49 protein-coding genes and 3 pseudogenes (1 of these 52 only partly in view) are annotated in these 57078 nt (G+C 70.8%); 30 read left to right on the plus strand and 22 right to left on the minus strand.

Going from position 1 to position 57078, the window contains the following annotated elements:
* Positions 1-26: 26 nt before the first annotated feature.
* The 5 genes and pseudogenes from RNL97_RS00915 to RNL97_RS00935 form a co-directional block, all read right to left on the minus strand.
* Complete coding sequence (locus RNL97_RS00915; RefSeq protein WP_313750264.1) at positions 27-572, minus strand: phosphatase PAP2 family protein; 546 nt, start codon at positions 570-572, stop codon at positions 27-29.
* A gap of 154 nt (positions 573-726) precedes the next feature.
* Complete coding sequence (locus RNL97_RS00920) at positions 727-1146, minus strand: GNAT family N-acetyltransferase (protein ID WP_243312910.1); 420 nt, start codon at positions 1144-1146, stop codon at positions 727-729.
* 120 nt (positions 1147-1266) lie between these two features.
* Positions 1267-1404 carry a hypothetical protein gene (locus RNL97_RS00925; RefSeq protein ID WP_234313449.1) on the minus strand — a complete coding sequence of 46 codons (138 nt, stop codon included), beginning with the start codon at positions 1402-1404 and terminating at the stop codon, positions 1267-1269.
* 167 nt (positions 1405-1571) lie between these two features.
* Positions 1572-2262, minus strand: a pseudogene (locus RNL97_RS00930) (FAD-dependent oxidoreductase).
* Between the two features lie 54 nt (positions 2263-2316).
* The gene (locus RNL97_RS00935; RefSeq protein ID WP_199814227.1) at positions 2317-2436 is read right to left on the minus strand and encodes an alpha/beta fold hydrolase; all 120 of its coding nucleotides are present in this window, start codon (positions 2434-2436) and stop codon (positions 2317-2319) included.
* Between the two features lie 328 nt (positions 2437-2764).
* Here RNL97_RS00935 and RNL97_RS00940 point away from each other — a divergent pair, with 328 nt between their 5' ends.
* The 6 genes from RNL97_RS00940 to RNL97_RS00965 all read left to right on the plus strand — a co-directional run bounded on the left by RNL97_RS00940 (position 2765) and on the right by RNL97_RS00965 (position 9501).
* Positions 2765-4501 (plus strand): fibronectin type III domain-containing protein, encoded by a 1737-nt coding sequence (locus RNL97_RS00940; RefSeq protein WP_313750265.1) that lies wholly within the window; start codon positions 2765-2767, stop codon positions 4499-4501.
* A 455-nt stretch (positions 4502-4956) separates the two neighbouring features.
* Positions 4957-5202 carry a hypothetical protein gene (locus tag RNL97_RS00945; RefSeq protein WP_032766104.1) on the plus strand — a complete coding sequence of 82 codons (246 nt, stop codon included), beginning with the start codon at positions 4957-4959 and terminating at the stop codon, positions 5200-5202.
* 452 nt (positions 5203-5654) lie between these two features.
* Positions 5655-6020: a cupin domain-containing protein gene (locus RNL97_RS00950; protein ID WP_030587382.1), complete on the plus strand. Its 366-nt coding sequence runs from the start codon at positions 5655-5657 to the stop codon at positions 6018-6020.
* 732 nt (positions 6021-6752) lie between these two features.
* Positions 6753-7337 carry a TetR/AcrR family transcriptional regulator gene (locus RNL97_RS00955; RefSeq protein WP_243312914.1) on the plus strand — a complete coding sequence of 195 codons (585 nt, stop codon included), beginning with the start codon at positions 6753-6755 and terminating at the stop codon, positions 7335-7337.
* Between the two features lie 195 nt (positions 7338-7532).
* Complete coding sequence (locus RNL97_RS00960; RefSeq protein ID WP_313750266.1) at positions 7533-8717, plus strand: MFS transporter; 1185 nt, start codon at positions 7533-7535, stop codon at positions 8715-8717.
* Positions 8718-8742: 25 nt separating this feature from the next.
* Entirely contained in the window at positions 8743-9501 is a 759-nt protein-coding gene (locus RNL97_RS00965) for an SDR family NAD(P)-dependent oxidoreductase (protein WP_313750267.1), read from the plus strand.
* Positions 9502-9710: 209 nt separating this feature from the next.
* Here the strand turns inward: RNL97_RS00965 and RNL97_RS00970 are convergent, their stop codons facing one another.
* Both RNL97_RS00970 and RNL97_RS00975 read right to left on the minus strand, forming a co-directional pair.
* Positions 9711-10049: a thioredoxin family protein gene (locus RNL97_RS00970; protein ID WP_030587394.1), complete on the minus strand. Its 339-nt coding sequence runs from the start codon at positions 10047-10049 to the stop codon at positions 9711-9713.
* Between the two features lie 36 nt (positions 10050-10085).
* Positions 10086-11249 (minus strand): helix-turn-helix domain-containing protein, encoded by a 1164-nt coding sequence (locus RNL97_RS00975; RefSeq protein WP_030587397.1) that lies wholly within the window; start codon positions 11247-11249, stop codon positions 10086-10088.
* A 131-nt stretch (positions 11250-11380) separates the two neighbouring features.
* Between RNL97_RS00975 and RNL97_RS00980 the strand changes: the two genes are divergently transcribed.
* Positions 11381-12391: a ferredoxin reductase gene (locus RNL97_RS00980; protein ID WP_030587400.1), complete on the plus strand. Its 1011-nt coding sequence runs from the start codon at positions 11381-11383 to the stop codon at positions 12389-12391.
* Between the two features lie 7 nt (positions 12392-12398).
* Positions 12399-13517 carry a fatty acid desaturase family protein gene (locus RNL97_RS00985; RefSeq protein ID WP_030587403.1) on the plus strand — a complete coding sequence of 373 codons (1119 nt, stop codon included), beginning with the start codon at positions 12399-12401 and terminating at the stop codon, positions 13515-13517.
* A gap of 141 nt (positions 13518-13658) precedes the next feature.
* On the opposite strand, the gene RNL97_RS00990 is transcribed toward RNL97_RS00985, so the two are convergent.
* Complete coding sequence (locus tag RNL97_RS00990; RefSeq protein ID WP_313750268.1) at positions 13659-15920, minus strand: MMPL family transporter; 2262 nt, start codon at positions 15918-15920, stop codon at positions 13659-13661.
* 250 nt (positions 15921-16170) lie between these two features.
* On the opposite strand from RNL97_RS00990, the gene RNL97_RS00995 reads away from it, so the two are divergent.
* From RNL97_RS00995 to RNL97_RS01010, 4 genes and pseudogenes are all read left to right on the plus strand, one after another.
* Positions 16171-17361 (plus strand): sensor histidine kinase, encoded by a 1191-nt coding sequence (locus RNL97_RS00995; RefSeq protein WP_030587409.1) that lies wholly within the window; start codon positions 16171-16173, stop codon positions 17359-17361.
* A gap of 77 nt (positions 17362-17438) precedes the next feature.
* Positions 17439-18149 carry a response regulator gene (locus RNL97_RS01000; RefSeq protein WP_030587412.1) on the plus strand — a complete coding sequence of 237 codons (711 nt, stop codon included), beginning with the start codon at positions 17439-17441 and terminating at the stop codon, positions 18147-18149.
* 367 nt (positions 18150-18516) lie between these two features.
* Positions 18517-19338, plus strand: coding sequence for a S1 family peptidase (locus RNL97_RS01005; RefSeq protein ID WP_243312921.1), 822 nt, complete (start codon positions 18517-18519; stop codon positions 19336-19338).
* 91 nt (positions 19339-19429) lie between these two features.
* A pseudogene (locus tag RNL97_RS01010) lies at positions 19430-19875 on the plus strand (IS110 family transposase); the annotation flags it as partial.
* Here the strand turns inward: RNL97_RS01010 and RNL97_RS01015 are convergent.
* Entirely contained in the window at positions 19840-20718 is an 879-nt protein-coding gene (locus RNL97_RS01015; protein WP_243312922.1) for an alpha/beta fold hydrolase, read from the minus strand. The pseudogene RNL97_RS01010 and the gene RNL97_RS01015 sit on opposite strands and share 36 nt — an antisense overlap.
* Positions 20719-20854: 136 nt before the next feature.
* On the opposite strand from RNL97_RS01015, the gene RNL97_RS01020 reads away from it, so the two are divergent.
* A complete protein-coding gene (locus tag RNL97_RS01020; protein WP_243312925.1) occupies positions 20855-22792 on the plus strand; it encodes a BTAD domain-containing putative transcriptional regulator in 1938 nt (645 codons plus the stop codon).
* Positions 22793-23142: 350 nt separating this feature from the next.
* Here the strand turns inward: RNL97_RS01020 and tpg are convergent, their stop codons facing one another.
* Both tpg and tap read right to left on the minus strand, forming a co-directional pair.
* A complete protein-coding gene (gene tpg / locus RNL97_RS01025) occupies positions 23143-23700 on the minus strand; it encodes a telomere-protecting terminal protein Tpg (RefSeq protein ID WP_030587422.1) in 558 nt (185 codons plus the stop codon).
* Between the two features lie 6 nt (positions 23701-23706).
* Positions 23707-25902 (minus strand): telomere-associated protein Tap, encoded by a 2196-nt coding sequence (gene tap, locus RNL97_RS01030; protein ID WP_243312927.1) that lies wholly within the window; start codon positions 25900-25902, stop codon positions 23707-23709.
* 497 nt (positions 25903-26399) lie between these two features.
* Between tap and RNL97_RS01035 the strand changes: the two genes are divergently transcribed.
* The 4 genes from RNL97_RS01035 to RNL97_RS01050 are packed head-to-tail and all read left to right on the plus strand — an operon-like array spanning position 26400 to position 30536.
* Positions 26400-27569 carry a glycosyltransferase family protein gene (locus RNL97_RS01035; RefSeq protein WP_313750269.1) on the plus strand — a complete coding sequence of 390 codons (1170 nt, stop codon included), beginning with the start codon at positions 26400-26402 and terminating at the stop codon, positions 27567-27569.
* Positions 27566-28666: a glycosyltransferase family 4 protein gene (locus tag RNL97_RS01040; protein WP_243312932.1), complete on the plus strand. Its 1101-nt coding sequence runs from the start codon at positions 27566-27568 to the stop codon at positions 28664-28666. Before RNL97_RS01035 ends, RNL97_RS01040 begins: the two co-directional genes overlap by 4 nt.
* On the plus strand, positions 28663-29691 hold the full coding sequence (locus RNL97_RS01045) for a glycosyltransferase (RefSeq protein ID WP_030587434.1): 1029 nt from the start codon (positions 28663-28665) through the stop codon (positions 29689-29691). The genes RNL97_RS01040 and RNL97_RS01045 overlap by 4 nt, the downstream gene beginning before the upstream one ends.
* On the plus strand, positions 29676-30536 hold the full coding sequence (locus RNL97_RS01050) for a glycosyltransferase family 2 protein (RefSeq protein WP_243312934.1): 861 nt from the start codon (positions 29676-29678) through the stop codon (positions 30534-30536). Before RNL97_RS01045 ends, RNL97_RS01050 begins: the two co-directional genes overlap by 16 nt.
* Positions 30537-31020: 484 nt before the next feature.
* On the opposite strand, the gene RNL97_RS01055 is transcribed toward RNL97_RS01050, so the two are convergent.
* The 3 genes from RNL97_RS01055 to cynR all read right to left on the minus strand — a co-directional run bounded on the left by RNL97_RS01055 (position 31021) and on the right by cynR (position 35503).
* Positions 31021-33069 carry a CocE/NonD family hydrolase gene (locus tag RNL97_RS01055; RefSeq protein ID WP_030587440.1) on the minus strand — a complete coding sequence of 683 codons (2049 nt, stop codon included), beginning with the start codon at positions 33067-33069 and terminating at the stop codon, positions 31021-31023.
* Between the two features lie 80 nt (positions 33070-33149).
* Positions 33150-34430: an ATP-grasp domain-containing protein gene (locus tag RNL97_RS01060; protein ID WP_313750270.1), complete on the minus strand. Its 1281-nt coding sequence runs from the start codon at positions 34428-34430 to the stop codon at positions 33150-33152.
* A 164-nt stretch (positions 34431-34594) separates the two neighbouring features.
* Positions 34595-35503 carry a transcriptional regulator CynR gene (gene cynR, locus RNL97_RS01065; protein ID WP_030587446.1) on the minus strand — a complete coding sequence of 303 codons (909 nt, stop codon included), beginning with the start codon at positions 35501-35503 and terminating at the stop codon, positions 34595-34597.
* A 124-nt stretch (positions 35504-35627) separates the two neighbouring features.
* On the opposite strand from cynR, the gene RNL97_RS01070 reads away from it, so the two are divergent.
* The 3 genes from RNL97_RS01070 to RNL97_RS01080 all read left to right on the plus strand — a co-directional run bounded on the left by RNL97_RS01070 (position 35628) and on the right by RNL97_RS01080 (position 40125).
* The gene (locus RNL97_RS01070) at positions 35628-36203 is read left to right on the plus strand and encodes a carbonic anhydrase (protein ID WP_243312937.1); all 576 of its coding nucleotides are present in this window, start codon (positions 35628-35630) and stop codon (positions 36201-36203) included.
* A 91-nt stretch (positions 36204-36294) separates the two neighbouring features.
* A complete protein-coding gene (cynS, locus tag RNL97_RS01075; RefSeq protein ID WP_243312939.1) occupies positions 36295-36765 on the plus strand; it encodes a cyanase in 471 nt (156 codons plus the stop codon).
* A gap of 357 nt (positions 36766-37122) precedes the next feature.
* On the plus strand, positions 37123-40125 hold the full coding sequence (locus RNL97_RS01080) for a 3-keto-alpha-glucoside-1,2-lyase-like domain-containing protein (protein WP_313750271.1): 3003 nt from the start codon (positions 37123-37125) through the stop codon (positions 40123-40125).
* 167 nt (positions 40126-40292) lie between these two features.
* Here RNL97_RS01080 and RNL97_RS01085 read toward each other — a convergent pair whose 3' ends face one another.
* From RNL97_RS01085 to RNL97_RS01095, 3 genes are all read right to left on the minus strand, one after another.
* A complete protein-coding gene (locus RNL97_RS01085) occupies positions 40293-40919 on the minus strand; it encodes a DUF998 domain-containing protein (protein ID WP_030587458.1) in 627 nt (208 codons plus the stop codon).
* 163 nt (positions 40920-41082) lie between these two features.
* Positions 41083-41880 carry an alpha/beta fold hydrolase gene (locus tag RNL97_RS01090; RefSeq protein WP_030587461.1) on the minus strand — a complete coding sequence of 266 codons (798 nt, stop codon included), beginning with the start codon at positions 41878-41880 and terminating at the stop codon, positions 41083-41085.
* Between the two features lie 115 nt (positions 41881-41995).
* On the minus strand, positions 41996-42724 hold the full coding sequence (locus RNL97_RS01095) for a TetR/AcrR family transcriptional regulator (RefSeq protein WP_243312944.1): 729 nt from the start codon (positions 42722-42724) through the stop codon (positions 41996-41998).
* A 165-nt stretch (positions 42725-42889) separates the two neighbouring features.
* On the opposite strand from RNL97_RS01095, the gene RNL97_RS01100 reads away from it, so the two are divergent.
* From RNL97_RS01100 to RNL97_RS01110, 3 genes are all read left to right on the plus strand, one after another.
* Positions 42890-44098 carry a saccharopine dehydrogenase family protein gene (locus tag RNL97_RS01100; protein ID WP_243312946.1) on the plus strand — a complete coding sequence of 403 codons (1209 nt, stop codon included), beginning with the start codon at positions 42890-42892 and terminating at the stop codon, positions 44096-44098.
* Positions 44099-44252: 154 nt separating this feature from the next.
* Positions 44253-44660 (plus strand): YciI family protein, encoded by a 408-nt coding sequence (locus RNL97_RS01105; protein WP_313750272.1) that lies wholly within the window; start codon positions 44253-44255, stop codon positions 44658-44660.
* A gap of 7 nt (positions 44661-44667) precedes the next feature.
* Positions 44668-45813 (plus strand): RNA polymerase sigma factor, encoded by a 1146-nt coding sequence (locus tag RNL97_RS01110; protein ID WP_243312949.1) that lies wholly within the window; start codon positions 44668-44670, stop codon positions 45811-45813.
* A 75-nt stretch (positions 45814-45888) separates the two neighbouring features.
* Here RNL97_RS01110 and RNL97_RS01115 read toward each other — a convergent pair whose 3' ends face one another.
* Entirely contained in the window at positions 45889-46329 is a 441-nt protein-coding gene (locus tag RNL97_RS01115) for an ATP-binding protein (protein ID WP_313750273.1), read from the minus strand.
* A gap of 280 nt (positions 46330-46609) precedes the next feature.
* On the opposite strand from RNL97_RS01115, the gene RNL97_RS01120 reads away from it, so the two are divergent.
* The gene (locus RNL97_RS01120) at positions 46610-48538 is read left to right on the plus strand and encodes an HtaA domain-containing protein (RefSeq protein WP_243312952.1); all 1929 of its coding nucleotides are present in this window, start codon (positions 46610-46612) and stop codon (positions 48536-48538) included.
* A gap of 65 nt (positions 48539-48603) precedes the next feature.
* Here the strand turns inward: RNL97_RS01120 and RNL97_RS01125 are convergent.
* Positions 48604-50013: pseudogene (locus RNL97_RS01125) on the minus strand (glycoside hydrolase family 6 protein); the annotation flags it as partial.
* Positions 50014-50415: 402 nt separating this feature from the next.
* Between RNL97_RS01125 and RNL97_RS01130 the strand changes: the two are divergent.
* Positions 50416-51555 carry a PQQ-dependent sugar dehydrogenase gene (locus RNL97_RS01130; protein ID WP_030587478.1) on the plus strand — a complete coding sequence of 380 codons (1140 nt, stop codon included), beginning with the start codon at positions 50416-50418 and terminating at the stop codon, positions 51553-51555.
* Between the two features lie 143 nt (positions 51556-51698).
* Here the strand turns inward: RNL97_RS01130 and RNL97_RS01135 are convergent, their stop codons facing one another.
* Positions 51699-52307, minus strand: a complete 609-nt coding sequence (locus RNL97_RS01135) for a helix-turn-helix domain-containing protein (protein ID WP_030587480.1) — start codon at positions 52305-52307, stop codon at positions 51699-51701.
* 226 nt (positions 52308-52533) lie between these two features.
* Between RNL97_RS01135 and RNL97_RS01140 the strand changes: the two genes are divergently transcribed.
* The 4 genes from RNL97_RS01140 to thpR all read left to right on the plus strand — a co-directional run bounded on the left by RNL97_RS01140 (position 52534) and on the right by thpR (position 55383).
* Positions 52534-53196, plus strand: a complete 663-nt coding sequence (locus tag RNL97_RS01140) for an HD domain-containing protein (protein WP_030587482.1) — start codon at positions 52534-52536, stop codon at positions 53194-53196.
* On the plus strand, positions 53193-54194 hold the full coding sequence (locus RNL97_RS01145; RefSeq protein WP_234313452.1) for a GlxA family transcriptional regulator: 1002 nt from the start codon (positions 53193-53195) through the stop codon (positions 54192-54194). Before RNL97_RS01140 ends, RNL97_RS01145 begins: the two co-directional genes overlap by 4 nt.
* A gap of 40 nt (positions 54195-54234) precedes the next feature.
* On the plus strand, positions 54235-54642 hold the full coding sequence (locus RNL97_RS01150; RefSeq protein WP_030587485.1) for a VOC family protein: 408 nt from the start codon (positions 54235-54237) through the stop codon (positions 54640-54642).
* Positions 54643-54735: 93 nt separating this feature from the next.
* Positions 54736-55383 (plus strand): RNA 2',3'-cyclic phosphodiesterase, encoded by a 648-nt coding sequence (gene thpR / locus RNL97_RS01155; RefSeq protein ID WP_030587487.1) that lies wholly within the window; start codon positions 54736-54738, stop codon positions 55381-55383.
* Positions 55384-55407: 24 nt separating this feature from the next.
* Here the strand turns inward: thpR and RNL97_RS01160 are convergent, their stop codons facing one another.
* Together RNL97_RS01160 and RNL97_RS01165 are read right to left on the minus strand one after the other, a co-directional pair.
* Positions 55408-56034, minus strand: a complete 627-nt coding sequence (locus tag RNL97_RS01160; RefSeq protein ID WP_243312957.1) for a hypothetical protein — start codon at positions 56032-56034, stop codon at positions 55408-55410.
* A gap of 81 nt (positions 56035-56115) precedes the next feature.
* Positions 56116-56604, minus strand: a complete 489-nt coding sequence (locus tag RNL97_RS01165; RefSeq protein WP_030587490.1) for a MarR family winged helix-turn-helix transcriptional regulator — start codon at positions 56602-56604, stop codon at positions 56116-56118.
* Between the two features lie 112 nt (positions 56605-56716).
* Between RNL97_RS01165 and RNL97_RS01170 the strand changes: the two genes are divergently transcribed.
* On the plus strand, positions 56717-57078 hold the 5' portion of the coding sequence (locus tag RNL97_RS01170; protein ID WP_030587492.1) for an Ohr family peroxiredoxin. The gene runs 49 nt beyond the window's last position; 362 of the gene's 411 nt are visible here — the first part of the coding sequence; it begins with the start codon at positions 56717-56719; its stop codon lies off the right edge, out of view.

Below are 57078 nucleotides of genomic sequence, written 5' to 3' on the forward strand. Positions count from 1 at the left end.
CACGACAAGGAGCACGGAGCGCTCTGCTAGAGCCTGCGCCGCAGCAGAGCGGAGACACGCTGAGTGAACCACGCACTGAGCAGACCGATGGTAGCCCCAGCAACGACATCGCTGGGGTAATGAGCACCCGACTGCACCCGCTCAACCGCCACCACGACCGCCGGCACCGCACATACCCCACCCACGCTCGACCACGAAAAAGCGACCCCGGCAGTAAACGCGACAGCAGCCGCAGTATGGCCGGAGGGGAAGGATGAAGAATCCGGCCGGTCGTCTGCTTCGTCGTGCGGGAACCATTCCTTCGGCGGCCTGGACCGGTCAACGAGCTGTTTGCCCACACCATTGGAGACCAACTGCGCCAACGCGAGAGCAACCAGGCCGGTAACCGCGGCCTTCCGGCCCCGCCCCCCGCCGCCCGCAGCCATCGCTGCTGCCGCGACGCACCACAGCTTCGAACTCTCCGCAGCCTCCTCCACGAGCGACAGCACCCGGCCGGCGTGGGCCGGAATGCGCAAACCCGCCTGCTGCGTCACGAACCGGTCGGCGCTCTTCAACCCCGTCAGCAAACTCATGAGCTGCACCTATCCCCGGGGCGGCAGTTCACACACCCAACGCCGGCGACGCATTAGCACGGATCGGGGCTGCGCGGGTCCGGATCGACTCCATGACTTTCACCGAAGCTTCGGTCTCTTCACCAACAGATAGCGCGATGCGATCGGGGCCTCTTCACACCGTGCGGTGCATCCCCACCGAGGCCGGTGCGGTCTGGCGGAAGCCGAACTTCTCGTAGAGGTGCCGGGCCTCGCCGTCAGCAATGAGGGAGACATACGCACCGGCTGGGGCCCGGCGCTCCAACTCGCCTATCAACTCGGCCATGATTCGTTTCCCAAGGCCCCGTCCCTGGTGGGCGGGAAGGACACAGATGTCGACAACCTGGAAGAAACAACCGCCATCGCCGATCACCCGCCCCATGCCGACCGGCTCACCGCCGTGCCGTATCTGGACCGCGTGCCAGGTGTTCGGTAGACCCAGCGCCGCAGCTTCGGGGGACTTCGCACTCAACCCCGCCGCGGGCCGCAGCCGCAGATAGTTCTCGATGGTAGGCACCTCGACCGAGAGGACGTAAGGGTCAGTACTCATTTTCATACATTACATGTTAGGTGAGTTCGGTAGGCGTCGTCCAACCAGGGCGGGCCTCCCGGTGGTTGAGTCCTGCTGGGAAGGTGCCCCTCCCCTCGACCACTGAAGGGAGTTCGACGACGTCACTCATGCCCGCAGCGCGTGATGCTCATCGGCCGGCAGAAGGCGATCAGGCCGGAGCCAGCCGCGGCGGTGCGCCAACTCGGCGTAGACCGAGGCGATGCATTCCTGGTCGTAGCCTCCCGGCATCAACTCCTGGAACATGCTGGCCAAACCGGTGCCGGCCAGCCCCTCGGCTTACCCAGGAACGCTAGCCTTCAGCCCATACCTCGGGCTGGCATTCCACGAACAGCAGGTGATCCACCAGCATCCGCAGCGCCTCGTCATGCTGCGAGAACATGCCGGGGCGCCGGCGGGCAGAGTTCACCTGCTCAACGAGATGGGGCCGCTTTGGGACTTGCCTCGGCGGTCCTCTGGAGGGCCGCGTCCGTGTCCGTAGTGACCAGCGCGCTGTTGATGTCGGCGCCGGCCAGCGCGCCGGCCACTGCGGAAGCCCCGACCTGGGCAACCAGATCGGTAGCGTTGCCTGCCACCCACACACCCGGCACCTCGGTGGTGCCGACCATGCCGGAGGCGAGGATACCGATGGGCTCATCTCGCATCTCCCAGCCGTGGCAGTGCACCACACTGTGTCCCCAGTGCTCGGCGAGCCCGGGCACCTGTGGCAGCTCGTCCTTCAGGCCGGTGGCCACGAGGACGCGGCGGCCGTCGGCCCGGGTGACGGTGAACCGCAGGTCCCCGTCCGCCGACGGGGCCGCAGGCTCGGCCGCGACCACCTCGCCGAGCACGACGCGTCCGCCGTACTGGCGCACCTGCTCCCGGCCCCGTCGAAGGATCTCGGGCGGGGGGTGCCGTCCAGGGCGAGGAGGCCGTACACGGCCTTCGCGGGCGCGTTGCGCGGGGAGCCGCTGTCGATCACGATGACCGAGCGGCGGGCGCGGGCGAGGATCAGTGCACCGTTCAGTCCTGCGGCACCCCGCCGATCACCACCGCGTCGACGGTCCCCTCGGCCAGCGCGTTGGTCGTGTACGGAGGAGTCGTCACAGCCGTGGCCTCCTGCATTTCCTTGTCAGTCATGGTTCGGTCAACCTTCGAGTGTTGGGTGGTCGGAGGGGGTCAGCTGTTCAGAAGGCCCAGGATGTGGTCCGCGATCGTCTTGGGCTGTTCGAGGTGCAGGAAGTGCCCTGCGCCGGGTATGACGATGCGTTCGAAGCCGTTCGTGAACAGGTCGTCCATGCCGTCGCTCACCGTCCCCGTACGTCGACCCCTTGTCGATCTGGGTGAGCAGGAGCATGCCCGCCGTGCCAGCGGCCAGGCCGGTCACGGCCATCACCCTCACACGCCGGTATCGGCCCGAACGTCACACCGGTGCCGACCGATTGTCAGAGATGGGATGACCTCTAAAGGCCTCGTCAGCAGGGGAAAGCAAGCAGTAAGATCCACTCCAGGCGTGCAGCACTCCGCCTCTGCTCAACTCCATTTCATCTCGTTTCGCGCTATTCCGCCCTCTCTGCGCGCGTATTGCCGTGCATACACGGCGGGCCAAATGAAGGGGTCACCCCAGTTGAAGACCAGTACCCGGCTGAGACCGGTGTCCGCGGCCGTCGTCCTCGCCACGGCAGGGGGTTTCCTCGCCGCCTCGCCCGCTTCGGCCGCCACTCCGTGCAAGACGAACCACTTCACCCGCATGTTCTACCCGAACACCACCTTCTCCGGTGTCCCGAAGAAGACTGACTGCGACAACGTGATGGACCAGAACTGGGGCACGGGGGCTCCAGCCTCCGGGCTCCCGACGAACAACTTCGGCGTTCGGTACAGCCTGGTGCGCGACTTCGGGAACGGCGGCCCCTTCAGCTTCACCGCCGCCGCCCGCGACGGCGTCCGCGTCTACCTTGACGGCGTACGCACGATCAACATCTGGAAGAACGTCTCCACCACCCAGAAGAAGACCGTCAACGTCACGGTCCCCAGCGGCAAGCACACCCTGCGCATCGACTACGTGAACTGGACCGGCGCCGCCAACGTCTCCTTCGCGTACGCGCCCCGCACCTCAGCGGCCGTCGACAAGACCAAGCCCCGCACGCCCGCCGGCATCACGGCGACGTACAACGCGACCACCAGCAAGTCCACCGTCCGCTGGTCCCCGAACGTGGACATGGACCTCGCCGGATACCGCGTCTACCGCCGCCTCAAGGGCACGGCCGCCTACAGCAAGGTCGCCCAGACCACAGCCACTTCGTACGTGGACACCCCGCGCGCCACCGGCCAGGTCTTTTACTACGAGGCCCGCGCCTATGACAAGGCGGGCAACGAGTCCACCGGCACCGCCGACATCCCCGTCGTCACCGCCGACAAGACCGCTCCGGCACGCGTCGTCCCCACCGTCACCATGGGAACCGATCAGACACGCGAGAGCTACCTCCTGACCTGGAAAGCCGTCCCGGACGCCGCCCGGTATCGCGTGCTGCGCCTGATCCTGCACTCCGGCGTCCCCAGGGCCTGGACCGAGGTCGCACGGACCACCGGCACCACCTACACCGACTACGTGCCGGCACTGGGCGCGAACATCGCCTACCGCGTCGAGGCATACGACACCGCAGGTAACGCGGCCCCCGCCTCCGCCGAGGACGAGGTGTACCCAAACGCCTTCTGGCACCCCCGGCTCAACGACGTCACCATCTCCTACCAGGGCAGCAACACCGCGCTCCTGCAGTGGACCCAACCACTGGACACCTTCGCCATCCGCTGGTCCGAGTACCGTCTGCACCGCACCCTGAGCACCCACACGCCATCCGGCGAAGCGACCGACAGCCCGGAACACTGCCTATCCCTCAGCTACCAGCAGGAAGCCGGCCGCCTCAGCTTCCGCTGCACGGCCACCGTTGCGCCGGGAGCGACGAACACCCTCACCGTGGAGCCGTATCACGACGCCTCGATGCGCGCTCTGCCCAGCGCCCCCATATCCGTCACGGTCCCGGCCGCGCCCGCCCCCGCCACTGGTTTCCGGGGCCTCCTCGACGGCAACGTCGTCAACCTCAGCTGGACCCCGGCTGCGCCCGGAGCCGTGGACCACTACGAGATACACGACGGCTTCTGGTACCCGGCAACCGCACCCGACGCCAAAGACCGGTTCTACTCCCTCAACAAGATCAAGGTCCCTGGCGACGCCAGCTCACTCAGATGGCCCTACCTTGCCTCCTCGAATCAGTGGTACGTCATCGTTGCCGTCGCCGCCGACGGTACGAAGGAGACTCTTGAGCAGTCGCCGCGCATCCCTCCGCCCACACCCGCGACAGACTGACGACATACAGGGCCGCCCAGGCGGGCCCTCGTGATCTCGCCCGGTGCGGCAGAGCTGCCGGGGGGGCCGCAAGGCTCCTGCGGGGAAGGCCCACCAGGTCGACAGGGAAGAGGGCATCGAGAGCCCCCGCGCGGCAGGTGAGCGCCATACGCGTGAGCACCCCCGACAAGGCGTTGACGGGATATCCGAGCGGCGAGGAACTGAACTACCGGTCGGTCGGGGGCAGCAGCACACTGGGACACTCACGGAGCGGTCCGGCCCGGCACGCCGCGCCGGGCAGACTGTCCCCGCCTATGTTGCGGAGCGGTCCCGTAGTGGGCGGAAGGGCTACGGACGTCTGGGCGGTGAGACGTCGAGGTTGTGGACGCGATCAACTGCGCACCCGGCCGAGATGCGGGGTCGGTGTCCGGAGGTGAAGGTGGGAGAGACCCATCCCTCTATCTCCTTGGAGCGTCATGATCGTCAAGATGTTGCATGAGAAGGGCCTGAAGGCCGAGCACGCCTACACTGCGGCGTTCGCCTCGATCGGTCTGTCCGTCGTGTCCTGGTGCGGATCAATGAAGGCGGAGTCGGCCGGCACAGCGCGGGCCGACCGGTGGGGCATCTTCGTCGGGGAATGGGCACCCACCTTCTTCGCCCTTGGCTTGGCCCTGGCGAACTACGAACGCGACCACGACCTCCTCCACCCCATCACCCACTGACCCACTCCAACCTTCCGCCAGAGGGCCCCGGCGGCCTCCAGTGACCAGAGGCGGCCTCCGGGACCGCATAGCCGGGCGGCGGGCGGAGGTGCGGGCTGTCGACGCGGGGGCGAGCATCGAGAGTGCGGACGGCAGCTCCGGGTCCATCCCGCCGAGCGTTCCGGCTCGCCGGCCGGGTGGTGGACGGCTGCCGCGCTCTCCATGCCTCCCGCGTTCTCAAGGATGGGAACGCAATAGCGGCCCCGCCAACACTGCGCCAGGCTCACCGCGGCGCAGTGTTGGCGGGTCTGCTGCCGTGGTCGGCGCGGTTGCCAGGCCGAACGGCCGCGTACCCGTCCAGGGCGCTGTCCGGCGGCGCTCCTCCCGCAGGGCCTTGGGGAGCGGGCTCGCAGTGCACGGTCCTCGGGTCCAGACTGGAATGAGGAGGGTCCTCAAGTGAGCAAGGAGGAGCCATGACATCGACGACGCGGAAGGACACCCCTGTCGTCATCGAGAGTGACGGGGTCGAGGTGCGTGTTCAGGACGTCGGCGGCGACATGTCCGTTGCCTTCATGACGTTCCCCAAAGGCACAGACATGGGGCCAGCGCTCAAAGGGCTGCCCAACGACCTCTGCCCGTGCCCGCATTGGGGCTACCTCTTCAAAGGCCGGTTGAAGATGCGGACGCCCCACGGCGACGAGGTCTACGAAGCGGGCGAAGCTTTCTATTGGTCGCCCGGACACGCGCCGGTGGCGCTGGAGGACTGCGAGTACGTCGACTTCTCACCAGCCAAGAAGTTCGACGAGGTCGTCGAACACATCAAGGCACAGGGGGGATGACGGGCGCGAGGACGCTGGGAGGGCTTCGGAGGCCGGAGACCGCCCCGTGCGGGAACGGGTCTGGCCGCTGAGGGATACGCAGCGAACGCCCCGGCACGCGGCATGATGTCCGGCACGTTCTCCACCGCGCCCACGCCGCCTCGCACCGAACGGGCTTCCACGGACCGCCCAGGCTCGGAGCGCACAGTTCGACGAGAGCGGGCCGTCGGAGGCCGACGAGCTTGAGGCGATGTGATCGATGAACGCAGCGGTGTGGCAGCCCTACCCGCGGCTCGGCTTCTCTCACCGGACGTTGGGTTCGGGGATGCCAGACATCGTCGCGGGAGAGGTCGACCGGGTGCCCGGTGTATCCGCTGTCGGACCGTGCCTGGGTGACGCACCGGTGCCGAGCGGGTTGTTGCCGACGTGACCCGTTGGGTGGTCCAGGGTCTCCTGGCCGCCCTCGTCGAGGCCCAGGGTGCGGGCTGCACCGGTGAGTCCGGCGGACCGCAGCCTGTCGAGGAGGATGCGGGCGCTCGTGCCTGAGAAGCGGACTGGGCGCCGGACGGTTTCGCCGACCCGGGCGACGACGGACGTGCCGCCGACCGGTTCGGTCCGGGGCGGTTCGTCCGTATGGCCGGGCCGGACGGCTCAGCAGCCCTGCGAGAGCCTCGCCTGCTCAATCCGCTTCCTTGCAGACCTCAGGTGCTTGATTATTGACCGATCAGTCCAGATGAGATTATGGTTCTCGGCGTGGCCAGGACCAAGGAATTCGATCCGGACGCCGCGCTGCAGTCGGCCCTTGAGCTGTTCTGGCGGCGCGGTTACGAAGCGACGTCGGTGACTGATCTCGTCGAGCACCTCGGCATCGGCCGCGCCAGCATCTACGCGACTTTCGGCAGCAAGCACGAGCTGTACCTGAAGGCCCTGGACCGGTACGCCGAGATGCGCGACCCGCTTCTCATGTCCGAGCTGTCCCAGCCGGGCCCCGCACTGCCTGCGGTGCGGGCGCTGGTGCGCCGCTTCGCCGCGGAAGCCGCCTCCCCGGAAGGGCGGCTGAACGGCTGCTTCGTCACCAACACCGCGGCCGAGCTGGCACCGCACGACCCTGCGGCGGCCCGCCGGGTCGAGATCAGCTGGGAGCACATCGAGACCCTGCTGCACTCCGCGCTCGTGCGGGCCCAGGCCCAGGGAGAGCTCCCCGAGAGCCGTGATCCGCGAGCGCTGGCCCACATGCTGCTCGTCCTGCTGCAGGGCGTACGCGTCGTCGGCAAGGCGTCGGACGATCCAGCCCGGGTGCGGGACGCGGCCGAACAGGCACTGTCCCTGCTGGACTGAATCACACCCGCTCGAGCCGTCAGGCCGCTTCAGCGCGTCTAAATAATGGACCGATCAGTCCAATATCAGGGGGAAGTGTGACCGCGACGGGCACCGCCCGCGTCACCGCCATGCGGCGCAGGTGCGCCTTCATCCTTCTCGGCGGCATCCAGGCCACGCTGATCTTCAGGCGAACTCGGCATCGAGCGCGCCGACGTGATCCTGCTCAGCACCGCCTACGGACTGACCTTCGCCGGCCTGTTGCTCTTCGGGGGACGCCTCGCCGGCCGCTACGGCGGCCGGCGCGCCCTCATCGCAGGACTTGCCCTCTTCGCCGTCGCCTCGGCGGCCGCCCCGCTCGCCCCCGTATCGAGGCACTGCTCGCGGCGCGCTTCGCCCAGGGCGCGGGCGGCCCTCGTCGCGCCGGCCGCCATGGCCGTGCTGCACGCCATCCTCCCCTCCCCCGCCGCGTACAGCAGGGCGATCGCCACCTGGGGCGGACTCTCCGTGCTCGGCGCGACGGCGGGCAATCTGCTCTCCGGGGTCATCTCGGCGCTGCTTACCTGGCACTGGACCTTCGCGGTACCCGTCGTGGTGACGATCGCAGTCCTCGTCCTCGCACCCCGGCTGCTGCCGGGCACCGTGCCGGACCGGGGCAGGAGTCTGGACCTGCCCGGTGCTCTGCTCGCCGTCCTCGGGATCACCCTCGCCAGTTACGGGCTCGTCGTCACCGACGCCCGCCCCGGATCGTCGGCCGGCGTGCTCGTGGCGCTGCTCGGCGGGACCGCGTTACTGGCCGCGTTCTGGTACGCCGAGCGCCGGGCCCGCGATCCCCTGCCCCCCGGCTTCCTGTCGGACCGGCGGCGGGTCCTGGCCCCCACGGCCATCGCGTTGAGCTCCTGCGGGACCGCGATGACCTTCGTGGTCCTCTCACTCCACCTCCAGCAGGAGCGCGACTGGTCACCGTTGCAGACCTCGGCCGTCTTCGTGCCGTTCGCCCTCGCGCTGCTCGCTTCGGGCCGGGTGACAGGACCGCTCATCGGCCGGTACGGGGCCCGAACCATCACAGGCGCCGAGCTGAGCACAGGCGCGACCGGGCTCGCCCTCCTCGCCTTCACCAAATTCGCTACCCACGCCTCGTACGCGTACGGGCTGCTGCCGGGCCCTGTGCTGCTGCCGGCGGGCGCCGCGGCCTCCTTCGCCGGAGCAGCCGTGCTCGCCACCGAAGGGGTACCGCTCCAGCAGACCGGGCTCGCAGGCGGCGTGCTGAACACGGCGACGGAATGCGGCCCGACCGTCCTCTTCGCCGTCCTGCTCACACTCGACAGCGACGCCTGGTCCCTGGCCGCCACGGGGGTCGCCCTCGCCGTCGGAGCCCTACCGAACCACCGCACCAAGTAGTCCACCACGCAAGGGAGTCACCGAAATGAAGCGCTTCACCGGCAGGGCCGTCCTCGTCACCGGCGCGGGCTCCGGCCTCGGCCGCGCCATCGCGCTCGCCTTCGCCGCCGAGGGCGCATCCCTGGTCGCGGCGGGACGCACCGCGGCCTCCCTCGACGAGACGGTCGGTCTCATCGAGACGGCCGGTGGCGCAGCCGCCGCCGTCACCGCCGATGTCACCGACTCCGGACAGCTCAAGGATCTCGTACGGGAGAGTGTCGCCCGCTTCGGCGGACTGGACGTCGCGGTCAACAACGCCGGGATATTCCGGGGCGCGGTCCCCGTCGGCGAGGTGAGCGAGGAGGAGTGGGACGCAGTGCTGCGCACCAATGTCACCGGTGTCTGGCTGGCCATGAAGCACGAGATCGCCCACATGGGGGAGAACGGCGGTGGCACGATCGTCAACATCTCCTCCAACCTGGGCGCACACCTGCGGATCCCGAACGCCGCCGCGTACATCACCTCCAAGGCAGCGGTCTCCGCGCTGACCCGCGCCGCCGCTCTCGACCACATCCACCAGGGCATCCGCATCAACGCCGTCAGCCCCGGCGCCTCCGCCGCTCCCATGTCACTGCGCCCCGGCGAGACCGAGGCCGACCGTGCCGAGCGGATGAAGACGGAAAACCCGCTCGGGAGGGTCGCTGAGGCCGACGAAGTGGCGGCCGCGGTGCTCTATCTCGCCTCGCCCGCCGCCGGCTCGGTCGTCGGCACCGACCTGGTCATCGACAGTGGATCGTCGGCCTGACGCCCCTACCGGAGACTGAGCTGGCTGCTGCCGGGACAGCCAAGATCCGCGGAGTCCGGAACCCTGCCGCCGCTCCGCTTCCCCCACGCCTCCAGGAGCCCGGACCTCCCCGGCGGCCTCGGCGTGGGGGTTTCTCAGGCGGCGCAGCTTCCATGGACGGGACGTGACGGGACGTGACGGGCTTCGCGGCCACGTGCCGCAGCAATCGTTCAGAGGTGGCGGTCCAGGAACTGCCGTACCTCGGCGATGGTCATCGGTCCCGTGCCATGCGCCACCGCCTCTCCCTCCTTCACCAGGACGTAGGCCGGGGCTCCAGTGATCCCGTATCTCTCCGTTGCCGCCGGACAACGCGTGATGTCGGTGCGGACGACCGTCAGGCGCCCCGCGCAGTCGTCGGCGATGTCACCCACGACGAGGTCCATCACCCGGCAGGGCTCGATGGCCTTGGGCCAGGTCCCGGTGAAGTAGGCGAGGACGGGAACTCGGCTCATCCCGAGGATGAAATCGAACTCCGCGTCCTCCCGGGGTCGGTGAACCCGATGTGCCATGGAAACTCCTGCCTCACGTTCCGTCGTTCCGTCCCATCATCCCTCGCGCGGTGGGCCGGTGAGCACCGTCCGAAGACCGAGCGCCAGCGTCAGTTCGAGGACCCGGTGTGGCGCTGCGAGATCCGGAAACAGCTCCCGCAGCTGCGACATCCGGTACCGGACCGTCTGGGGATGGACGAACAGTTCCGCCGCCGCCTCGTCCCGTCTGCCCTGGTGCAGCAGCCACGCCCGCAACGTCTCCTCCAGCCGCCCCGCGGTCGCGACAGGCAAGGTCCGCAAGGGTGCGAGGGCCCGGGCACGCAGGTCTGCGAAAGCGTCCATGTCGGCGCTCAGCACCAGCTCGGGAAGGTGGTCCTCGGTGTCGCGGATATCAGGGGACAGGGAGCGTGCGCGTGCGGCTCGTGCGTACGAGGCGGACGCACGTGTCCACGGCCGGGCCGGGCCGACCACGGCTGTGCGGTCGGTCAGCTGCCGCAGGAGAAGCGGCCGGTCGGCATCGGGGACCAGCAGCACACCAGTGGCATCCGGCAGATCGTCGAGGACCAGGGTGTTCGGGTCGAGCGTGCGGTAGGCAGGCCGGGCCTGGGCGGCGGGCAGCAGGACCGCGGTCAGCGAAACAGGAGGCTGCCACCCGGCCCGCTGACCGGAGGCCAGCAGCACGTCCGGGCTCGCCCCTGCGAGGAGGTCGCGGGCCAGGTGTTCCAGGTGGCGCTCGTGGGCCCTGCCCCGGGCGGCCAGCTCGTCGGCGTGTCCCGCGGCGCTCGCGGCGGAGAGCTCGTCGATGTAGGCGAAGGTCAGCTCGGCGAACTTGGCGACCTCGGTGGCCGGCAGACCTGCGGGTACGGCACCCGCAGCCAGGCAGCGCCAGGCGACGCGGGCGCCGACGCGGTAGGCGCTGAGCAGGGCGTCCATCGAACGGCCGTCGCGTACCTCGCCGCGGCCGAGCTCGTAGGCCGCGTCACCGCCGTCGCCGCCTGTGGCGTTGCCGCTCGCGAGGTCCAGGTAGTGCCCCAGGGCGGTGCGGACGGCTCGGCGGATGGTGCCGCCCATGCGGCCCGAAAGGGCGTTGGCGTAGGAAGGGACTTCGTCGATGATCGCCTGGACGACCTCGTCGGCGGTGGTCTTCAGAGCGGCCCGAAGGGCGGTGACCGTCGTCTCGTCCAGGGCCAGTTCGCTGGCCCTTCGGATTGCATGGCTCATGCTTTGTTCCCTGCGAACAATTCTGCTGATCAGATTCACGTCCTGCGGTCAGGACTTTACGCCACGGAGCGCAGCAAGCTGGGGTCATGACGAGTGCAGCCCTCCGCAGGAGGGCCTGGAAACTGCTGGAGATGGTCACGACGCCGCTGTTGCCGTCGGACTACCTCGACCTGGTCAGTCCTCTGCGTGCGGGTGCTGACCTGTGTGGACGCATCGAGGCCGTGCACCCCGAGACGGGTGACGCCGCGACTGTCGTGATCAGGCCGGGACGGGGCTGGCGGGGCCACACAGCCGGTCAGTACGTGCGGATCGGGGTCGACGTCGACGGGGTACGGCTGTGGCGTGCCTACTCCCTCACCTCGCCGACACATCGTCGGGACGGCCGTGTCACGATCACCGTGAAGGCGATCCCGGACGGCAAGGTCAGCAACCACCTGGTCCGCAGGGTGAAACCTGGCACGCTGGTCCAGCTCGACCACCCGACCGGTGACTTCGTGCTGCCGCAGGCCAGACCCGCCAAGGTGTTCTACCTGACGGCCGGCAGCGGCATCACGCCCGTGATGGGCATGCTGCGCGACTCCGAGCTCGACGACGTCGTCATGGTCCACTGCGCGCCACGGCCGCAAGACGTGATCTTCCGCAACGAACTGCACGACCTGGTCGCGGAGAAGAAGCTACGTCTCATCGAGGTGCACACCGACACGGACGGCATGCTCGACATCGCCCGTCTCGACGAACTCGTACCCGACTGGGCCGAGCGCGAGACCTGGGCTTGCGGGCCCGCGGGCCTGCTCGACGCCGCCGAAGGGCACTGGACCGGGCACGGCGTCCAGGAGCGTCTGCACACCGAACGCTTCCGCCCCGGCATCGTCGTCGCCGGCGACGGCGGCGAGGTCACGTTCAGCGCTTCCGGCAAGACCGTCGCTGCGGACGGCGCCACACCGTTGCTGGACATCGGCGAGGAGGCCGGCGTGCTCATGCCCTCCGGGTGCCGCATGGGCATCTGCTTCGGCTGCGTCACGCCGCTCAAGGCGGGCGCCGTCCGCGACCTGCGCACCGGCGGGATCACCGAGGCCGAGCCGGGCGTCCTCATCCAGACCTGCGTGTCCGCCGCCGCGGGCCCGTGCGACATCGAACGGTAGGAGCACCTTGACCGCCATCGACCCCACCGCCCACCTGACCTCGGAGCAGATCGAGGAACTGGGCCGCGAGCTGGACGCGATCCGCGACGAGGTGATCGCCGGCCGCGGCGAGAAGGACGCCGCGTACATCCGTAAGGTGATCGCGGCGCAGCGCAAGCTCGAACTGGTCAGCAGGGGCGTGCTGCTGTTCTCGATCTTCCCGCCCGCGTGGCTGCTCGGCACCGCCGGGCTGTCCGTGGCGAAGATCATGGACAACATGGAGATCGGCCACAACATCCTGCACGGCCAGTGGGACTGGATGCGGGACCCGAAGATCCACTCCACCACCTGGGAGTGGGATCACGTCTCGCCGTCCGAGCAGTGGAAGCACTCGCACAACGAGCTGCACCACACGTACACCAACGTGATCGGAAAGGACAACGACCTCGGCTACGGCATCATGCGCGTCGACGAGGACCAGAAGTGGCACCCCTTCCACCTCGGCCAGCCGCTGTGGAACTTCCTCAACGCCTGCTTCTTCGAGTACGGCATCGCGGCATACGACCTGGAGCTCGGCAAGAACCTCCACAAGCGCCGCCGCAAGACGCCTGAGTTCCGCGCGCGGGCCAAGGCCGTGGGACGGAAGATCCGCAAGCAGGTGCTGAAGGACTACGTGATCCACCCGCTGCTGTCGGGCCCGTCGTTCCTCCCCACCCTCGCCGCCACGTTCACCGCGAACCTGGTCCGCAACCTCTGGACCCATTCGGTGATCATGTGCGGGCACTTCCCCGAGGGCGTACAGGTCTTCGAGCGCCGGTCGATCGAGGGCGAGACGCGCGGCCAGTGGTACCTGCGCCAGATGATGGGCTCGGCGAACATCAGCGGCAGCAAGGCCATGCACTTCATGACCGGCAACCTGTCACACCAGATCGAGCACCACCTCTTCCCGGACCTGCCGAGCAACCGGTACGCCGAAGTCGCGGTGAAGGTGCGCGCACTGTTCGAGAAGTACGAACTGGAGTACGTCACCGGCCCCCTGCCCAAGCAGGTCTTCTCCGCCTGGCACAAGGTCTTCCGGCTCGCACTGCCGAACAAGGAGACCAAGGCCGGTGCGCCGGACCACGGGAAGGAGCTCGTTGCCGCCTGATTCCCGGTACGGGTTCGGATCTCTCGACCGTACCGGCGGTGCCGCCGAGTTCGGTGAGATCCGCCGCGCAGGCGTGCGCCCCGGCCACCGCGGCATCACGCCTTGGCGGCCAGGGCACAGGCGCGGCCGGTGTGGAGTCGGTCAGCGGACGGGCGGGACGGTGAGAGGGCGCGGGTGGTGCTCGGCCGCGGCGTCTGCGGGTGCGGTGGCCTGCGGCTGCTTGCCGTGGCCGCGGGGCCCGCGGGGACGTGCCGGCCACCAGATGCCGCGGCCGAGCAGCGCCGCCGCGGCCGGGACCAGCACGACTGACAGGACGAACGCAGAGAGCAGGATGCCGAGCCCCGTCGCGAAGCCGATCTGCTGGGTGGAGGCGTTCGAGCCGACGGCGAGGCTGCCGAAGGACGCGGCGAGGACGATGCCTGCGGTGGCGATGGCCGGTGCGGTGTGCCGTACCGCGCGGGCGACGGCGTCGCGGGCCCTGCGCGGGCCCTCCATCTCCTCGCGGATGCGGTCGCTGATCAGGATGTTGTAGTCGGTGCCGATCGCGACGACGAAGAGGAACAGTACGAGCGGCAGGACGAAATTGACGCCGGGCTTGTCCAGGGCGTGCTGGAAGACGAGGGTCGACGCGCCGAGCGTGGCGGCGAAGCACAGTCCCACGGAGAGCAGCAGGACGACGGGGGCGAGCACGCTGCGCAGCAGAGCGAGCAGGATCAGGGCGATCAGGCCCGCGGCCACGGGGAAGACGGTCCTCAGGTCTTCATCGACAGCGGTGGAGAGATCCGCGAAGATCGCCGCCGTGCCGCCGACATGGGCTTCGAGGCCCTTGGGGGTGTGGGCCGCGACGGTGTCGCGGACCGGGCCCGAGACCAGGTCGCGGGCCGCCTGCGTCTGGGACTCGGACGTCAGGTAGAGGTCGATGCGGGCGGCGTCGCCCCGCTCGTTGAGGATGGGGGCGCCCACCTCGCCGACGCCTTCGACCCGGGCCAGCTCACCGGAGAGAGCGCCGAGGGACCGGGGGGCGACGCGTTCGCCCTCGGGGGCCGTGAGGTAGACGGTGGCCGGGTCGAAGACGCCGGCCGGGAGGGCGCGGGCGATCTCGGCAGCGGTGGCGGCTGCCCGGGTCTCATGGGGGGTTCCGCCTTGGCCGAAGTCCATGCGGATGCCGGTCGCGCCCGCCGCGAGCGCGCCCAGCAGAGCGGTACCGGCGAGGAGCGCGGCCAGCGGTCTGCGGGCGACGAAGTCACCAACACGCGCGGCGAGTCCGGGGCGTGGCGTGCGCTCCAGGGCGCGGGAGGGCCAGAACATGCGCCGGCCCGTGACCGCGAGGAGGGCGGGCATCAGGGTGAGGCTGGCGAGGAGCATGACGAGTACGGCCACGGCGACGGCGGGGCCGAGCACCTGGAACCCTCCGTAGGTCGCGATGCCCAGGGTGGCGAAGGCGGCCACGATGGTGAGGGCGGCGGAGGTGATGGCGGTGCCGACGCGGGCCCCCACCTCGGCGGCGACGGCGCGCGGGGGCGCGTCGGGGCGTTCCCGCAGAAGTTCGCGGAAGCGGAAGAGGAGGAACAGGAAGTAGTCGACGCCGATGCCGATCAGAACGACGCTGATCATGCCGGGTGTCGATGTGTCGAGATCGGTGCCGGTGAGCAGGGCGCCGCCGACGATCACGCCGGTTGCCGCTCCGCCCACGACGACGACCGCGAGCAGCGGGATGAGCGCGGCGCACAGGCTGCGGAAGACCAGCACGTTCACCAGGACGATCAGGCCCAGCATCAGCATGCCGACGATGCGCTGGGTGGGCTCCTCGGCGTCGCGGGTGTCGACCTGGTCGGCGAGGCCGCCGGTGTACCCGGTCCGCAGCCGCACCTCGGCGAAGGCGTCTTCGCTGTGCTCACGGAACGCCCGGAACAGGCTGTGCACGCCCGGGTCGACGGTGTTTCCCTCCAGGCGCACCGACAGCAGCGTGAAGGTGCGGTCCGGAGCGGTCATGCCCACCCGGACCTCGGGTGTCTGCGAGTGGTCCGTGACGAGGAACGGAATCTGGTCGTCGCTCGTGCTCGGGGTGCCCCGCGGGTCCGGCATCGTCACGCGGCGGTTGCCCAGTTCCCTGGCCACGGACGCGATGTTCTCGCGGTCGGCGCCGGTCAGCGGTTCGCCGTCCGGCCTGCCGACCAGGAGGGTGAACGTGCCGGCGTCGGACGTCGTGCCGAACCTGTCCTCGGCGGTGACCAGCGCGGCGGCCGAGTCGTAGTGCTTCGGCAGGAAGTCACCGGTCTGCGCCTGCATCGCGCGGGGCATCAGCGCTCCGGCGACCACGGCGAGAAAGATGCCGATCACCGACCACAGGGCGATGACCTTCCAGGGATGGCGGGTCGAGAACCCGGTCAGGGCGCGGATCACAGGTGCCTCCGGCGGAGAAGTGGAGAGGGGTTTCGCCGGGGGATTCCGGCCTGCGTCCAGCACATCAGCGCGAACGTGGCGGATCGTCCGGGTCGGGAACGAGATGCGGGTTGGGAGCGGGGTGCTGTCCGCTCCCGCATCCGGGACCCTGCTCCCGGGCCCGTATCGTCCTGGGGCCCCACATCCTGGTCGGGAACCCGGGGAGAATGGTGGCGAGGCGCGCCCTGCAGAGGGCCGAGGAAGGAACACGATGCTTACGGCCCACGCCGAGCCCGCCGTGAAGCGCGGCACGCCGCTCTTCGGCGAGGCACCGCCCTGGACCCGCAACGACGCCCTCGTCGCCGTCGGCGCGGCAGCCCTCGACCTGATCGGCTTCACCCTCAGCAGCCAGGGGGCCCAGGGTTTCGTCCCCGTGACCGGCTGTCTGCTGATGACGCTGTCCGGCCTGGCGCTCCTCGCCCGTCGGCGGGTCCCCGTGCTCACGTTCGCCGCGGTCCTGGCCCTCGGCCTCACCGTCCATCTCAGCTGGCCGGTGGGACAAGGGCTCAACGCCTCCATGATCGTCGCCCTCTACTCCGTCGTACGCGTCCGGGGCGCCGCCGTGTACGCACCGGCGGTGCTGGTGAGTGCGGTGCTGCCCCTGGCCGCGTGGGGGCCCTGGTCGCAGGGCTCACTCCTGAAGCTGGCGGGGAACGGGGCGGCCGTGCTGTTCGTGGTCGCCGCCGGGCTCGTGATGAACCGCTGGCAGCAGGAGGTCGACGCGCACCGCAGGCTGCTCGCCGAGCGGGCCGTGGCTGACGAACGCCGCCGTATCGCCCGGGAGATGCATGACATCGTCGCCCACCACGTCACGACGATGCAGCTGATGGCGGGTGGTGCCCGCGCCAACCTCGACCGGAGCCCCGAGATCACGCGGGAGGCCCTCGTGACCCTGGAGGGTCTGGGGCGCGCGGCACTGCACGAGATGCGGGAACTCCTCGACGTCCTGCGGGCCGACGACGAGACGCGGGAGGCGTCGACCGCGCCCCAGCCGGGGATCGCGGACCTGGACCGGATCGTCGCCGAGTCGTGCGAGGGCGGCCTGCCCACGGAGTTCGAGGTCAGTGGTGCCCACCGTCAGCTGCCGGGGGGCATGCAGCTGACGGTGTTCCGCATCGTGCAAGAGGCACTGACCAACGCCCGCAAGCACGCGGGAAGCGGCGCCCGCGCCCGCGTACGCCTCACGTACGGCGACCACGAGACGGTAGTGGACGTACGGGACGACGGAGAAGGGAGGGCCGGTGGCCCAGGGTCCGCACCGGGCTCCGGGTACGGCCTGATCGGCATGCGCGAACGCGTCGCGCTGCACGGCGGGTCCTTGCGGACGGGCCGGTGCGAAGGGCGGGGCTACCAGGTCACGGCGCGGTTGCCGCTGCCGAAGGAAGAAGGAGCACTGCGGTGAACGGAACGACGGACGGTACGAGCGGGGCGGGTGCGGTGGTGGCGGCGCACGGGACGGGCGGGGCGGACACGACGAGTGTGGCGGACACGACAGGGGCGGCCGTCCCCGCAGCCATCCGTGTACTGATCGCCGACGACCAACTCCTCGTACGCCGTGGCCTGGTCCTCATGCTCGGGCCCGAACCCGGCGTCGACGTCGTCGGTGAGGCCGCCGACGGCGCACAGGCCGTGGAACTCGCGAGGCGGCTGCGGCCCGACGTCGTCGTCATGGACATCCGCATGCCGGTGCTGGACGGCATCGCCGCCACCGAACAGCTCACCCGGCAGGTGCCGGGCTGCCGGGTGCTCGCGCTGAGCACCTTCGACATGGACGAGCACGTGGTCGGCGCCCTGCGCGCGGGCGCCTGCGGCTTCCTGCCCAAGGACATCTCGCCCGAGGAACTGGTCAGCGCCCTGCGCGTGGTCCACACCGGTGAGGCGGTGGTCGCCCCGCGCCTGCTGACCCGCCTGATCTCCTCGTACGTGACGGCTCCGCGGCAACCCGCGCGGCCGGCGGGGGCCGGGCCCGCGGGCGTCCTGGACGAGCTGACGCCGCGCGAGCGCGAGGTGTGGCGGCTGATCGCCGGCGGCCTGGACAACGCGGGGATCGCCGCCGAGATGTTCATCAGCCCGTCGACGGTGAAGAACCACATCACCGCGCTCTTCGCGAAGCTCCAGGTCCGCGACCGGGCGCAGGCGGTGATCGCCGCGTACGAGGCGGGCCTGATCACGGCGGGCGAACGCGGCTGACGAGCGCCGTTGGCGATGGCCATCGACGAGGGCGGTTCCTTCCCGTGGGGGGCGATGCGCTCAGCCCATGCCGGGCAGGTAGCGCGGCGCCATGCCACTTCGTGGAGCAGGACCAGTAGGTTCGGCGAGGTGGCCTGCGACAGTGAACGGGCTCCCGATTCACGCGACTCGTACGGGGACTTCCGAGGGTGGTGCCGTCAGGAGCCAGGTCCGGCCACACCCACGCCGAACACTCGTGGTGGGGTTCTCCCCCGTTCGAACGGACCCGCTGGCCGGACCTCGGAGAGGGAGGCAAGCCGGATGGATCGGCCTCTCCCGGTCCCGGAGGCTGAGCATGCAGCTCAGATGCTCACCGATCGGAGAACCAGTGTTCAGCTTGAAGTCCTCGCGCCGTACGGTGTCGCGCACCGCCGCAGGTTTCCTGGCCGCAGCGGGGTGCGTCGCCATGATGACCGGGAACGCCGAGGCCATCGTCAACGGGGAGGATTCGACGCAGCGGTACCCGTCCATGGTGTCGATCCCCGTGACGGGTGTGAACGACGCCACGTTCAAGGGCGTCTGCGGGGGAGCGCTGATCGACCGGCGATGGGTGCTCACCGCCGCCCACTGCGTGGACCCCACGCTGGTCACCCTGGACGGCACCGTCCGGGTCGGCAGCGAGTGGAAGGACTACGGGGGCACGGTCCGGTCCATCGCGAGGACGGTGTCCCACACCGGTTACAGGAACGGTGAGGACACCGGACCCAACCGCAACGACCTCGCTCTGGTCCTCCTGGACCGGCCGGTCGCGGAGAAGCCCGTCCGCATCGCCGGCCGCCCCGGCAGGCCGGGCACCCCGACGCGGATCCTGGGCTTCGGCAGGACCGACGACGCCCCCGAGGCCCCCTGGGTTTTCCCGAACCGGCTCCAGCAGCTCGACACCCGCCTGGGCGCGGTCTCCGACTGCGCCCCGGGCTACGCGGACAGCACCCGCCTGTGCACCACCAGCCAGGTGCCCGGCGCCATGGCGTGCAACGGCGACTCGGGCGGCCCACAGCTCCAGCGGAATCGCTCGGGACGCTGGGAACTCATCGGCGTCACCTCCGGTCCCGGCGCCCCGGGCGTGCGGTGCGGAGAAGGGCCGGGGCTCTATTCCAGCGCGCCCGCCCACGCGGACTGGATCCATCAGGAGATACGCCGCAGAGGCTGATGAGGGGTCCGGGCCACCGCCTCGCCGGGCGCAATGCCCGGCCGGGCGCGGGGTGGCAGGTCTCCACAACGTGATGCACGAGCACAACACCGCTGCGGTAGGCCACGCCCGTCCGCTGGCCGTCGCCCGCGACGCGGGCAAGGCCGCCTGCCTGTTCGGACTGGCCGTGCGGCGGATCGCCGGCCTCTCCCCCGGCGATGTGGAGACCGCCGCGAAGGACTCGGCTGTGATCGCGGACGCTGCCCGCACCTTGCCGCCCACCCTGCGCTCGCTCGAACTCACCGTCCTCGTGGGCTTCGACCAGGACCTCGGCTACGAAGCACCCGCTCGGCAACCGGATACGCGGCCCGCTCACCGGATCCACCCAGCCTGGAACGCGTTTTCGGCCCCAGCCGGTTGACGATCAGGCCGTCACCCGGCTGGGAACGCAGCGGAACTCCGGCCGCCCTGCGCAAAACCGGCCGCCGCGGACTCGTCGAACTGATCCGCCCCGAGCGGGGCTCAGCGGAGCAGCAGGTCGCGGATCGTCTCTGTGATCTCGTCGGGTGCCTCCTCGGCCATGAAGTGTCCTGCGCCGGTCAGCCTGTGGTCCAGGTCGGGCGCCCACGCGTGCCAGACCGCGGCGGCGTCGTAGCCCAGTCGCGCGCCCCAGTCCTGCTGGATCACCGTCACGGGCATGGCCAGCTGGGAACCGGCGTCCTGGTCCGCCCGGTCGTGTGTGACGTCGATGCCCGCCGAGGCCCGGTAGTCGGCGACGATCGAGGGCACGGCCGCGGCGCTCGCCCGCAGGTACGCGGACCGGACGGGGTCCGGCAGGGCGGCCGGGTTGCCGGCCCAGGCGTCGAGGAAGGAGCTGAAGAAGGCGTCGGCACTGTTCGTGATCATCGTCTCCGGCAGCCCGGGCGGCTGCGCCATGAGGAACAGGTGGTAGCCGACCGCCGCCGGGACACCGTGCAGGACGTCCCACATGTCCAGGGTCGGCACGACGTCGAGGATGCCCAGGTGCGTGAGTGTCTCGGGATGGTCCAGTCCCGCCCGGAAGGCGACCAGGGCGCCCCGGTCGTGCCCGACCAGGGCGAAGCGCTCGTGGCCGAGCGCCGCCGCCAGGGCGACCACGTCGGCGGCCATGGTGCGCTTGGAGTACACGTCGGGGCCCGTGGCCGCCGGCTTGTCGCTGGCGCCGTAGCCGCGCAGGTCGGGGCAGATCACCGTGTGCTCGCCGGCGAGCCGTTCGGCGACATGCCGCCACATCAGGTGGGTCTGGGGGAAGCCGTGCAGCAGCACGACGGGGCTGCCGCTGCCGCCGACGGCCGCAGCCAGTTCCACGCCGTCGGTGCCAGGCAAACGGACGTGGTCGAAGCCGGGGATGGTGAGCGCCATGAGGAGCCCTTCCTGAGGTGGGTGGACCGGCGAGAGCCTTGGTCCGGGAAGTGACGGGATCAGCGTGGGCGACGGCGATCAGCAGCCGATCAGTACGGTTCGACGCCGCCGGGCCGCGGCACGCAGGATGGACGGCATGCGAATCGATGTCCTGGGTGCCGTGCGGGCCCTCCATGACGACGGCGCCCCCGTCGACCTGGGAGGGCCCCGCCACCGTGAGGTCCTCGCCCGGCTGGTCGCCGCCGGGGGACGGATGGTCTCCACCGACACCCTCGTGGACGACCTGTGGGCCGAGCCGCCGGTGCGTGCCGTGGGGGCGCTGCGTACGTTCGTCGCCGCGCTGCGCCGCGCCATCGAACCCGACCGGCCGCCCCGCACACCGCCGCGGGTCCTCGTCACGGAAGGCCCTGGCTACGTGCTGCGCCTGCCGCGCCACGCCGTGGACGTCCACCGGTTCGAGGACGCCCTGGCCCGCGCCCGGCGTACCCCCGATGGGCTGACCGACCTCGATGCGGCCCTCGCGACCTGGCGCGGCCCCGCCTACGCCGAGGTGGCCGGCTCCGCGTGGGCCCAGCGGGAACGGGCCCGGCTGGAGGAGCTGAGGCTGGAGGGGGTGGAACTGCGCGCCGGTCTCCTCCTCGACGCCGGTCGTGGAGGCGAACTGGTCGCCGATCTGGGAGCCCACGTCACCGAGCACCCCTGGCGTGAGCCGGCCTGGGGGCTGCTGGCCCGCGCGCTGCACCGGGCGGGCCGGCAGGCGGACGCTCTGGCCACCCTCCGCCGCGCCCGAACCATGCTCGCGGACCAGCTCGGGCTCGATCCCGGTGCCGGCCTCCGGCGCCTGGAGACAGAGATCCTCCACGGTGCCACGGAGCTTCAGCCCTCACCCACGGTGTGGACCGCAGGCGGCCGACTCGGCCCGCGCACCACCGTCGAGCTGGCCCGCACCCTGGCCCTCGCGGGTGGGGATGCCCTCATCCACGCGCGGCGCGACCGCCTCGCCGCCGTCCGAGCAGCCGAGCGCACCGGCGACATCGCCCTGACCGCCCGCGTCATCGGCGCCTATGACGTGCCCGCCCTCTGGAGCCGGGCCGACGACCCCGAGCAGTCCCGCGCCGTCGTCGCGGCGGCCGAGCGCACCCTCACCGCGCTCGGCACCGACGGCCCCGCCGAACTGCGCGCCCGGCTGCTGGCCACCGTCGCGGTCGAGAGCCGCAGCGCCGATCTGTCCGCGGCCGAACGGAAGCGCGCCGGGCAGGCGGCGCGCGAGGCCGAGGCGCTGGGCCGGGAGCTGGGTGATCCGGCCCTGCTCGTGTTCGCCCTCAACGGCGTGTTCCTCCAGTCCTTCACCCGGCCCGGGCTCGCGGCGGCACGGGATGTGACCGGGGCCGAAATGCTCGACCTCGCCACCCGGCACGAGCTGCCCAACTTCGCCGTGCTGGGCCGGCTCATCCGCCTGCAGTCCGCCTCCGCTCTCGGCGACCTCGACACCGCGACCGCACACGCCGAAGCCGCCGAGCGGCTGGCCGTCAGCACCGAAGCCTCTCTCGTCCCCGTACTCACCGCCTGGTTCCGGGCCCGGGTCACGGCCGCGCACAGTGCCGCGACGGACGGACCGGCCGCCGCCACGGCCGCGGCGCACTACCGCGCCGCCGAAGACGCCCTCGCCGCGTCCGCGGGCATGCCGGGGCTGCACCGCGGCCTGTTCGCCCTCGCCCTCCTGGGCCTGCGCCTCCTGCACGGCCGTCCGGCGCCCACCGACCCCGCTCTCGACTGGGGCCCGTACCACCCCTGGACACGGCCCCTGGTGCTGCTCGCCCGCCACCGCGACCAAGAGGCCCTTGCCGCGCTGCAGATGACGCCCGCACCACCCCTTGACCACATGCAGGAGGCGCTCTGGTGCCTGACCGCCCACGCCGCTGCCCGCCTCGGCGAGCGCCCGGTCGCCGCCCGCGCGGCAACGGCCCTGCGCGCCGCGCGCACCGAAGACGCGGGCGGAGCGAGCGGGATGCTGACACTGGGACCGGTGACGCGGTATCTGGCGGAGGCAGAGGCCTGTGCCGACAAGAGGTGAGCCGCGACCGTCCGCGGACCCCGTCCCCGCCCGCCTGCCCGTCTGGCTCTGTGCGCGGGACCGGGTTCCGGCTCGTCCATGCGGGCGTACATCGACGCCGTTGTCGTCGCGCTCCTCGGCGGCGCACTCGGGCAGGCAGGTGCGCATCCAGCCCTGGAGCAGGGATCCGGCTGCCTTGCCGCCCACTTGGTCAACTCCGTGCTGCCGCCCGGCGCCGCCGACGTGTGCATCCAGGAACTCGCCGTGGTCGCCGCTCTGAGTGACTGGACCGGCGGGGGTCCGGGCAGCTCAGCCCAGGGAACGCCCGCAGGGGGCGGGGCGGAGGGCGGTCATCGTCGTGTCGTGCCGGGTCAGAGGCCGAACTCGACGTGCTCGATGTCCGTGAAGCGGACCTGCTCCAGCTGCCCGGCGCGGCGTCCGCCGTCCTGGAAGTACATGTCCCTGAGCCCCTCGGCGGCGATCTCCCGCAGACGCTGCTCGGTGGCCCCCTGCTCCTGGGCCTCGAAGAGACGGGCGGCGTAGCGGGGCGACAGGGCCACCGTCAGGTGCCGGATCCGGTCTTCGTCGGTCGTGCCGATCGGCGCGGTGTATCCGATCCGGGCACGGGTGTCGAGGACGATACCGCTGGTGGTCGCCGCTTTCTGCCGGGCCTTGGCCCGGACCTGGGGCTGCCAGCGTTTGATGACCTCGCTCTCCAGACGGGCGGCAAGGTCCGGGCGGGGCTTTCTGATCTGGTCCTTCACATACCGCTCCACCGTGCGCTGGGAGACGCGCAGCATCCGGGCGACCGCCCTGGTGCCTTTGAGCTGTCTGACCAGGTAGCGCATCTGCGCGGGCGCGCTCCTGGGCGGCGGGCGGGTGAACGCCTTCCGCACCGCCGCGTCCAGGCCGTCGCCGAATCCGCTCATCAGTTGCTACTCCCCGCTGTCGGCGTCGGTGACAGTACCGTCCTTGATGTACCGGGCCAGGTTGAGGTCGGGGGCGTTGAACTGCTCCCGGACACCTTCGCCCCACAGCACGCTCTGGGTGCCTTCATGCTTCACCAGGCCTGGGTTGATACCGAGCTTGAAGCCGCCGGGCAGTGGTTTACCGTCCCGGTAGGGCAGGAAATCCAGCGGAGAGGGTCCCTCGGAGGCGTAAACAGCGCAGTCCGAAAGAACCGCGACCGGATACCGGCCCGTGAAAGCGGCGTGCTTGACGATCTTGCGGTGCATATTGACCCGGGTGCGGGAAATGACCGCGGCACGGATGTCCGGACGCCATGTGGGCCGGGCGAGAGCCCGCCACGGCTGCCCCGGCCTCCAGTCCTCGCCCCGAGGACGTTCACGCAGTTTTCCGATACCGCCCTTCACCGTCGCCTTGATCGCGGACACCACGATCGCCAGCTCGGGGTCACGGTGCCGGTAGCCATCCATCGCCGCGAGGAACTCCCGCGGCGACAGATCGGGCTCCACGCCAAGACTCGCCATCGTAGCGAGATAGGCATCGCGCAACCGCTGATACCAACCGTCCAGATAGCGACCATGATCGTGGCGAACATACGCCTCAAGCGGACAGACGTCGTAACCCAACTCCACCGCGTACGCCACGGTGGGGGTGGCGTACCAGGCCGGGCCTGTCGGGCGCTCGCCCCTCGGCGTGAACGGGCTGGGCAGCAGGCTCGCGTCCAGGTGTGCCCAGGTGTCCTTGGCCACCTTCACCCGGGACAGGTCGACATGGGACAGGTCGACCAGCCAGGAGCCGGGCAGCTTCGCGTCGAACACGGGGTTCGTGACGTGCGTCGGAGCGCCGAGACCGACCGTGAGGCCGTTGGCGCCGGCGGCGAAGGCCATGTTCACGTCGATGCCCACCAGGTGAGGGTGAAGGCATTCGGTATCGGTGAGCGGACGCGCCCAGTCATAGGCCTCCTCCATCAGGACCTCGGCCGGGGTGCGCCGGTGGAAGCGCGGCAGATCGGCGAGGAGCGGGTGCCCGTCGGGGGCCTCGCACGGCGCACAGTCCACCGGTTCCCTGCCCAGTGAGCCGGGGTTGTGCTCGGAGCGCCGCTTGCCTTCCGCGTCCGGCTGGGAGGCGCGGGTCGGCGGGTGCAGAGCGGTCATCAGTTCCAGACCGGTCACGGCCGTCGATCCGCGCGGTGTCATGACCCGGGAGGCGTACGTGCCCAGCAGCCGGGCCAGATCCGCCGGTGGCAGCTGCCCCGCATCGGCCCAGTGCCGGGCGTCCAGCGCGTCCCACGACGGGATGCACAACTGCACGCATGCCCGTTCCGTGCCCTGCGCGGGCCGGTAGATCCGCGCCCACGGTCCGAACCCGCGCTTCGTCAACTGCCAGTGGGCACGCGTCAGCTGCTTGATCACCTTGTGGCCCTGTGCCAGCCGACCCGCCAGGCGCTCCTCCTTCGTCAGCGTGACAGGCAGTCCGTAGCGCTCCAGCGCGGCCTCGGTCAGGACGAGCAGCGGATCGGCGTCCTTGCCGGGGCCGGACAACTTCGGCTGACCGAGCCGCGCCTCGCGCAGTGTCCAGTCCACCAGGGCCGCGATCGTCTTGGCCGGCACGTCCAGGACCAGGCCGCCGACGCAGTACGCCAGCACCTCCCCCTCAGCGGCATCGACGACAGCGAGCGGACCATTCTCGAAACGTGGATCAGCGCCGCCGACCGGGGCCCCTGTGCGGGCGGCTTGCGCCGGCGGACGGCGCGACACGGCAGCAGAGGCCGGGGCAGGGGGGCGGCGTACGGTCTTCACGGGCTCCGCCGCCGAATCCGTGGGGGCGGTGCGGGCTTGGGCCGGCTCCACTGCCGATGGTGTGGGAGCAGCCGCAACGGCAGCTGTCTGAGGGACCGCGGTGTCCTCGGTCGGCACCGGAACGTTGGCGGGGTAGAGCTCGGCGAGCTGCTTGAGCATACGAGCGTAAGCATCGCGCTCCGGCGGCCGCGGCTCGGTCCTGCCGGCCTCCCAGCCACTGACCGTCGCCCGCCGCACCCGCAGAGCGGCCGCCACCTCATCCAGCGTCAGACCGTGCCCCTGACGCAACCGTCTGCGCTCCGCCGGCGGCGGCAGCGGAGAACGCGACGCGACAAGCGCGTCGACCGCGTCGAACAGCTCGGACATGCAGCACCTCCCACCCCGACCCTAACCTCAAACACACCTTCCGCGTACCAACCACGCACCAATCGCGTTCGGACGGCGTACTGGCCGCGTACGGATGGCGGCAAGGAGCGGACGAAGTCCGCTTCGGCGGCGGACGCGGTGGCGGTCGAGGTGGCATCGGCACCAAGGTGACGCGCGACCTGCACGGCCAGACGGCCCACACCGCCGCACTGGATCACTACACCCTGACCGCGATGCGGTCCACCGACGTGCTCATAGGTCTTCCTCACGCTGCCGCGGGTGGGTGCGTTTGATCCGCTGGATCGGGGAACTCGGGGGCTTGCACAGGAACATACGCCGGTCCCTTCACCCAACCGGATCAGCCGACCGCCTCCCGGGGCACCGAGTGGGCGAACGCGAATCGCTCCGGCACGGGCACCGCCGTACGGTGCGAGGCACGGCTCTCCTGCCGACCACGGCCCTGGGGGAGGTCAGCATGACCGAACGAGGAGTCCATCGTGGCCGAGCCACTGGCCCACCACCGTCCGGGCGGAAAGCCGCTCGGAACGGCCGCCACGCGCCGCGGGGTGAGAACAGCAGAGCGCCACGGGTCCGGCCGGGCATCCGGGTCAGCCGGCATCATCCGGGTCGCGTCGGTCCCCGCCAACCACGTCTATGTGCGCCACCTCTCCCCGCCCGAGGGCGACCGGGTGACACGGCTGGCCGACCCCCGCCCCTGCGGCGCTCCGAGCGGTTCCCAGCAGTGGTGGCCGCCGGTCATGCTCGACCCGGGATGGGTGGACGAACACGCGGACACCTTCGACGTGTTCCACCTGCACTTCGGGTTCGACGCGCAGACTCCGGAAGCGTTGCGCGAGCTGCTCGGGACGCTGCGCAGGAACGGGAAGCCCCTGGTCTACACCGTCCATGACCTGGCCAACCCCCACCATCTCGACGAAGGCGAGCACCGGGCGCAGCTGGACGTGCTCGTCCCCGGCGCGGACCGGCTGATCACGCTCACCCCGGGCGCCGCCCAGGAGATCGCCGCACGGTGGGGTCGCACCGCGACCGTCCTGCCCCATCCGCACGTCGTCGAGCCCGCCGGACTGCTCCGCCCGCGGCCGCGGAACGGCCGGTTCACCATCGGGCTTCATGCCAAGAGCATCCGTCCCAACATGGATCCCCTGCCGGTGGTCCGGGTGCTCGCGGACGTACTGCCCGAACTCCCCGGTGCGGTGCTCCGCGTCGACTGTCACCCGGATGTCGACGACCCCGAAAGCCACTGGTACGCGCCCGGAGTGCTCGACGAACTGCGGAGGATGAGCCGCGAGGGGCGGCTGGAGCTCAGCGTGCACGACTACTTCGACGACGACGCCCTGTGGGACTACCTGATCGGCCTGGACGTGTCCGTGCTGCCTTACCGGTTCGGCACCCATTCGGGCTGGCTCGAGGCCTGCCACGACCTCGGCACCACCGTCGTCGCACCTTCCTGCGGCTTCTACGCACAGCAGCGCCCGTGCCTCATCTACGGGCACGACCGGCAGGGTCTGGATGCGGCGTCCCTGCGCGATGCCGTGCGCACTGCCTACGCGGAACGTCCCGCCTGGCGTGCGGACCCGGTGGAGCGGGGGGCCGAGCGCTTCCGGATCGCCCGGGCCCACGAGGCGATCTACGAGGCGCTCCTGTGACCCGCGGCCCGGACAGCCCCGCGCAGCCGTCAGCCGCACCGCTGCGCATCGCACTGATCGCCTCCGCTCGGCACCCGATCACCGAGCCCTTCGCCGGTGGTCTGGAAGCGCACACCTGGACGCTCTCCACGGCTCTGCGGGCCCGTGGGCACGAGGTCACCGTCTTCGCGGGGCCCGGCTCCGATCCCGCGCTGGGCGTGGTCGAGATGCCTCTGCGTCCGGCTCGGATCAGTGAGAGCGCCTGCCGGGACACGAGCATGGTGGCCGCGCCGTGGCTGGAGGAGCATCACGCCTATCTCCAACTGATGCTCGAACTGACGCGCGGGCCTTCGCGGTACGACCTCGTGCACAACAACAGCCTGAACTACCTGCCGGTGGCGATGGCCCCCGCGCTCACCGTCCCGGTGGTCACCACGCTGCACACCCCGCCCACCCCCTGGATCGAGTCGGCCATCCAGGTCGCACCCCACTGCCCGGTCCACTTCAACGCGGTCAGCGCCCACACGGCTGCCGCCTGGCGGCACATCGTCCCCGCCGCCGCCGTCGTACGCAACGGCATCGACACCCGGCGCTGGAAGCCCGGCCCCGGCGGCGAGGACCTGGTCTGGTCGGGGCGGATCGTTCCGGAGAAGGGCGCACACCTGGCGATCGAGGCCGCGGAGCTGTCCGGCCGACGGCTGCGGATGGCGGGACCGGTAGGAGACGCCGCTTACTTCGAGGCGTACGTCCGCCCCCGGCTCGGCCGCACCATCACCTACGAGGGCCACCTCCACCAACCGGATCTGTGCGAGCTGGTCGGGTCCTCGGCCGCGGCCGTCGTCACCCCTTGCTGGGACGAGCCGTACGGGCTGGTGGTGGCGGAGGCCCTGGCCTGCGGGACACCCGTCTGCGGATTCGCCCGGGGCGCGCTTCCGGAGATCGTCACGCCCGCGTGCGGCCGGCTCGTACGGCCAGGCGACAGCACGGCGCTCGCGAAGGCCGTCGAGCCGACGATCGGCCTCTCCCGCGCCGACGCCCGTCGGCATGCGGAAGCCTGCTGCTCCATGGAGGCCATGACGGACGGTTACGAACGCTTCTACCGGTCGGTCTCGGCATGATCGGCTACTACGTACACCACCAGGGCAACGGCCATCTCCATCGTGCCCGGTCCATCGCAGCACATTGCCGCCCCCTCACGGTGACCGGGCTCTCCTCCCTCCCCGCGCCCGACGACTGGCCCGGTCCATGGGTTCGCCTGCCGAGGGACGACGACGGCGACCCGACCGCGTTCGGTGATGTGACGGCGGGCGGGCGACTGCACTGGGCGCCGGTCCTGCACACCGGGCTCCGGGGGCGCATGGCACGGATCGCCGAGTGGATCGCGGCGGCGTCACCGGCGCTCCTGGTGTCCGACGTATCGGTCGAAGTCGCCCTGCTGGCCCGCCTCCTGGGGACCCCGACCGCAGTCGTGGCGATGCGCGGCGAGCGCACGGACGCACCGCACCTCACAGCCTACGACCTGGCGGAGCTCCTCCTGGCCCCGTGGCCGTCGACGCTGCCGGAGCCCGGTTGGCCGGGGCACTGGAGGGCCAAGACGGTGCACACAGGAGCCTTCTCCCGGTTCGACGGCCGCTCCCCCGCACCGGCGGACGAGCCGACGGACGGGACGCGTCAGGTGCTTCTGCTCATGGGCTCGGGCGGCCGCGACATCTCCACCGCCGAGGTCGCCGCGGCACGGGCCGCCAGCCCCGGTTGGCGGTGGGGGATCCTGGGCGGCCCGGACGGGCGATGGTCGGCGGACCCGTGGCCGGCGCTGTGCGCGGCCGACGTCGTGGTCACCCACGCCGGCCAGAACGCCCTCGCCGAATGCGCCGCCGCGCGGCGGCCGGCGGTGGTGGTGCCGCAGGAGCGTCCCTTCGGCGAGCAGGCGGCCACGGGACGTGCTCTCACGCGGGGCCGCCTGGCCCTCGTCGCACCCCGGTGGCCGGACGCCGACGACTGGGCCGGGCTCCTCGAACAGGCTCTCGCCCACGGCGGAGACCGCTGGTCGCAATGGGCGCCCGGCGACGGCGCGGCCCGCGCCGCCCGCGCCCTGGCCGATGTCGCGTCCAGGCGAAGGACTTTGTCATGCGCACCGCGGTGATCACTCTGGCCGCCGGGCGGCACCGGCACCTGACGCTCCAGCATCTCGGCCTCGCGGCCGGTTCGCGCACCCCTGATCAGTACGTGGTCGTCGCGATGGATGATCCGGAACTCAGCGTGGTTGTGGGCGGCCGGGAGCCTGTCGCGACGGTCGTCGACTGCCCTGTGGCGAACGGGAATCTGCCCCTGGCCCGCGCCCGGAACCTGGGCGCCGCCCGCGCGGTGGACGGCGGCGCCGAACTGCTGGTGTTCCTGGACGTCGACTGCGTCCCCGGCGAACGGCTGCTGGAGCGCTACCGGCACGCCGCCCTCGACACCGAGCACCGGCGCTCGCTGCTCTGCGGCACCGTCTCCTACCTGCCGCCCCCGGGCCCGTACGGGTACCGACTCAGCGAGCTGGGTGAGCTCGCCGAGCCCCACCCCGGCCGTCCGATTCCCGCGCCGGGGGAGCTGCGCCGGAGTGAGGACCACGCACTGTTCTGGTCCTTGTCCTTCGCCGTGACGGCGGAGACCTGGCACGCCGTCGGCGGCTTCTGCGAGGAGTACGAGGGGTACGGCGGCGAGGACACCGATTACGGTCAACGAGCCCGCGCGGCGGGCGTCCCGCTCACCTGGGTCGGCGGCGCCCCGGCCTTCCACCAGCACCACCCCGTCTCCGACCCGCCGGTGACGCATCTGCACGACATCCTGCGCAACGCGGAGACCTTCCACCGCCGATGGGGCTGGTGGCCGATGACCGACTGGCTCGACGCGTTCGCCGAGCGCGGACTCGCCCACCGGAACCCCGCCACCGGCCGCTGGTCCCTGGGTCCGGAACCCGGACACCCTCGTCCCGACGCGGGGTGACCCCCACAGCGCGCCAAGGAGAGGACTTCCACCGTCTCCTCGACGGTCTTCGCCAGGCGGGCGAGCATGCTGCGGTGACGCAACTGCACCAGAGCGTCCACCACGGTGTTGTGGAACTTCGCGGTCGGCCCCCGCAAGGGGTGCTCGTCGATGATCACCAGCGTGTTCCGCTCCCAGGGGCGGATTGTCAGCGCGATCCGGGCCGTGCCCAGCCGCCCGCTCTCGGCCTCGATGCAGGGCCTCGCAACGGCGAACGGCGGTGCGCCCTCGGGCGGTCCACCGGCCCAGCCTGACCGAGTAAGTGATGCTCGCGTCCACATGTGGCCAGATGCCCTCGTGTGGGGAGGCGTACGTCGCCCCTCTGTACCCCGCAGCGCGGGGTACAGAGGGGCGGGGGCCTTTTCGCGCCGTGGACCGGAGCGTCGAGGAGCCGAACTGTCTCGGCCGCATCCTCTGCCGGTGCGTCACCGGTGGACGTCCCGGCCTAGACCCTCGATCGGGGCACGTCCTCGTTCCACGTACGGGAAAACACGCGGCGGCCGCCCTCGTAACCGTCCAGTGTCGCGTCCACGTGGAAGGCGTCCTTGTCCGAGGTCAGGACGGTACGCGTCTCCACCCGCACGTCCCACCCGGGTCGGCCGAAGCTCATGGTCCAGGCCGACTCGCCACGCACCGAGGCGAAGTCCTCGGCCACCCAGCTGTAGCGCTCCCGCGCGCGCAGGCCGACGTCGATGCCGGTGTCCTCGTATCGCCGCATCCCCTGGTCTTTCACGATGTCGAGCACGGACTGGTAGTTCACGAGGTCACGTGTGACCGTCCATGCCTGCTCCGGTTCGCTGAGCTGGGTGACGGCCGACGGCGCACAGCCCTCGGGCTCACCGAACGGGCGCAGCTCCGCGTCCGTGGCGACGTCCTGGTCACGGACCGGGAGCGTGAGGGCGCTGCCGGTCTCATACACAGTGAGCAGGACCGGCTCGGGGGCGGGCCAGACCAGTGGCCAATAAGAGGTGGACAGGGAGAGCCGGATGCGGTGACCGGGCGGGAATGCCTGTGCCACACCGTGCAGAGGGACTCGGACCGTGTACCGCTCCCCCGGGGCGAGCTCGCTCGGCTCGGCAACACTGTCCCTGTGGGCGAGGTTGAGCACCCCGTAGGTGACCCGGGTGGAGCGCCCGTCCGGGGCGACGTCGGAGAGGCGGACGTTCACCTGCGCGACGGGGGCGTCGGCCGACACGGCGATGGTCACGGAGGGGGCGCCGAGGATTTCCACGCGTTCGGTCAGGACGTCCGTCTGGAAGACGAGCGAGCCGCCGTCCTCTTCGCGCTGGTCGTAGGGCAGGTCCGGCGGGGCGTTGTAGGACGCCCACTTGCCGGCGAACTGACCCACGGACAGCGGGGACTGGACGGTGTGGGCGCGCTCCTGGTCCTGCGGCCCCTCCGCGGCGTCCGCGGTGGAGTCGGGTAGCAGGAGCCGGTGGTCGTGGAAGGGCAGGACCGTGTCCGTGACATGCGGTGAGGGCCAGGAGGGTTCGCCGATCCAGCGGCCCGGACGCTCCTCGTAGGAGGTGGAGGGCGGGACGCTCTCCTGCATCCAGGTGCGGAGCATGGGTCCCTCCATCACACCGTTGTCCCGGCCCTTGAGCCAGTGGTCCCACCAGCGCACCACTTCCTGGAGGTAGCCGATGGCGGGGCCCGGCTCCCCCAGGTGGGGGAGCTTGTGCGACCAGGGGCCGATCAGCCCCTTGCGAGGCACGTCGACATGGCGCAGCAGGCGGGTGACGGCGTTGGAATAGCCGTCGGCCCATCCGCTGGAGGCGAGGACCGGGCAGGCGAGTGCGCTGTAGTCCTCGCTGAGACTGGCGTGGCGCCAGTAGGCGTCGCGCTGCGGATGGCGCAGCCACTCCAGCACCCAGGGCTTGGCGGCCTGCAGACGCTCTTCCCACATATCGCGCCAGCGGTCGCCGACCACGGCAGGGTCGGGCGGACAGGTGGCGTAGGCGAACATGGTGCCGGCTTCGGCGAGGTTGTCGGAGAGCATGGCGCCGCCGAGGTAGTGCATGTCGTCGGCGTACCGGTCGTCGGTGAAGGAAGAGATGCAGATGGCGCGCAGGCTCGGGGGCCGGCGCGCGGCGACCTGGAGGGCGGCGAACGCGCCCCAGGAGATGCCCATCATGCCGGTGGCGCCGTCACACCAGGGCTGGTCGGCCAGCCAGGCGAGCGCGGCTTCGGCGTCGGCCTGTTCCTGTTCGAGGTACTCGTCGACGAGGACCCCGTCGGACTCGCCCGTGCCCCGGATGTCGACCCGGACGCAGGCGTAACCGTGCCCGGCGATGTAGGGGTGGTGGATGGAGTCCCGCGGGGAGGTGAGGTCGTTCTTGCGGTAGGGGATGTACTCGAGGATCGCCGGGACCGGTTCGGTGTCGGAGGAGGTGGGGCGCCAGATCCGTGCCGAGAGCCGGGTTCCGTCGGCCATCGGGATCGTGACGTGCTTTTCCTCCTTGACCGCGTGGGGGAGTTGGTCCACGTGTCGCATGGTGCTGCGGCCTCCTTCGCTGCTGGGGGTTCGGCCTGCTCGGTGCTGTCGGGGACCGGGGCCGCTGTGGAGCGCGTGGGTCAGTCGAAGGACAGGCCGAGGGCCGCCACGGCGCGGTCGAACTTGCGGCGCAGGTCCTCCTCGTCACTCCCCCCGGTGAAGATGTGTGCCACCTCGTAGCTGTAGCTGTCCTGCTGCGAGACGGTGGAGAGCTTCTGGCCCTCCTCGGGGACGACGTCGATGCGGACGCCGGGGATGTCCTTCTCGATCTCGGCGATCCGCTGCGGGCCGGGTATCCGGTGCACCTTGCCGTCGGTGAACCAGCGGTAGTACCACTTCGCCGCCATGGCGTAGTCGCCGCCGCCGCTGGGCAGCGCCGGGTCACGGCCGAGGGCCAAGGCGATCATGCTGTGGTGGTTGGGGACGCCGTCGACGTACTGGAACAGCTCCGCGTGGGACTGGGAGTGGCGGGGGTTGATCTCCAGCAGGCGCACGTCGCCGGTCTTCGGGTCGTAGAAGTACTCGATGCTGAAGGTGGCTTCGTCGAAGCCGATCTGGTGCATGGTGCGCTCGCTGATGTCGTGCAGGGTGCGCACCACATCGGGCGGCAGAGTGCTGGGGTACTGGTGGCGCAGGAAGCAGGGCGAGTCGGGGTAGTTGATCGAGTCCAGCACGCCGTAGACCGTGGGGCGGCCCTCGTGGACGTAGCCCTCGACAGCCACCTGTATCCCTGTCATCGCCTCTTCCGCGAGGCAGACCTCGCCGCCGACGCCGTCCATCTCCTCGGGCAGTTCCAACATGGCGAGCACGGTCTCGAAAGGCCGCCCGACACGACCGATGCCCTTGCGGATCTCCTTCACCGCGGCCTGGAACTCGCGCTCGTCCTTCACTCCGAAAGCCAATTCGGACGAGTAGGCCAGGGCAGGTTTGAGCCACATCGGGAAGGAAACGCCCTCGGGCGGCCGCGGGTCGTCGGTGCCGAGGTCGACGCGGCCGAACCGCGGATAGGCGTCGACCGCCTTGCGCTGCTCCAGCCGGCTCCAGTATTTGTGCTCGCACTTCACCACGGACTCCAGGCTCGTGGTGCGGGTGCCGTACTCCTTGCCGAGGATCGGGACCATGGTGCTGACGGGGAAGTCCCAGTAGCCCACGATCGCGTCGATGCTCCCCTCGTGGGCATCGAGCGCTTTCCGCGCCCGGTCGAGAAGATCGCTCACGCTGACCTCGCCCTCCTGCAGCTCCTCAGGGGTGAGCAGTCCGTGGAAGCGGTAGGCGTCCGCGTCCGGGACGGCTCGCAGAGTGGGCAGATTGGCCTCGTCGAGGCCGACGACGAAGATGTTCAGACGATGATCCTCCGGCACGCGACTGTCCTTTCACTGGGGAACGCTTACGTGTACTCGGGCCGCGTGCCCGTGGACAGTGGGCCCATGCGTCAGCGTCCGTCATGGGATACGAAACCCTCGCGCTCCAAGGTGCCGAGGACCAGTACCTGAGCACCTACCACGGTCTCCGTCTGCCCGGCAGGTCACGGCGCGGGCGGGTAGCCGCGGGTGCGGACGAGGTCGTGGGCGATCCGGGTGAAGGCGCGGGCGGCGGCGCCGTGGTAGGCGCCTTCGCGGTGCAGGAGGGCGACGGTACGGGCGGGCAGGGGCGGGTCGAGGGGGACGGGGGCGAGGTGGGGGTGGTCGTGGGTGATGGCGTCGGGCAGGACGGTGGCCAGGCCCGTGCGCTGGACGATCTCGGTGAGGGCCTGGATGGAGTTGGCCTCGACTGTGACGCGGGGGGCTGCCCGGTGGCGGGTGAGGTACGCGTCGATGTGACCGCGCGTAGCGAAGTCACCGTCGAGCAGGACCAGTTGTCGGCCGGTCAGCTCTCGGACGGGGAGCGGGGAGGTGCGGCCGGCGTCGGTTCGCACGCCGGTGACCAGCGTGAGCGTCTCCGTGAACAGAGCGGTGGCGGCGATGCCGGGGAGGTGGGGGCCGGCGAAGGCGATGCCGAGGTCGAGGTCGTCGGCGAGCAGGGCCCCTTCGACGCGGTCCTGAGGCATCTCCGTCAGCGTGAGGCCGAGGCCGGGGTGATGGGTGTGGAACTCGGCGGCCAGGGGGCCGACCAGGTAGGCGGTGAACGTGGGGGTGACACCCAGGCGCAGATGGCCGCGGGAGAGGTCCTGGACGTCGTGGACGGCACGCTCGGCGGCGGCGAGGTCGCGCAGCGCGCGCCGGGCGTGGTCGGTGTAGACGGCGCCGGCGTCGGTGAGTCGCACCGTGCGGCCGGTGCGGTCCAGAAGCTGCACGCCCAGGGTCCGCTCCAGTTGCTTGACCTGCTGGGAGAGCGTGGGCTGCGAGACGTGCAGCTCCTCGGCGGCGCGGGTGAAGTTGCCATGTTCGGCGACGGCGAGCAGATAGCGCAGGTGACGCAGTTCGAGAGCGGCCATGAACCTCACTATAGGTGGGGTCGATAGTGGTTAGACACAGATGCTCTTGGACGCTATAGGTACAGGTCATGCATGGTGGATCTCGCCAACCCCAGGGGCCGATCACCCTCCGAAGGGAGTGACCATGCAGGACCTGACCGAGGGCGTCGCCCGTTTCCAGCGGGACGTCTTTCCGGCAAAGGCGGAACTGTTCGCTCGTCTGGCGACGCGGCACACGCCGCACACACTGTTCATCAGCTGCTCGGACGCCCGCGTCGTCCCCGAGTTGATCACCGGCACCGAGCCGGGTGATCTGTTCGTCATCCGCACCGCCGGCAACCTGGTGCCCGCCTACTCCCCCGAGGCCGACGGGATCGCGGCGAGCATCGAGTACGCCGTCGCCGCGCTGGGTGTCGACGACATCGTCGTCTGCGGTCACTCGGCGTGCGGCGCGATGACCGCGCTCGCGGAGAACCACGACCTCAGTGGCGCCCCGGCGGTCGCCACCTGGCTGCGACACGCGGACGCCTCGGTGGCGCGTACGTCCGCCGACGGCGACCTCTCCACCCCGGCACGGCAGAACGTGCTGGCCCAGCTGGCGAATCTGGCCACCCACCCCTCGGTCGCCCACGCACTGGCGCAGAGCAGGGTCGCCCTGCACGGCTGGGTCTTCGACATCCCCACCGGCCGCGTTAAGGACCTCACCGCCCCATCAGCCTGACGCCCACGGCTCCGCCTCCCCCCCCCTCCTCTCCCCTCGCCGCTCCACCCTTTTCGTGAAGGGGCCACGCTGAGACAAGGACGTACTGATCATGGTGCACGCACAGCTCGACCCGACCGCCCGGGAGCCCCTGGCCGCCCAAGCCGTGGCGGCCAAGACCCTCAAGAACCTGTCCCGGCAGCAGATCGCCGACGCCTCGGGCCTGTCGGTGGCCTACACCACCGCCGCCGTTCTCGGCCAGCACCCGCTGCCGGCGGCGTCCGCGAAGGCCGTGGCCGAGCTGCTGGGCCTGGACGCCGAGGCGGCGGTGTTGCCGCAGACCATCCCCGTCCGCGGTTCGATGCCGAACCGGATTCCGACCGACCCGACGATGTACCGCTTCTACGAGATGCTTCAGGTCTACGGCACGACCCTCAAGGCCCTGGTCCACGAACAGTTCGGAGACGGCATCATCTCCGCGATCAACTTCCGGCTCGACGTGAAGAAGGTCGCCGACCCCGAGGGCGGCGAGCGCGCCGTGATCACCCTGGACGGCAAGTACCTGCCGGCCAAGCCCTTCTGACCGGCACCGATACGGCGCGTACGCGTCGGTCCGCAGGCGTCCCCCGGGCCGGATCCGCTCACCGCTGGTCCGGATCGCCGTCGTTCCACCCAGGTGTACTGATGAAACGTCAGATCCCTTGCGTGGCAAGAGGTTTGGCTACTTTGCATCAACACCCGCGAACTTTGAACACAGTGGTGACGAAGTATGGACGCCGCCGGTAGAAGCCTCCTACTGTTCTCGGCGCAGCCACCGTCAGCCCCCTTGTCCGGACGAAGCGCTGCCCCAGCCGCACGAGCCGAACGTTCACCCCCGGGCGCCGGGTGGCCCCACCCACCGCCGCGACGCGCCCCTCGCTGCGAGGGGCCAGGAGGAAGAATGCAACCACGGCCGCTCCACCGTTGCCGCAGACACCTCACCGGTCTGCTGGTCTCCGCGTTTCTCGTCGGCGGCTTCGCCGCCTCACCGGCCACCGCCGCGCCGGCGCCGAGGCCGCAGGACGAACTCCCGCCCCAGGAACCGGGCGTCACCCTGCGCGTCTTCGATGTCCAGGTCCCCCTCGACAAGCTGTGCGACATCAAGGCCGGACAGACGCCGAACGTCGACAGACTGATGCCCGGCATCGACTGGAGTTCGCCGGACGACTTCGGCTTCAGCGACCGCTTCGTCTCCCAGGTCACCGCCAACCTGACCGTCCCGCAGGACGGCTCCTACGCCTTCCGCCTGGTCAGCGACGACGGCTCGCGGCTGCGGATCAACGACGCCACCGTCATCGATCACGACGGGCTGCACGGCGCGGAGCCCAAGGACGGATCGGTCGAACTGACCAGGGGTCACCATGCCTTGCGCATCGACCACTTCGACCGCACCGGCGGTCAGCAGGTCACCCTCCAATGGAAGCCGCCCGGCGCCGCGGACTTCGCCGTCGTGCCGAACTCCGTGCTCAGCACCGACGCCGACGTCGTACGGGTGACAGCACCGGGTCGCAAGGAGTGCGAAGGCGTCCTCGACTCCCCCGGCGACGGGCTGCCGCTGACCGGGACGCACCCGGACTACGCGCTCACCGATCTGCGACCGGCGGGCTTCGAGCCACAGGTCACCGCGATGGACTGGCTGCCCGACGGCCGGCTCGCCGTGACCACCTGGGGCGGCACCGACACCACCGCCGGCGAGGTCTACCTCCTCGACAACGTCCAGGGCGAGACCGATGCGGGGAAGGCGACCGCCAAGAAGGTCGCCGACGGGCTCAAGGAGCCCATGGGCATCAAGGCCGTCGACGGCAAGCTGTACGTCTCCCAGAAGCACGAACTCACCGAGCTCACCGACGCCGACGGCGACGATGTGACCGACGAGAAGCGGACCGTCGCCACCTGGCCGTACGGAGGGAACTTCCACGAGTTCGCCTTCGGGCTGCTGTACCGGGACGGGTATTTCTACCTGAACCTGTCCGTGGCGATCGACCTGGGCGGGGCGACCACCGATCCGCAGCCGGCGCCGAACCGGGGTTCGACCATCAAGGTGAACAGGGAGACCGGTGAGGTCGACTACATCGCCGGTGGTCTGCGTACGCCCAACGGCATCGGCTGGGGTCCCGAGGGCGACATGTTCGTCCTCGACAACCAGGGCGGCTGGCTGCCCTCCTCGAAGCTGCTCCACATCAAGCAGGACCGCTTCTTCAACCACTACACCAACCCCTCGGGCCCCTTCGACGACAAGCCGGTCACCAAGCCGGTGCTATGGCTGCCGCAGAACGAGATAGCCAACTCGCCCAGCACTCCTCTGCAGTTGACCGAGGGGCGGTTCGCCGGGCAGATGCTGTTCGGGGACGTCACGTACGGCGGCATCCAGCGCGCGTACCTGGAGAAGGTCGACGGCGAGTACCAGGGCGCGGTGTTCCGCTTCACCCAGGGTCTCGAAGCCGGTGTCAACCGGATCAGCATGGGACCGGACGGCGCGATCTACGCCGGCGGCCTCGGCGCGGGCGGCAACTGGGGCCAGGAGGGCAAGCTGACCTACGGGCTCCAGAAGCTCTCCCCCAGCGGTGACAAGGCCTTCGACATCCTGGCCATGCGGGCCGAGCCTGGCGGTTTTGAACTGGAGTACACCGAGCCTCTCTCCGAGGAGACCGCGGCGAAGCTCGCCGAGAGCTACCGGGCCGAGCAGTGGACGTACGCCCCGACCCCCGCCTACGGCGGCCCCAAGATCGACGAGGAGTCGCTCGACATCAGTGGGGCCACGCTCTCCGAGGACCGCAAGAAGGTGACGCTGACGATCCCCGGGCTCAAGGCGAACCGGGTCGTCCACATCCGCTCGCCGCGCCCCTTCGCCTCCGCCGACGGCACCGAGCTGTGGAGCACGGAAGCCTGGTACACCCTCAACTCGCTGCCGGGCGACCAGCCCCCGGCCACCCAGTACGAGGCGGAGGAGGCCACTCTCACCGGCGGTGCGGGCTTCGACACCGAGCACGCGGGTTACTCCGGCGGCGGCTTCGTCGACAACTTCGGCCAGGAGGGCGCGGCGGTCACCTTCGACGTGGAGGCCGGCGAGGCGGGAACGTACGACGTGGGTCTGCGCTACTCCAACGGGCCGAACCCGGCGCCCGGCACGAAGACGGTGAGCGTCCACGTCAACGGGGAGAAGGTGCGCCGGACCGGGCTGCTCTCCACCACCGACTGGAAGACCTGGTCGACGGGGACCGAACAACTGGAACTGCGCGAGGGCCGCAACACGGTCACCTACTCCTACGACAGTGGTGACACGGGCCATGTCAACCTGGACATGATCACCGTCCACCCGAAGGGCGCCCGAGTCCAGCTCTTCGACGGCACCGACCAGGAGGCCTGGCAGCACCCGGACGGGCGTACGCCCGAGTGGCCGGTGAACGGTGAGGCGATGGAGGTCGCCAGCGGTGACCTGCGCACCAAGCAGGGCTTCCAGGACTTCCGCGCCCACGTCGAGTTCTGGCTGCCGAACCTTCCGCCGGACGTGACCGGCCAGGACCGTGCCAACAGCGGTGTCTACCTCCAGGATCGCTACGAGGTACAGATCCTCGATTCTTACGGCGACACGACGCTCGCGGACAACGAGGCCGGCGCGATCTACACCAAGAAGGCCCCGGACGAGAACGCGGCCACGGCTCCCGAGACCTGGCAGACGTACGACATCACCTTCCGCGCCGCCCGTTACGACGCCTCGGGGGCGAAGACGGAAGACGCCCGGGTCACGGTCGTGTGGAACGGTGTCACCGTCCACGACGACGTCGCCGTCGACGGGCCCACCGGCGGCGGTGCGGCCGAGGGTCCGACGGCCGGAGGGATCAGACTCCAGGACCACGGCAGCAAGATCCGCTACCGGAATGTGTGGATCGAGCCCCTCACCTGAACCCGCCCCGTGCCCTACCGGCCCCCACCGGACTCCGACCTCAGGTCGAGTTCCGGTGGGGGCCATCGCTATTGTGCCCGCGTGACCCCCACAGCCCGGCCCCGGCAGGGGCTCATGGACGGCCACTACGCGGTCCTCGACGCCTGGCTGCGGCGCTGGGCGAGGGCCTAGCGCTTCCGGTCGTCCGCCGGGGCTTCACCCCGGGCCTGTCGCATTACGGCCGTGCGGCAGGAGAGGACGACCAGGAACGGCCACAACGCCTGAAGGAACGTCACGACGCGCTCCGCGACGCCCGGGGCCCCGGCGCTCTGGAGTTCCGCCACGAACCACAAGGCACTCGCGAACATCAGCGCGCTCGCGGCGAGCGACACATCCAGGCGCAACCCCCACGGCACCGGTCTCCCGCCCCGGACGGCGGCCAGCGGTGGCCACGCCGCCAGCAGCACCACGCCCACCGTGGCCACCGCCCCGTGCTCCAGCGCCCCGCCGCTGCTCGGGGCGGGCACCAGGGTCAGGGCCAGCGCGGACAGACCGCCGCCGGCCAGGGTCACCCGGCCGGGGAGAGCCGCCTGCCGGAGGGCGTGCGCCGTCGCCACGTAACACGTCCCCAGCACCAGCAGCATCCCGGTCATCAGCCAGTAACTGGTGGCGCCGTAGGAGGCGAGGACGCTCAGGGTCTCCGCCGCGGGGTCGTACGCGGGTCCCTGGCGCACCTGCGCGATCATCCAGGAGCCGACCAGCAGGACGGGGGCACACCCGGAGGAGACCAAGGCCCACCAAGGAGCAGATCGCATCCAGTCAGCATAATTCGGGCATCTTGCCTTGCCCTGCTCTCCGCCCTCTTCGGCCTTCCGTGCCTCCTGTCGGCGGCCGGGCGAGTGCCAGGGGCGGTCGCCGCCGGCGCGAAGGACGCCCTCCTGCGCATCGAGTGAACCGCAGATCCGGGTGCGATCGCCGTCAGGGTGTGGTGGCCCCGGGCTTCGCGCGGCGGATGGGCATCATCGTCTCCGCCGCCCCCTGCGCCAGGTGGTCGAGGATCAACCGGTTGACGAGAGCCGGCTTCTCCAGCGGGACCAGGTGGGACGCCCCGGGCACGACAGCCAGCTCGGCGTCCGGGATCGCGCGGTACAGGGCCGTGGTGTGCTCCAGCGTCATCATGTCGTCGTCGCCGGACATCACCAGGGTGGGCGCCTCGATGCGGGCCAGGTCCTCGGGTGTCAGCGTCGGCTGGGTGCGCCACATGTCGAGCACCTTCGCGGCCACCACCGGCCAGTGGTCCGGGCCGTCCGGTGCGACGGGGTCGTACAGCTCCCGGAAGAACGCCAGGTCGGGCCCGGACGGCGTCATCGTGTCCAGCATCGACGGCTCGACGAAGCATTCGGGGCCCGGGCGGAAGTTGGCCCCGATCGCGACGGCCTTGCGGACGAGGTCAGGGCGGTCCCCGGCGACGAGGAGCGCGACGACTCCCCCGTCGCTCCAGCCCACCAGGTGCGCCGGCCCTTCGACGACCGCCTCCAGGAAGGCCACGGTGTCGTCGGCCATGTCCTGGTACGTCAGGGGGCCGGGCACGTCGGCCGTGTGCCCGTGGGCGCGCCGTTCCGGCAGGAAGACGCGGTAGGCGGCGGCGAGGTCGGCGCGCTGGGCGCCCCACGTGTCGTTGGTGCAGAAGCCGCCGTGCAGGAGAACGAGCGGATCACCGGCGCCCTCGGTCTCGTACCAGGTCCTGACACCGGGCAGGTCCGCGTACTCACCCATCGTCGATGCCTCTCCGGGGCTGTCGTCGTTCCGCCTTCTCCGGCCAGTCTGCGTGGTGCCCTCCGGGGCCGCCACACGAATCGGTACGAGCGGCGGGCGGCCGGAGCGCGGGGCGTCAGCCGTCGGCCGGGTCGCCGGCGCGCCGAGCTCGCCGGATGCTCGCCTCCGCACTGTCGAGCAGCATCTCCAGAGCCGTGGGGTACGCGCTGTCGTTCATCCTCGCGACCAGCAGCGGTGCGAGAGCGGCGATGTTCGGGTGGGTTTCCGCCGGCAGTTCGGCGTAGGTGGCGTGCCAGACCCGTTCGTCGGCGGCGCGGGCCGCTTCGGGCAGGGCGAGGCTCGCGGCGTCCAGTGCGGCGAAGGCGAGTGCCTGGTCGAGGAACGCCTGGTAGATCCGTACGACGTCCCGGTCGGGCAGTCCGGTCGAGCGCAGGATGCCGAGGACCGTCTCGTCGCAGGCGATCTCGTTGGCCCGGCCGCTGACCCGGCTGGCGGTCAGCACGGCGGCCTGCGGATGGGCCAGGTAGGCGGTGTGGATGCGCAGGCCGATCCCGCGCAGGTCGGTGCGCCACTGCCCGGTGGCCCGCCAGCCGTGCATCGCGCGTCCGATCAGTTCGTCGGCGATGGCCAGGGTCAGGTCGTCGATGCCGCGGAAGTAGCGGTAGAGCGTGCTCGGGTCGGCTCCGAGGGCGAGGCCCAGGCGGCGCACGGTCAGTCCGTCCCTGCCGTGTTCGTGGAGCATGCGCAGAGCGGTCTCGACGATCAGCTGCTGGGTGACGACGACGCCCTGCCGTGTCGGCCGCCTGCGTCGCCGCTTCTCCTCCGGGACCACCTTCTTCGCCATCCGGGCCTCTCCCCCGTGTCGATACCGGTGTGCCGGTGCCGGCCTGTCGGCACCCCCTCACCTTATGCCAACGGCGTTGACGTTACTCAAGTGCGCCCCTTTCATGGACGAATCCAAGGGCACCGGCCCGTTGGGCCCGGCCCCTCGACGAAAGGCACATCCGCCATGCGTGTACTCCTCGTCGGCGCAGGTGGCGTGGGCACGGCGATCACCAGGATCGCCGCCCGCCGCTCCTTCTTCGACCACATGGTCGTCTCCGACTACGACCTCTCCCGGGCCGAGGCGGCGGTGGCCGCCCTCGGCGACGACGGGGCGAGGTTCACCGCGCTGCGCGTCGACGCCTCGGACCGGGCGGCGGTCACCGCCCTGATCGCCGAGCAGCGGTGCGACATCCTCGTGAACGCCACCGACCCCCGGTTCGTGATGCCGTTGTTCGAGGCGGCGCTGGCCGCCGGCGTCGACTATCTGGACATGGCCATGTCCCTGTCCTCCCCGCATCCGGAGCGCCCGTACGAGGAGTGCGGGGTCAAGCTCGGCGACGGGCAGTTCGAGCGTGCCGCGGCGTGGGAGGCGGCGGGGCGGCTCGCGCTCGTCGGGGTGGGTGTCGAGCCGGGGCTCTCCGATGTCTTCGCCCGGTACGCGGCGGACGAACTGTTCGACGAGATCGAGGAGATCGGCGTCCGGGACGGTGCCGATCTCACCGTCGAGGGCTATGGCTTCGCCCCGTCGTTCTCGATCTGGACCACCATCGAGGAGTGCCTCAACCCACCGGTGATCTGGGAGAAGGACCGGGGCTGGTTCACCACGGCGCCGTTCAGCGAACCGGAGGTGTTCGACTTCCCCGAGGGGATCGGTCCGGTGGAGTGCGTCAACGTCGAGCACGAGGAGGTCCTGCTGATCCCGCGCTGGGTGGAGTCCCGGCGGGTCACGTTCAAGTACGGGCTGGGTGAGGAGTTCATCGAGACCCTCAAGACCCTTCACCGGCTCGGCCTCGACCGCACGGACAAGGTGAGCGTGCCCGGCGGCGCCGTGTCGCCCCGTGACGTGGTCGCGGCCTGTCTGCCCGACCCGGCCTCCCTGGGCGGGCTGATGCGGGGCAAGACCTGTGCCGGTACCTGGGTGAAGGGCACGAAGGACGGCGCGCCCCGCGAGGTGTACCTCTACCACGTGGTCGACAATCAGTGGTCGATGCGCGAGTACGGCTCCCAGGCCGTGGTCTGGCAGACGGCGATCAACCCGGTGATCGCCCTGGAGCTGGTGGCGGGCGGTGTCTGGAGCGGCACGGGGGTGCTCGGCGCCGAGGCGCTGGACCCGCGCCCGTTCCTCGATCTGCTCGTCGCGTACGGGTCGCCGTGGTGCCTGCGCGAGCAGTGACCGCGAGCCCGTCCGCGCTCTCTCCACGGGCCGCCCCCGGGCCGTCGGGGAAAGTCGAAAAGTCTTTGGGCGGCGATGTCGAGAACCCGGATCCGGCTCCGTCCCCGTAGTGAGAGCGGCCAGAATGGGCCGCCCGGCACCGAGGAGTGACATCATGGCCAAGTACCTGCTGCTCAAGCACTACCGCGGCGCCCCGGCAGCGGTCAACGACGTACCGATGGACCGGTGGACGCCCGAGGAGATCTCGGCGCACATGCAGTACATGCAGGACTTCGCGGACCGGCTGGAGAAGACCGGGGAGTTCGTCGACGGTCAGGCGCTCGCCCCCGAGGGCTCCTGGGTCCGGTACGACGGTGAGGGCCGTCCGCCGGTCACCGACGGGCCGTTCGCCGAGACCAAGGATCTGATCGCCGGCTGGATGATCATCGACGTGGACAGTAACGACCGGGCCGTCGAGCTGGCCGGGGAGCTGTCCGCCGCCCCCGGGGCCGGCGGGAAGCCGATCCACGAGTGGCTGGAGGTGCGCCCGTTCCTGACCGCGCCGCCCACTGTCACGGAGTGACGCTTCGATGGACGAACTCCTTCTGCGGAGCCTCACTCCGAGCGTGCTCGGCGTCCTCGTCCGCCGGGGAGCGGACTTCGCGGCGGCCGAGGACGCGGTGCAGGACGCCCTGGTCGAGGCGGTCCGCGTATGGCCGGGCGACGCGCCGCGGGACCCGAAGGGCTGGCTGGTCACCGTGGCCTGGCGGCGGTTCCTCGACGCGACCCGGGCGGACGCCTCCCGGCGGCGGCGCGAGGACCTCGTCGACGAGGAGCCCGCGCCGGGCCCCGCGCCGGCGGTGGACGAGACGCTCCAGCTCTACTTCCTGTGCGCCCACCCTTCACTGACGCCGTCGTCGGCGGTCGCGCTCACGCTGCGCGCCGTCGGCGGGCTCACGACCCGCCAGATCGCCCGGGCGTATCTGGTGCCCGAGGCGACCATGGCACAGCGGATCAGCCGGGCGAAGCGCACCGTCTCCGGGGTGGGGTTCGATCGGCCCGGCGATGTCTCCACCGTGCTGCGCGTGCTGTATCTGGTCTTCAACGAGGGCTATTCCGGGGATGTGGACCTCGCCGCTGAGGCGATCCGGCTCACCCGGCAGCTCGCGGTCGCGATCGACCACCCTGAGGTGGCGGGGCTGCTCGCCCTCATGCTGCTCCACCACGCCCGGCGAGCCTCCCGGACCGCGCCCGACGGGAGTCTGGTGCCGCTCGCCGAGCAGGACCGGGGCCGGTGGGACACCGGGATGATCACCGAGGGGGTGGGGATCCTGCAGGCGGCCCTGGCCCGGGACCGGCTGGGCGAGTTCCAGGCCCAGGCCGCCGTCGCGGCGCTCCATGCGGACGCGCCGACCGCCGAGGAGACCGACTGGGTGCAGATCGTCGAGTGGTACGACGAGCTGGCGGGCCTGACGGACAGCCCGGTCGTCCGGCTCAACCGGGCGGTGGCCGTCGGCGAGGCCGACGGTCCGCGCGCCGGGCTGGCCGAACTCGCAGCGCTGAGCGAGTCGTTGCCCCGCCATACGGCGGTCGCGGCGTATCTGCACGAGCGTGACGGCGACCTGTTGACAGCCGCGCGGCTGTACGCCGAGGCCGCCCTCAAGGCCCCCACGCTGGCCGAGCGCGACCATCTGACGCGCCAGGCCGCGCGGCTCAACGCCGGTCTTCGGAGCTGACGTTCCGGCACCTCTCGCGCGGCGTGGGCGAGCCGCCGACAACGTCTGCCGCATGGCGCCCGGGGCGAGTGAACGTCAGGCGGTGCCGCCGGGCCCGTGATCCGGGTCCGGGTGTCCGGGGGGCACGAAACAGGCGGTCACGGTCTTGCCGTCCCGCTGGGGGTGCTGTTCCCAACTGTCGGACAGCGCCTCGACGATGGCGAGGCCCCGGCCGCCGGTCGCTTCGAGGCCCCGGTCGACCACGGCGGGGAGCACCGGACTGGAGTCGTGAACACTGACATGCAGGCAGGTGCTGTCCCAGGTCAGGACGAGCTGGGCATCGCTGTGCGCGTGTTCGTGTGCGTTGGTGATGAGCTCGGACACGGCCAGGAGCACCGAGTCCACCAGATCGGGGGCGCTCCGCGTCCACGCCAGTGAGTCGAGATGCTCCCGCGCCCAGCGGCGCCCCGCCCGCACTCCCTGGGACATGGGGAAGGACTGCGCCCAGCCCACCGCCCTCATCTCGGAATCGGCCATGCTCTTGCCTCTCCTTCGTCGATCAGGGAAGTGAGGTCGTCGTTCGTCGCCCTCTGTCCGTCTCCTACCCGCCCGCGCGGACTTGACGTCCGGCCGGCCCGTACCGGAGGCGGACGGCCGCACTCGTGGTGACAAATTAGGTAAGCCTCACCTAATATTCGATGGTCGTCTTCGGGTCCCCACACGCCAAGAAGCCGGTATCCCCCCTTCTTTCGTTCGCCCCGGGCACGGCTCCGTTCCGACGCGCGCCGTGCCCCTCCCCGAAGGAGACATGCAGCGCATGCCCATGCCTCGCCGCGGCCGCCTGGCCGCTCTCGCCGCCCTGACCGTCATCTCCGTGGGCGCCGGCGTCCTCGCCGTTCCCGCCTCCGCCGCCCCGGGCGTCCACGCCGCCGCGCGGGCCGATTCCGGCGGCACCACGTCGGCGGCCGCTCCGATCCTGGTGAGCGGCCGGTCCTCCTGGGGCTTCAAGGAGTCCTGGGTCCGGTACGTCGCGATGTTCGGCGGCTCGGTGACCGCGGGCGGCGGCGCGACCGCCGACGCCGCCGGAAAGGTCGACCACCCCGTCAAGCACGGCTCGGTCGACCCGGCGGGGCGCTCGGCCGATGTGCGCTTCGGGGGCTCGGTGACCTATGCGATACCCAGCCACGGGATCACCGCGATCACCCTCGCCAACCCGCGTGTCGTGCTGAAGAACGGCCAGGGCACGCTCCACATGGACGTGACGACCGATCTCGTCGCCGGTGAGGACCCGGTCACCACGTCCGGCGTGCCGATCGCCTCGCTCACGGCGGCCGCCGGCGCCCTCGACGGCAGCACCCTCGACTGGTCGGGCATCACAGCCTCCCTCACGGACGCGGGCGCGGCGATCTTCGCCTTCCAGGGGCAGCCCATGTACCCGGCCGGTACGGCGCTGGACCCGCTCGCCATCAGTGGCGCCGTGAGTGTCCCCACGCTGACGGTCAGCCAGGTCAGCGGACTGGGAGCGGAGACCGAGGTCACTGTCAGCGGCAAGGGCTACCAGCCCGGGCGCGGGGTGTACCTGGCCCAGTCCGTCGCCATGCCCGGCACCACGTACCCCAGCGTCTTCGGCAACGCGGTGTACGTCCGTCAGGTCGGCGCGGACGGCGCCTTCAGCGTCACGGCGAAGCTCACCGAGACGTTCACCCCCTCCGGGGCCCCCGCCGTCGACTGCCGGACCACCGCCTGCTTCGTCACGAGCTTCAACTCGCACGACGGCACCGACCCCACCTGGATGCCGTCCCGCGCCCAGGACGTGGCCCAGCCGCTGACGTTCGGCGTCGAGCTCCCCGCCGCCACCGTCACCCGGCAGCCCGACTCCCGCACGGTGCGCTCGGGCGCCACCGCCGTCTTCACCGCCGCCGCGGACGGCGCCGATGCCGTCCGCTGGGAGCGGAGCTCCGACGAGGGCGCGACCTGGAGCGCCGTGCCCGGGGCCACCACCGCCACGCTGTCGGTAAAGGCGAGCGCCGCGCTCAACACCCTCCGCTACCGCGCGGTCTTCGTCAACGCATCGGGTGAGACCGCCACGTCCGCCGCGACGCTCACGGTGTCCGCCGTGCCCGCCCGGATCGTCTCCTTCAACGCCTCCCCCGAGCCGGTCGGCAAGGGCAGCAAGCTGAAGGTCGTCGGTACGATCCAGACCGTCGGCGCCACGGACGACGTCTGGCGTCCGCTGGCCAAGACGCCCGTGGTGGTCGAGTTCCGGGCGAAGGGCGCCACGACCTGGAGCCGTGCCGCGTCGGTCACCACGGACAAGAAGGGTGTGGCCACGGCGTCGGTCACCGCCGTCAAGGACGGCACCTGGCGGGCCCGTTACGCGGGGACCGCAGACCGGGCCGCGGCCGTGAGCTCATCGGACACCGTGGACGTCAAGCTGCGGACCGCGGTGTCCGGCTTCAACGCCTCGCCGGAGCCGGTCCGCAAGGGCCGCACCATCACGGTCAAGGGCACCCTGCGCAGCCTGGACGGCACCTGGAAGAACACCTCCGGCCAGTCGGTCACCCTCCTGTTCAAGGCCGACGGTTCCAGCAAGTGGAGCAAGTCGGCGACCGTGAAGACCAACAACAAGGGCGTCTTCTCGAAGGGGTTCACCGCCCAGAAGGACGGCACGTGGAAGGCGCAGTTCACGGCCACCTCGTCCCGGCTGGGCACGACCAGCTCCGGTGACCGCGTCGACGTGCGCTGAACCGGGCGCGCGGGCCGCGGCCGACGGGAACGGCTCCCGTCGGCCACGGCCCGCGTGTGTCACCGGCCCGCGGTGCCGCTGCCTCCGTCGAGCGGCGGGTGGGCGTTGCGGAGCAGCTCCCGGAACTGCCCGGAGAACCAGTGCCCGGCCACCGGGGAGCCCGGAAGGGCGCCGGTGAGGTTGTAGCCGTTGCGGCCGTTGCCGGTGTACGTCGGGTCGCACATCCGGTCGAAGCCCTTGCCCTCGTCGTTGTCGATGGGTTCGCTGCTGCCGTCGGACTCGCCCGGGGGCTTGGCCCAGACGTAGGCGTCGATCCCGGGCTCGGGTGCGGCCGTGGGTCGCTCGCCGATGCCCGCGCCGCTCTGGTTGCACCAGTTGCCGGCATGGATGCGGCGGTCGGTCCGGCCGCCGTCCACGTAAGCGTCGACGCTGGTCCGCGGACCTGGGCCGGCGGGCCGGGCGGAGCCGCCCCAGCCGTTGCGGGCGGTGTCGATGAGCATGCCGAGGTCGGAGGCGAAGCCCTGGCGGACCAGTTCGGTGCGCAGGGCCTGGGCGAACGAGAGCTCGTCGACGTAGTAGTTCCAGTCGACCCAGCGCGACTGGCGCACCGTGGCACCGTTCACGGAGTCGTTCACCGCGAAGTGCGGTTCTTTGAGCGCCGAGTAGTTGGCGGTGTTGACGATGAAGCCGTGCACATCGGCGGCGGTGGCACCCTCCATCGTCGCCGCCTTCTTGAACTGCTGTGCGGCGGGCACGAAGTTGGAGTCCCAGCCGAGCCAGCCGTGGTGGGCCGCGTCGACGTAGTTGTAGACGTTGGGGAGGGCGCCGAGCGTGTGCAGGGCGTACCCGATGCCCTTCTCGTAGTTGCCGTTGGCCTTCATCGTGGCGCATTCGGGTGTCGAACCGGCCGTGCCTCCGGCGTTGGTGACGAGGTTGGGCAGCGAGTCGGGTTCGATGAGCGTGACGATGCGCAGACCGGCGTAGGCGGGGTCGCCGAGGATGTCGGCGATGGGGTCGATGTAGTCGCTCTTGTAGCGGTCGATTTCGGTGGGGCCGAGCTCGCCGTTGGAGGCGAGTGCGGAACAGTCCCGGCCGGGCAGGTTGTAGATGACGACCTGGAAGAGGTCGGCTCCCTGGCTCACGGCGGTGTCGAGGTGTGCGCGCAGGCCTCGTGCGCCGGGTGTGCCGTCGATGGCGGCGATGCGGTCCATCCAGACGAATGACGGTTCGTCGGCTATGGCGGCACCGCCGGGTTCCGCGGCGGCCTTGGCGGACCAGTCGGGGTTCACGTACGCGGTGGCGCCGGCATAGGGGTTGTCGACGCGGGCCGCGGCCGACGCCTGGCCGGGAACGGCGACCGCGAGCGATGCGCCCATGATCAGGGCGGACAGCGCGGCTGCGGTCCTTCGGCGGGACGCCTGCGGGACGGTGGTGCGCCGAGGTGCGGGCGGGGTGGTGGTGCCTCTGCTTCTCATTGCGGCTCCGTGCTCCTCTCGTACGTCCGTCGCGGGTGTCGACGGACGGTTCGGGGGTCCGTGACGCTCAGGAGGTGAGGGGGTTCGAGTGGGGGAAACGCGGTGTGGGAGCGCTCCCAAGGTGGCGCGGCTTCCGATGACTGTCAAGCCGTCCAGCCTGATTACCTTGCGCAGTACGGCAGTTGGCGCGATTGGAGCGCTCCCATGCACAGGAGTTCCAGCAGTTCGTGGCCGAAGATGCCGTGACGCTGGTCTAGTCCAAGCCGCGTCCGTCCCTCTATCCTCACCCGTAGCCGGTGACACACCGTCCCCCACCCAGGTTGCCTGCCGGCTCGTACCCCCACTCAACTCCGTTCGAGCAGCCGGGTGACTCCCCCCATTCGCCGCCTCCAGGAGGCCACGGTGAAATTTCGCACCAGAAGCTCGGCGATCATCGGAACGCTCTGCCTCGCCACGTCCCTGGCGCTGGCCACGGCGTCGGCGGACGAACCCGCCGACGCCCCCGGTCAGCAGGTGAGCGCCACCCTGACCGAAGTGGCCAGGGCCCAAGGGCCGTCCGCCGGCGCGGCCGGGCCGGACGACACGGTATGGATCGCCGAACGCGCGGGCACCGTAAGGGTTTTGGACGATTCAGGTCTGGGCGAACCCGTCCTCGACATCTCCGACGAGACCACCACCGATGGCGAACGCGGCCTGCTGGGCGTCGCGTTCGACAAGACGTACGCGCACTTCTACATCTCCTACACCGACCTCGAAGGCACGAGCACGATCGACGAGTTCGCGGTGGAGAGCGGCCAACTCCGGCCGGAGACACGGCGCACGGTCCTCACCCAGACTCAGCCGTACGCGAACCACAACGGCGGGGACATCAAGTTCGGTCCCGACGGCTACCTGTACATCGCCTTCGGTGACGGTGGCTCGGGCGGGGACCCGCACGGCAACGGGCAGAAGCTCGACACCCTGCTCGGCAAGCTGCTGCGGATCGACCCGAGCGGCGGCGAACCCTACGCGATCCCGGCGGACAACCCGTTCGTGGACGACGCGAACGCGAGGGACGAGATCTGGGCGTACGGGCTGCGCAATCCCTGGCGGTTCTCCTTCGACGCGGACACCGGCGACCTGCTGATCGGCGATGTCGGCCAGAGCGACTGGGAGGAGATCGACTGGGCCCCGGCGGACAGCAAGGGCGGCGAGAACTACGGCTGGGCCTCGATGGAGGGCACGCATCCCTTCCGGGGAGGCACGGAGCCCGCGAACCATGTCCCGCCGGTGTACGAGTACGACCGTACGGGCCTCGGCTGCTCGGTGACCGGTGGATTCGTCTACCGCGGCGACGCGCTCCCGGACCTCCGGGGGAGCTATGTGTTCAGCGACTACTGCGACGGCACCTTGCGGACGCTCCAGATCGAGAGCGGCGAGGTGACCGGCGTGGGCGACCTCGGCGTCAGCGGCGGCGAGGTCATCTCGTTCGTGGAGGGCGGTGACGGCGAGCTGTACGTGCTCGGCAGCAGCGGCGTCGTCTCCCGCGTCGATCCCGCGTGAACGGCTGACCCGCGCGGGAGACCGGCCGCGCGGACGGGAAGCCCGGCCCCGCCGATCACCATGATCGGCGGGGTCCCCCTTTTCACGTTCCGGCCGCGGGGGAATTCGTCGTGCGACGCCCCTGACGCGTCAGCGCGCGCTCGTCACGCCGGGCTCCGCCCAGGCGGGGACGGACGGCCCGGCTTCTCCGCACCTTCTCCGCGCTGGTGGCCACGGCGGGCGTCCCGGTCGAAGACGCCCAGCAGCTCGCACGGCCCGCCCTCGGCGCCGATCGCGTGCGGGAGCATCGTGGGGAACTCCGCCGCCTGGTTCGTCTCGATCCGCAGACGCCGGTTGCCCAGGAGCAGGATCGCGGTGCCGGACAGGACGACGAGCCATTCCCGGCCCGGATGCGCGCGCAGGCGCGAGGGGTTGTCGGGCGGCGGCTCGGTCATGCGCTGGCGGATGACCGTCATGCCGGGCTCCGCCTTGATGGGCCACCGCATCTGACCGTGGGCTCCGTCGACCATCGGGTTGGAGACGATGTCGTCGGACGCGGTCTCGACCAGCTGGTCGAGCGAGGTGTCCAGGGCGCGGGCGAGTGTGACGAGCTGGTCCAGGGCCAGTCGGCGGCGGCCGTTCTCGATGCGGCTGAGCGTGGACTGGCTGACCTTCGCCCGGGCGGCCAGCTCCTCCAGGGACCAGCCCTGGGCCACGCGCAGGGCGCGGATCCGTTTGCGTACCAGGCTGTCCAGCTCATCTTCTTGCGTCATAGGCATGAGCGTATGCCATTGGCGCAATCTGCGCTCAGCGTCTCCGTGGTCGGCCCCGGCAGAGGGGGCAGGCCATGTCCGGATCTGTGGGATATCCGGCCCTCGGGACATGGCGCGCCCCGGCGGGGAAGCCCAAGCTGGAGTGAGCAGGCCGGGTCCCCGGCCGTGCGAGACATCCCGGATGCCCCAGATGCACCGGGTATTCGAGGAAGGGAGCGGACACCCCATGCCGACCGATACGTCGACCGACCCCGCGTCACTCACGGCCCGCGTCCGGGTTCCGGACACCACGCTCGCCCGGGAGGCGGCCGAGCTGGTGCGGGACACGACGAGTGAGCTGATCTACCACCACTCGTGCCGGGTCTTCTGGTTCGGAGCCCTTCAGGGGCAGCGCCGTGACCTGAGCTTCGACCCCGAACTCCTCTATGTGGGGGCCCTGTTCCATGACCTCGGCCTCGGCGAGTCCTTCCGGTCCAGCGGCCGGCGCTTCGAGGTGGACAGCGCGGACGAGGCGCGCCGCTTCCTCCAGGCCCGCGGGGTTCCCGAGGACAGCGTGCGACGGGTCTGGACCGCCATCGCCCTGCACACGACCCCGGGCATCCCGTCGTTCATGGAGCCCGAGGTGGCCCTGGTCACCGCCGGGGTGGAGTACGACGTACTGGGCATCGGTTACGAGGACCTCTCCCCGGCCGACCGGGCCGAGGTCGTCGCGCTCCATCCCCGGCCGGACTTCAAACGGCGGATCCTCGGGGCGTTCACCGACGGCGTCCGTCCGAGACCGGAGACGACGTTCGGCAACGTCAAGGCCGATGTCCTGGAGCACTACGTCCCCGGCTTCGAACGGGGCGACTTCGTCCGCACCCTTCTCGACTCCCCCTGGCCCGAGTGACCGGCACCGCCCGCCCCCACCTGGTGGCCGTCCTGGCGTTCGACGGGGTCCAGCTCCTCGACGTCACCGGCCCGGCGGAGGTGTTCACCACGGCCAACGGCCACGGAGGCCGCTACGACGTCCGGATCGTGTCGGTGACCGGCCAGGACGTCCGGACCTCCGGCGGGATCAGGCTCGGGGTCGACGGCCCGGTCAACGGTCTCCCGGGGCGGCTCGGAACGCTGCTGGTGCCGGGCCGCCGGGACTGGCGGCGGGCGGTGGACGACGTCGCGCTGACCTCCGGGGTACGGGATCTCGCCGGGCGGTCCCGCCGGGTGGCGTCCGTGTGCGCGGGCGCGTTCGTGCTGGCGGAGGCGGGTCTGCTGGACGGCCGCAGGGCGGCGACGCACTGGCGGCTGGCCGGTGAACTGGCCGCCGCCTACCCCACGGTGAGGGTCGAGTCCGATCCGCTCTTCCTGCGCGACGGGCACGTGATCACCTCGGCGGGCATCACGGCGGGCATGGATCTGGCGCTGTCCCTGGTGGAGGAGGACCACGGCGCCGGTACGGCCCGTGACACCGCGCGGGAGCTGGTGGTGTTCATGGCCAGACCGGGCGGCCAGTCCCAGTTCAGCGCCCGGCTGCGGCCGCGCGAGGCCGAGCATCCCGCCGTACGGGCGGCCATGGACGCGGTGAGCGCCGATCCGGGCGGTCCGCACACCCCGAGCACGCTCGCCCGGCTCGGCAGGGTCTCGGCCCGGCATCTGAGCCGGCTGTTCCGCCGTGAGACCGGGCTCTCCCCCGCCCAGTACGTCGAATCCGTACGGCTGGAGGCCGCCCAGGCGCTCCTGGCCTCGGGCACCGATCCCGTCGGGGCGGTGGCCGAGGGGGCGGGTTTCGGATCGGCCGAGACGATGCGCCGGGCCTTCCAGCAGACGCTGGGCCTCTCCCCCACCCACTACCGTGCCCGGTTCCGGACGACGACGACGGCGGGCGCGGCGGCACAGGTGGACGACTGAGCCTCGCACCGTACGGACGTACCTGGAAAGGTGGGTGAGCATGGCGGACACACCGAACACGACCGGCTCCCGGATGCGGCTCAACGCCCTCATCGTCGATGCCACGGATCCGGAACGGCTCGCCGCGTTCTGGTCCGAGCTGCTCGGCAGACCGATCGTGGGCCGTACGGGTCCCTACGTCTGGCTGCGGCGCGAGCACGGCGTCGGGCTGGGCTTCCAGCGGACCGATGAGCCCAGGCGGTCCAAGAACCGGATGCATGTCGATGTCTCGGCCCCCGATCCGGCCGCCGAGCAGCTGCGGGTCGAAGCGCTCGGCGGGCGGCGCCTGGAGGGATACGACGACGGGGGGTTCCTGGTGATGGGCGACCCCGAGGGGAATGAGTTCTGCATCATCCCCGAGGGCCCCTTCGAGTTGGACGACGAAGGGCGCACGGACTACCTCGGCTGACCGGCACGCAGGGCCGCTCGCACGGCACGCGCCGGAGCCGGTCGTCGGCCCCGCGTCGCGGCGGGGGTGTGGCCGGCACGTACGGTACGGCAGGTGAACGAACCGCTCGAAGCCCTGACCGGCCACCCTGCGGACGGACGTGTCCCGGCCCTGACGACCCGCGTGTTCCTGGCGCTCGCCCCACCCGACGACGCGAAGGAGGAGCTGGCGCGGGTACTGCGTCCGGCCTATGACGCCTACCCGCGCATGCGGTGGAACCGCATCGAGGACTGGCACATCACCCTGGCGTTCCTCGGGGAGGTTCCGGTCCCGGCCGTTCCGCCCCTGCTTCCTCCGCTCGCCGGGCTCGCGGCCCGGCAACGGCCGTTGCGGCTGGCGCTGCGCGGCGGCGGGCACTTCGACGAACGGGTGTTGTGGACCGGGGTCACGGGGGACCTCGAAGGGCTGCACCGCCTCGCCGTCGACGTACGGGCCCTCGTCAGACAGTGCGGTGTTTCCTTTCCCGAGCGGCCGCTCCGGCCGCATCTGACGCTGGCCCGGTCGCGCCGGGGCGACCACGCGAACACGGTGGAGGCCGCGGCCTCACTCACCGCGTTCGCCGGCCGGGACTGGGAGGCCGGGCGCCTCCACCTGGTCGGCAGCAACATCGGCCGCGGTCCCGGGCCGATCCACTACCGGGACATCGAGGCCTGGGACTTCCACCGCGGGGCCGGGGGTGCCGCCGAGGTCCCCGGCGGCTGAGCCCGACGCCTCCCCGCTCCGCGGTCACATGGTGTCGTGCCGCGTGGGCCGGGCGTGCGTCAGCAGAAATTCGGTCGCCCGCGCGATGGCCTCGGCGGAGGTGCCGTGGACGGCCTCCGACTCGTCCTCCTGCAGGTCCGCGCCCGCGGCGGTGTACCACCAGGCGTCGGCGCCCGGGTCGTGGTGAATCACGGCGTCGCCACCCGCGTAGTGGAGCGGGATGGACTCGCTCGCGGACTTCTTCGGCACCGCGTGGGGCCACTTGAGGCGGGCCGACTGCCGCTTGATGCCGCCCCAGGCCGCGCCGAGCTGGGCGTAACTGGATCCACCGCGTCCGGCGACGGTGGCCGCGCTCTCGGCCAGCCGGTCGACGGACCGCTTGGCTTCGTAGAGCGACCGCAGCATCGCCAGCTGCACGTCGGGGGCGGCCATGAGCGCGGCGTCGAAGGGCTTGCCCGCGGTGCGGTAGGCGAGCGCGCGCGTCGAGATCCGCTCGGCCAGCGAGCGGACCGCTGCGAGCAGTTGCTCGTCCATGGCGAACGTGTCGTCGTCACCGGGCTCGTTCCAGGCGGGGTCCACCGGGGTCAGGACCGTGGCCCAGAAGTTCTCGTCGCTCTGATCAGGGGTCGGGATCGCCTTCGCATCATTCATGCGACAACGTTAACTGTCGAGAATCACCTCGACAATTGATTTTACCGTGAGGGCGAAACGACAGCTCAAGCTGTCATGACGTCAGTCGGCGTCGACCGCCTCCCCCAGCGCGCCCGTGAGCCGGCCGAGGACTTCCTGCAGCCCGAGGACCTCCTCCAGCGACAGGCCGGTGGCGGCGAGCACGCCGCGCGGGACGGACAGGGCCCGCTCGCGCAGACCCGCACCCTCGCCGGTCAGGTCGATCACGACGGAGCGCTCGTCCTCGCGGCTGCGTTCGCGCCGGACCAGCCCGGCGCTCTCCAGTCGCTTCAGCAGCGGCGACAGGGTCCCCGAGTCCAGGTGGAGGCGCTCGCCGATGGCCTTGACCGACTGCGGGCCCCGCTCCCAGAGGACCAGCATGACCAGGTACTGCGAGTAGGTGAGACCGAGATCCTTCAGCGCCCGCCGGTAGTAGCCGCCGAAGGCCCGCGAGGCGGCGTGCAGCGAGAAGCACACCTGGTGGTCCAGTCGCAGCAGCTCGGCGTCCGGGACGGCGGAGAGATCGGGGGTGGCGCGCGGAGCAGTGGTCATGGAACCAGCGTACCGCCGCACACCCATTGAGTTGTGCACAACTTAGTTGTGTGCAATCTTTATAGCCGTAGCCACGACCAGCCGGGTCGGGGTTCCAGAGGAGGGTCATCCCATGGACGCGTTGTACACCGCCGCCGCCACCGCCAACGGCCGCGAGGGCCGTGCCGTCAGCTCGGACGGCCAACTCGACCTGCCCCTGGCCATGCCCCCGGCCCTCGGTGGCAACGGCCAGGGCACCAACCCCGAGCAGCTCTTCGCCGCCGGCTACGCGGCCTGTTTCGCCAGTGCCATGGCTGCGGTCGGCCGCGAGATGAAGGTCGACACCAAGGACGCCTCGGTGACCGCCGAGGTCTCCATCGGCAAGGACGGCGACGGCTTCGGACTCGCGGTCGTCATGCGCGTGGAGCTCCCGGACTCCCTCGCGGGCGAGACCGGGCGGAAGCTGGTCGAGGCGACCCACGCCTACTGCCCGTA

It is taken from the genome of Streptomyces parvus, assembly GCF_032121415.1.
GTDB lineage: Bacteria > Actinomycetota > Actinomycetes > Streptomycetales > Streptomycetaceae > Streptomyces > Streptomyces globisporus_A.

Bases quoted from the DNA above. Each gene is read 5' to 3' on its own strand.
- RNL97_RS00915 (WP_313750264.1), bottom strand. From the start codon at position 572: ATGAGTTTGCTGACGGGGTTGAAGAGCGCCGACCGGTTCGTGACGCAG.
- RNL97_RS00920 (WP_243312910.1), bottom strand. From the start codon at position 1,146: ATGAAAATGAGTACTGACCCTTACGTCCTCTCGGTCGAGGTGCCTACC.
- RNL97_RS00925 (WP_234313449.1), bottom strand. From the start codon at position 1,404: ATGTTCCAGGAGTTGATGCCGGGAGGCTACGACCAGGAATGCATCGCC.
- RNL97_RS00935 (WP_199814227.1), bottom strand. From the start codon at position 2,436: ATGGACGACCTGTTCACGAACGGCTTCGAACGCATCGTCATACCCGGC.
- RNL97_RS00945 (WP_032766104.1), top strand. From the start codon at position 4,957: ATGATCGTCAAGATGTTGCATGAGAAGGGCCTGAAGGCCGAGCACGCC.
- RNL97_RS00950 (WP_030587382.1), top strand. From the start codon at position 5,655: ATGACATCGACGACGCGGAAGGACACCCCTGTCGTCATCGAGAGTGAC.
- RNL97_RS00965 (WP_313750267.1), top strand. From the start codon at position 8,743: ATGAAGCGCTTCACCGGCAGGGCCGTCCTCGTCACCGGCGCGGGCTCC.
- RNL97_RS00970 (WP_030587394.1), bottom strand. From the start codon at position 10,049: ATGGCACATCGGGTTCACCGACCCCGGGAGGACGCGGAGTTCGATTTC.
- RNL97_RS00975 (WP_030587397.1), bottom strand. From the start codon at position 11,249: ATGAGCCATGCAATCCGAAGGGCCAGCGAACTGGCCCTGGACGAGACG.
- RNL97_RS00980 (WP_030587400.1), top strand. From the start codon at position 11,381: ATGGTCACGACGCCGCTGTTGCCGTCGGACTACCTCGACCTGGTCAGT.
- RNL97_RS00995 (WP_030587409.1), top strand. From the start codon at position 16,171: ATGCTTACGGCCCACGCCGAGCCCGCCGTGAAGCGCGGCACGCCGCTC.
- RNL97_RS01015 (WP_243312922.1), bottom strand. From the start codon at position 20,718: ATGGCGCTCACCATCCCCGGCTTCGACCACGTCCGTTTGCCTGGCACC.
- RNL97_RS01020 (WP_243312925.1), top strand. From the start codon at position 20,855: ATGCGAATCGATGTCCTGGGTGCCGTGCGGGCCCTCCATGACGACGGC.
- tpg (WP_030587422.1), bottom strand. From the start codon at position 23,700: ATGAGCGGATTCGGCGACGGCCTGGACGCGGCGGTGCGGAAGGCGTTC.
- tap (WP_243312927.1), bottom strand. From the start codon at position 25,902: ATGTCCGAGCTGTTCGACGCGGTCGACGCGCTTGTCGCGTCGCGTTCT.
- RNL97_RS01045 (WP_030587434.1), top strand. From the start codon at position 28,663: ATGATCGGCTACTACGTACACCACCAGGGCAACGGCCATCTCCATCGT.
- RNL97_RS01050 (WP_243312934.1), top strand. From the start codon at position 29,676: ATGCGCACCGCGGTGATCACTCTGGCCGCCGGGCGGCACCGGCACCTG.
- RNL97_RS01055 (WP_030587440.1), bottom strand. From the start codon at position 33,069: ATGCGACACGTGGACCAACTCCCCCACGCGGTCAAGGAGGAAAAGCAC.
- cynR (WP_030587446.1), bottom strand. From the start codon at position 35,503: ATGGCCGCTCTCGAACTGCGTCACCTGCGCTATCTGCTCGCCGTCGCC.
- RNL97_RS01070 (WP_243312937.1), top strand. From the start codon at position 35,628: ATGCAGGACCTGACCGAGGGCGTCGCCCGTTTCCAGCGGGACGTCTTT.
- cynS (WP_243312939.1), top strand. From the start codon at position 36,295: ATGGTGCACGCACAGCTCGACCCGACCGCCCGGGAGCCCCTGGCCGCC.
- RNL97_RS01080 (WP_313750271.1), top strand. From the start codon at position 37,123: ATGCAACCACGGCCGCTCCACCGTTGCCGCAGACACCTCACCGGTCTG.
- RNL97_RS01085 (WP_030587458.1), bottom strand. From the start codon at position 40,919: ATGCGATCTGCTCCTTGGTGGGCCTTGGTCTCCTCCGGGTGTGCCCCC.
- RNL97_RS01090 (WP_030587461.1), bottom strand. From the start codon at position 41,880: ATGGGTGAGTACGCGGACCTGCCCGGTGTCAGGACCTGGTACGAGACC.
- RNL97_RS01095 (WP_243312944.1), bottom strand. From the start codon at position 42,724: ATGGCGAAGAAGGTGGTCCCGGAGGAGAAGCGGCGACGCAGGCGGCCG.
- RNL97_RS01100 (WP_243312946.1), top strand. From the start codon at position 42,890: ATGCGTGTACTCCTCGTCGGCGCAGGTGGCGTGGGCACGGCGATCACC.
- RNL97_RS01105 (WP_313750272.1), top strand. From the start codon at position 44,253: ATGGCCAAGTACCTGCTGCTCAAGCACTACCGCGGCGCCCCGGCAGCG.
- RNL97_RS01110 (WP_243312949.1), top strand. From the start codon at position 44,668: ATGGACGAACTCCTTCTGCGGAGCCTCACTCCGAGCGTGCTCGGCGTC.
- RNL97_RS01115 (WP_313750273.1), bottom strand. From the start codon at position 46,329: ATGGCCGATTCCGAGATGAGGGCGGTGGGCTGGGCGCAGTCCTTCCCC.
- RNL97_RS01120 (WP_243312952.1), top strand. From the start codon at position 46,610: ATGCCCATGCCTCGCCGCGGCCGCCTGGCCGCTCTCGCCGCCCTGACC.
- RNL97_RS01135 (WP_030587480.1), bottom strand. From the start codon at position 52,307: ATGACGCAAGAAGATGAGCTGGACAGCCTGGTACGCAAACGGATCCGC.
- RNL97_RS01140 (WP_030587482.1), top strand. From the start codon at position 52,534: ATGCCGACCGATACGTCGACCGACCCCGCGTCACTCACGGCCCGCGTC.
- RNL97_RS01150 (WP_030587485.1), top strand. From the start codon at position 54,235: ATGGCGGACACACCGAACACGACCGGCTCCCGGATGCGGCTCAACGCC.
- RNL97_RS01160 (WP_243312957.1), bottom strand. From the start codon at position 56,034: ATGAATGATGCGAAGGCGATCCCGACCCCTGATCAGAGCGACGAGAAC.
- RNL97_RS01165 (WP_030587490.1), bottom strand. From the start codon at position 56,604: ATGACCACTGCTCCGCGCGCCACCCCCGATCTCTCCGCCGTCCCGGAC.